This window comes from Hahella sp. HN01, assembly GCF_018986435.1.
Lineage (GTDB): Bacteria > Pseudomonadota > Gammaproteobacteria > Pseudomonadales > Oleiphilaceae > Hahella.
In genome coordinates this window covers 1-57671 of sequence record NZ_JAHMIN010000025.1, presented here as the reverse complement: position 1 = coordinate 57671, position 57671 = coordinate 1, and the positions used below count along the sequence as shown (strand labels likewise).

The window sequence follows — 57671 nt, the reverse complement described above, 5'->3', positions numbered from 1 at the left end:
TTCAGCTCCGGCCGGTTCAAATACCCTCGGCTGACCCCTGCGCCAGCCAGAACAATTTCGCCGGGAACCCCCGCCGGGACCGGCGCGCCATGGCGATCCAGCACCCAGGTGCGGGTATTGCGCAGGGGCTGGCCGATGGGAACATAAGGTGAATGCGGCAGGCGCTTGCTGTCGATGACGTAGGCGGTGGCGTCCACGCAGCATTCGGTCGGCCCATAAACGTTGATCAGGCGTACGGCGGGCAGGGCCTCGCCAACGGCCTGCGCCAACGCGCTGGGCAGGGCCTCGCCGCCCACCAGCAGAGTGTCCAGCGCCAGTTCGTCGCTGCGCCGCGCCAGCTCCGGCAGCCACAGCGCCAGTAAGGTGGGCGTGCAGTCGCTGAGCGTGATGCGCTGCTGGATGAACAGGTCGGTGAGACGGGCGGCGTCCTGCCGCGTGTCCTGATCCACCACCAGCAGTCTGTGTCCGTGCAGCAGGGCGGGAAACAGCTGTTGCACGCTGGCGTCGAACACGGCGTTGGCCAGCAGCGCCACGTTGACGGGGCGGCTGTAACGGCGGTAGGCGATATCCCAGAGCGCGTCGTTGAGGTTGACCACGTTGCGATGTTCGACGGCGACGCCTTTGGGGACGCCGGTGGAGCCAGACGTGTAAATCACATAGGCGAGCTGGTCGGGACGCAGGGTCCGTTGCAGCTCCAATTCCGGCGCGGCTTCCAGATGCTGGTCCGCATCCGGCAGCGCAAGGATCTGCACGGGGGCGCCGGCGTCAATGTCCCGTAGCGCCGCCAGGGTGGCGTTATCCGCCACGATGACGCGCAAGCCGCTGTCGACGATTTGCTGGCGCAGACGCGCTTCCGGCTGCGCGATATCCAGAGGCAGATAAGCCCCGCCGGCGCTCAGTATTCCCAGAGCCCCCACCGCCAGATTAACGGAGCGGCTGGTGCACAGGCCGACGGGCTCGTCGTCGGCGACGTTCTGTTCCGCCAGGCGGCGCGCGAGTCGGTTGGCGGCTTCGCGCAGGGCTTCATAACTCAGTTGCGCGTCGCTGTCGCTGTCGCTGACCGCAATGCGCTGAGGCGAGGCCTGGGCCTGACGCAGGAAACGGTCAATCAGGGTGTCGCTGTCCGGCCGCCAGGACAGCCCCTCGCAAACGTCCCGCAGCAGCTCCAGACTGGCTTCGGAAAGCAGGGGGATGGCGGCGATCTTAACCTCGATATTACTGCAGAAAGATTCGATAATAGTCTGAAATATAAGTGGAATAGACTCCACGTAAGCGGGTTCGTAGCGACTGCGGTTGTAGATCAGTTTGCCTTGCAGGCGCTCCCCGGGCATGAATTGCAGGTCGAAGTCGTAATGGGTTTTTTCGAAGCTGAACACGTCCTCCACGGTGAAACCCAGGTCGGACTGATCGGCGGCCCGTTTCACCAGGGCATCCACCGGATAGTTCTCCACCGCCATCACCAGATTGAACAGGCCCTGATCCTGACCGGCGAAACCGGCGGCGGCCTGAATTTTAGCCAGGGGATAGTAGTGATGGGGGGCGGACGCCAGATGACGCTGCTGCAGCGTCTGCGCCAGTTGCAGCAGGCTGTAATCGGGAGCGACACGAATCCGGCAGGGGACGGTGTTGATAAAAGGCCCCACCATGTTTTCCACGCCCGCCAGATCCGCCGGCCGGCCGGACACCACGGTTCCGAAGGCCACGTCTTCCTGATCGCAGCAACGCGCCAGCAGGGTCGCCACGGTCGCCTGCAACAGGGCGTTGAGGGTAATCCCATGTTGCGCGCACAGGCTTTGCAGGCGCTCGGTCTGGCCCCGGCTCAACTGGAAGCTCAGTTCGGCGCTTTCCGGCTGGGCGTCCGCGTGGTATTTGCGAAACGGCGGCTCCGTTGGCTCTGTGAAGCCTTCCATGTAGGTCCGCCAGTATTGCGCCGAGGCGTCCTGATCCTGGGCCGCCAGCCAGCGCGCATATCGGCTGAACGGGGGCGTCGGCGTGAGGTTGAGCTGCGCCTCAGCGTCCTCGTCCTTACACAGGCTGCGATAGGTCGCAAGCAGTTCGCTCAGCAGTAATCCATAGGACCATCCGTCCAGCAGGATGTGATGATGGCTCCACACCACTTCCCATAGATTATCTTCCAGGCGCAGCAGGCTGATGCGCCACAACGGCCCCTGGGTCAGGTCGAAACCCTGACGGCGTTCGTTGTCGCGAAAATGGCGGCAATAGGCGTCAGCGCGCAGGGAGTCGATATGGCGCAGGTCCTGGCGCTCGATGTGCGGAGGCAGCTGATGCAGCACGATTTGCAGGGGCTGGTCGCTCTGCTGATGGGAAAACAGGGTGCGCAGCAGATCGTGGCGCTGCGCCAGCAGACGCCAGGCCTGTTCAAAGGCGTCTGCGTCCAGTTCGCCCCGCAGCCGCCAGGCGGTCTGCTGGAAATAGGCGCTGGATTCGGGCTCCAGCAGCGCATGAAACAGCATGCCTTCCTGCACCGGCGTCAGGGGGTAGATGTTCTTGATGTCCTTCTTGGTAACTGTCATGGTCCTTGTCCGATTCTTGTTGTTCAGGGACTTCTGGATCTGACGCCTTCAGCGGCGCGGACTTTGCGACCGCTGAAGGCGTTTTCCCGCACGTCTTCCCATACGAGCGGAACGGGTTAACTCAACCGGTCTATGAACTCATCCAGTTCCTCCAGGTTGAAGCCGTCATAATCAATGTCCGCCGGGGTCAGCTCCGCTTCGGTTTTGCCGGCGGCGTGGCGGATGATGCGGCGCAGATCGTCCATCAGCGCTTCCGCGAACTTCACCAGATCGCCGGCGCTGAAACAGCCGGCGCAGCCGGTCAGACGCAACTGCAGGCAACCGTCCAGCACCAGCGCCACCACTTCCAGCGCCTGCAGGTTCAGCGCCTGCGGGTCCCGTGTTGGTCCGGCGTTTTCTTCCGCCAGCTGGAACAGGTCGCCGGTGAAAGTGCGGTCGAACTGGCCGAGATAGTTGAACGCCACCGCAGGCAAGGGCGCAAAGGCGATGGCGTCGTCGCTGTCGATATTCTTCTGGTCGCGCATGTAGCGGAGGATGCCGTAGCCCGCCCCCTGTTGCGGCGCGCTGCGCAAGGTCTCTTTCACCACCTTGATCTGGCGGTCGATCTCGTCTTCAGCGTTAATCGCGAAGGCGAGGGGGTACAGACTGGTGAACCAGCCCAGGGTGCGCGAGATATCGAGACCGGTGCCCAGGTCTTCGCGGCCATGTCCTTCCAGCAACAGGCTGGGCGCCGCCAGCTCTTGTCGCATCAGCGCCCGCAGGAGAGCGGTGATGAGCAGTTCGTCTCCCCGGGTGCGGTAGCCTTGATTGGCGTCGCGCAGCCATTGTTCGGTGGCGCCGCCGTCAAGATGGCTTTCCACGTAGTGGTAGGCCGCGTCACGGCGTTGCAGGCGCGCAGGCGTTGGCTGACTGGCGCGCAGGCTCTCCTGACGCCGCCAGTAATCCAGCTCTTTCTGGGAAAATACCGGCGCGCCGCTGTTGACGGCCTGCGCCCATTGCGCGAAATCCGTCACTGGCGTCAGGGTAATCTCCGATCCGTCGACGGCCTGTTCGTAGGCCTGGGTCAGGTCTTCCAGCAGCACGCGCCAGGACACCGCGTCCATGATCAGGTGATGGGCGGTCATAAACAGACGTTGCTCGCCGTCGCCCAGGCGATACAGCGCTGCTTTGAAGAGGCCGCCTTTGCGCAGGTTGAAGCGGGTCTGCAGGTCCGCCATATGGGCTTCCATTTGCGCCGTGAGGTCCGCGTTCGGGTCTGCTGTGGTATCTGTGGGGTCAGGCAAGGGATGCAGATCAACGACACTCAGTATGCTGTCAGGGTCCACTTCCACTCGCACCTGACGCAACTGGTCCGGCTCGCCCTGGAAGGCCAGTTGCAGCGCGCCGTGGCGGCGCAGCAGGGCGGCCAGACTGCGCTGCAGCGGCTCTATTTGCAGCGCCTGGGCCGGACGCAGCAATACCGCCTGATTGTAATGGTCGTGACGGCCTTCAAAGTGATTGAAGAACCAGCGCTGGATCGCCGTCAGCGGCGCTTCCGCCGGCGCGGCGTTGAGGGCGACGGTCTCTACGATGGCCTGCAGTTGCGGCGCCAGCTCGGCGATGCTGCGGTATTCGAAAATCTGTCTGACTTCCATGCGCCAGCCGATCTGGCGCAGACGCGCGGAGATCTGCAGCGCCTTGATGGAGTCGCCGCCGAGGGCGAAGTAGTCGTCCTGGGCGCTGATATCGGCGACATTCAGCACGCCGCCCCAGACCTCCGCCAACGCGGTTTCTCTGGCGCCCTCAGAGGCGCGGCGCGGGCGCTTCTCATGGTCAGGAGCGGTAGCTTCGCATTGCGGCAGGGCGCGACGGTCGATCTTGTTGCTGGCGGTGAGCGGCATCTGTTCCAGAAACGACCAGCGCGTCGGAATCATATAGTCCGGCACGCGATCCTGCAGAAAGCTGCGCAGCGCCTCCACCGCGGGCGCCTGCGCCTCTTCCCGCAGGGTGAGATAGGCCGCCAGTTCGTGGCGTCCCGGTTCGGTTTCCAGGGCGATCGCCGCGGCTTCCGCCAGCGCGGGATGCTGACGTAAGTGCGACTCAATTTCTCCCGGCTCCACCCGATGGCCGCGAATTTTGATCTGCTGATCCATGCGGCCGAGATATTGAATGGACCCGTCCGGAAGCCAGCGTCCACAGTCGCCGGTGGCGTACAGGCGGCGTTCGGAAATTTCGGGGTAATAGGAGAATTTTTCCCGGGTCAGGGCGGGTTGATTCAAATAGCCGCGGCCGACCGGGTCGCCGCCGATGAATATCTGGCCGGGGGCGCCCAGAGGAACCGGCTGACAGAACCTGTCCAGAATGAATGCCTGCGCGTTGGGCAGGGGCGTCCCGATGGGAACGATGGGAAAGTGATAGGGATTGTCCCGGGGAACCCGCAGCGCGGTCACGTCCACGGTGCACTCTGTAGGACCATAGACGTTGAACAGCGTGGCTCTGGGGTTTTGCTGATAAAACGACTGCGCCAGCTCCCGCGTCAGCGGCTCGCCGCCGGTAAGCAGGGCGTCCAGGCGCAAGCCGGGGGTCGCCGGCAATCTGTCCGCCGTCATGATCGACAGCAGGCTCGGCGTGCAGTCCGCCACCGCCACGTTGTGATCCAGAAAACACTGGGCCAGACGGGCGGGCTCCAGACGCTTCTCCGGCGACACGATCAGCAGTTTATGTCCCAGCAGCAGAGCGGCGAAGATCTGTTGCACCGAGGCGTCGAAAACGGGGTTGGCCAGCAGCGCCACGCACACCGGCTCCTGATAATTCTGATAAACCAGCTCCCGCAGCCCTTCCACCAGATTCAGCACATTGTGATGCTCCACCTGACTGCCTTTGGGGGCGCCGGTGGAGCCGGAGGTGTAGATGATGTACGCCAGTTGGCTGCGTTGTATGGCGAGTGGGCTGGTCGGCGCGGCCACGGGTTTGGTCAGGGCCTGCTCAATGCAGATCAGCTCGGCGGGATAAGGCGCCACGGTGGAGCGGGCGGGGTTCAGTGTGGCCTGGTCGACCACGATCAGGCTCAACTTGGCGTCGCGGATCTGATGGTGCAGGCGGGCGCGGGGGTGGGCGATGTCCATGGGCATATAGCCGGCGCCGCTTTTCAGGATGCCGAGGATGCCGATGATCAGATTGACGCTGGGTTGTACGCACAAACCCACCGGTTGGTCCGGCAACGCGCCCTGATGGCGCAGGCGCGCCGCCAGCGCGTCGCTGCGTTGGTCCAGCTCGGCGTAACTTAACTCGCCGTCGTCGGCGATGACGGCGGTCAACTGCGGATTGCGGACCGCCTGCTGACGAAAGCAACTGACGATGTCGTCTCCGAGAATGGGCTCCTCCACCGGGCGCGCCGCGGCGGGCGGCGAGCGCCAGTGTTCGTTGAAGGCGCGGAGCTGGCGCAGGTCTTCGGCGTCGATCATGGTCAGCTGATCCAGCTCGGCTTGCGGCGCCATGATCACGCTGTCCACCAGGGTGGCGAAGTACCGGGCCATGCGCTCGATGGTCCCTGACTCAAACAGGTCGAGGCTGTATTCAAACTCGCATTGCAGGGCCCCATCGGTCTCCGTGACCAGCAGCGACAGATCGAACTTGGCGCTGCCCCGGTTGATCGGCAGGGATTCAATCGTAAGGCGCGGCAGTCGCAGGCTCTCCATGGGCGCGCTTTGCAACAGGAACATGACCTGGGCGATGGGCTCGTAGCCGGGGCGGCGCTCCGGTTGCAATGCTTCCACCAGTTTATCGAAGGGCATTTCCTGATGTGCGAACGCGCCCAGGGTGGTTTCCCGCAACTGTTGCAGCAATTCGATGTAATTGGCGACCCGGCTGAGGTCGACCCGTAGCGCCAGGGTATTGACGAAGAAGCCCACCACGTTTTCCAGCTCGGGACGCTCCCGGTTGGCCACCTGGGTGCCCACCACCAGATCGCTGGCGCCGCTGTAGCGTTGCAGTAGTATGTTGAAAATCGCCAGCAGGGCCATGAACAGGCTGCACCCCTGTCGCTTGGCCAGGGCCTGCAGGGCGTCGCCCCGGTCCGCGGACAGGGTGATGAAATGGCTGGCGCCGCGATAGCTGCGTTGCCGGGGGCGCGGGTGATCATAGGGCAGATCAGGGGGCGGCGGCAGGTTCTGCAGGCGCGGCAGCCAGTATTCCCGCAGACGGGGCAGCTCTGCTGGCAAGAAGCTTTGCTGTTGCCAGCAGGCGTAATCCGGGTATTGGGTGGACAATGGCGGCAATTCGCCGGAACCGGCGTAAAGCGTCATCAGCTCACGAGTGAGAATGCCCTTGGACCAGCCGTCGGCGATGATGTGATGCAGGGTAAACAGCAGCACGTGGCGCTGCGGTCCCAGTTTCAACAGACGCGCCCGGGCCAGGGGCGCGCGTCCCAGATCGAAAGGGGCCAGGGCCTCCGTATCCGCGAGTCTGGCGGCGGCGCGCTCCGCCGCGCCGGGCTCCAGACTGCTCAGGTCCTCCTGGGTCATCGACAGGGTCGCCTGTTCGGCGATGTGCTGACGGGGCCCGTCCGGCCCTTCAATAAAGCTGACCCGCAGGGCTTCGTGGCGGTCCGCAATACGTTGCAGACAGCGACGCATCAGACTGACGTCGATGACGCCGTCCAGGCGCAACGCTTCGGGAATATTGTAGGCGGCGTCGCCAGGTATATCGTAGGCGGCATCGCCTACTGGGCCGGTCTGCGGCTCCGCCATGGCCATCACGAACCAGAGTCCCATCTGATTCAGAGTCAATGGCGCATTGTTGGCGTAAGCCGGGGCGCGCGGCGGAATGCCCCGGCGCGGAGCCACCGCCTGCAATCGCGGCGGCGCAGGCTGCCTGGGCAGCAGGGGCAGAATGGTCTCCTTCATGGTCTTGAGACGGGCGACCAGCTCCGGCGTCATGGCGTTTTTCGGAGCCCGGTAGCGCAGTTGCCCGTTATCATTCCAAAGCTGCACGCCGCTTTGTTCGACTTCCCGCAGAAAGGCGTACACTTCCATCACAGCACCCCTTCATCCATTTCTTCCGACAGGTCCGTGTCCACGGCTTCCGGACAGGCGCGCTGCAGCCATTCAGCGAAGGCGGCCACGCTGGGGTAGTCGAACAGGGCCTGCATGCTGATATCGGGCGAGAACCGGCTTTTCAGCCGCGACGCCATCTTGATGGCGATGAGGCTGTCGCCGCCCAGATCATGGAAATTGTCGTGTCGTCCCACCAGATTGACTCCCAGCACCTCGCGCCAGATGGCGGCGATGTCCCGTTCCAGCTCGGTGGCGGGCGCATCGGCGCCGGCTTGCTCGTCCTGAGCCGCGTTGCTGAGTCGGCTCTGCTCGACGATGCGCTGCAGGTTGACGTTGCGGGAGTCCTGCAACAGAACGTCGATATGGCGGCGGGACATCAGCACCTGACTGAGGCCGCGTTGGGACAGCATGCGCAGGAAGGCGTCGGCGCCGGTGGCGGGGTCCATGCCGCCCTCCGGGTCCTGGCCGGTTTTCTGGCGATACAGCGCTTCATAGGCGCAGGCCATGCCCACATGCCGCCAGCGTTCCCAGTTGATGGACAAGGCCGCTACGCCCTGGCTGCGGAGTTGATGGGCGAAGGCGTCCACGCAGGAGTTGGAGGCGCAGTATTCGGCGTCGCCGACCCCGGGAGCCACGGCGCTGGTGGAGGAGGACAGCGCTACAAAATCCAGCTCTTTGACCGCCAAGGTCGCCAGCAGATTGCGCACGCCGTGAGCCTTGGCGGCGAACTCGCCCGCGCCGGGATCAGGTTGTTTGAGCTGAATGGGGCCGCGGTTTTCGGAGGCCGCGCAATGAATCAGACCGTTGATGGGGCCGAAGCGTTGTTGCGCCTGCGCCAGTTGTTCCTGTAGCGCCGCCAGGTCGGCAATGTCCGTCTGCAAGGTCATCACCTGGGCGCCGAGGCTGCGCAGTCGGCGCAGTTTTGCGCTGCGGTCGCGGGCGCTCCGTTCCGCGTCGGGGCTGACCAGGGCGAACGGCTCCGCCACGTCGGCGTCGCCAGCGGCGGCCAGTATCAGGCCGCAGTCGACTTCTTCCGGCCGCATATCTGCGCCGGGGAAAGCGCGCACGTTCTGATAGCCCAGCTCTTCCAGCAACGCACGCCACTGCGGCAGGGACAGGAGCGGACAGTTCTCCCGCAGGCCGTCGGCGAAATACCACCATCCCGCCGCCAGCCCATAGGCCATGTTGGTCCAGCGCTCAGTGTGGGTGGACTCCAGCAGGCACAGCAGGCCTCCGGGGGCCAGCAGACGTTGGGTCTGGCGCATGGTGGCGGGCAGGTCCGCCGTGGCGTGCACCGCGTCCAGTTCTATCACCAGATCGAAACTGTGCGGGTCCAGCCCCTGTTTCTCCGGCGGCAGCGAGGCGTCGAATTTGGCGAAACGCATTTTGCCCGCCAGATCGGGATCTTGCTGAAAGCGTTCTTCCGCCGCCATCACGAAGCTGCGGCCGATATCGGTGAACCAGTACTCCACGTTCGCTTCACGCAGCGCGGGGGCGATCCAGTCGGTAAGGATGCCGGCCCCGGCGCCGATCTCCAGAATTCGCAAGGGTTTGGCGTCAGGCTGCGACGCTCGGGCCTGATGCAGTTCCCGCAGCAGGCGTTGCAGTAACAGGCCGTACAGACGGTGATGCGTATGCTCCACGGTTTCCGCCGCCGCTTTCTGCAGCTTGTCCCCCTGACCGGAGGGATACAGCACGCTGATGGCGTCGATTTCGCCGGTGAGCGCGGGGCGATAGTGGCTGATGCAGTGATCCAGAAACGCCAGCATGGGTGCGAAGCCCGGATGTCGCTGACTGACTTCCTCGCGCAGGGCGGCGGTGTCAGGCAGTTGCTGCAGCGCGGGCAGGCGGCGCAATTGCTCGCTGTCCAGTTGCAGCAACCCGTCTTCAGCCAGAATGGCGAACATCCAGCGGAAGAACTTGTCGAAGCGGGCGTCCAGACCGCAGACCTGGATGAATTCGTCCACGCTGACGACGTCTGTCTCGCCCAGATGGTCCCGCCACAGGGCGGCGATAAACTGGCCCAGATAGGCGGAGCACAGGCCGTGCAGATCGCTGCGCAGGCCCGGATGGGCGTCGACAGTCTGAATCCCCAGTTCGTCCTTCAGCTCGCTTTCCATGGCGGCGATGCGCTTGGGCTCAGGCAACTGCTTGATGAGGCCGCCCTGGTTGGCGTCGGCGTCTTCGCTCCAGGCGGGAGCGGGCTGACGACCGGCCAGAATCAGCTTGGCGCGGCATTGTTGCGCAACGCATTCCGCCAGTTGCAGGCCGATGCCGCCCAATCCGCCGGTGATCAGGTACACGCCGTCATCACGCAAGGGTAATTGCTGTGGGTCGCTGACCGCCGCGGTGGGCGTGGGCGTGAATTCGCAGACCCAGCGGTGATGGCGGGGCGGTTGCGTCAGATCCAGGCCGCGCAACGCCAGCAAGGGTTCATCGCTGGGGCGCTGGGCGAGATCGATCAGGTCGCGACAGAGCGCGTCCTGCTGGGTTTGTGATTGCGGCGGGATAACGTCAATGCACAGGCTGCGCAGGTCGGTGTATTCCAAGGGCGCGACCTTGATCGGCCCCATGACCGCCGCCAGCTCCGGCGTAATGGTTTCATCTCCGAGCACCGTTTGCGCCGTGGCGGTGACGGCGCACAGCATGGGCATAGGCGCAGTCAGGTTATCGAACTGCTGGATCAGCCGGATCAGACTGCTGTACCCCAGATTCAGCAGTTTCTCGCTGCGTTGCTGTTCGTTGGTGGCGTTTGTGGTGTTTGTGGTGTTTGTGGCGTCGATGTGGGGCGCGTAGGCCCAGGCGTGCAACACGACATCCGGGATCTGGTTGTCCGCCTGCAATTGCGCGAACAGAACCTGGAAATCTTCTTCCTTAGCGGGATCTATATGGAGTGCGTTCGCCGGGTGTGAATCTTGAGGCGCATAGGTTGAGCGCACCTGAGTCATACTGTCGCCGCGACGCTCAATTTCCGCCCGCAAGCCTTGGGCGAGCGAGGCGTCGTCCACCAACACCAGCCAGTGACGGGGCTTGGCGTCTGTATCTGACTTGTCTGTATCTGGCATAGCAGGAGACGGCTGACCTGAGAGGTCGGCGGTCATGGGCAGACGCCGCCATGACGGCGCATAGAACCAGTCCTGTAACGGCGGCTCCGCCTGATGGATACGGGCGCTCGGCGCGGCCGTCTGACCGCTGGGAGGATCTATCCAATGGCGCTGCCGGGCGAAGGAGTAGCCCGGCAAGTGCAGACGCTGGTAGCGACGGCGGGTCTCCGGCGCGGCGGCATTGATGACGTCGGCGTAATAGGCGCGCCAATCCAGGTCGCAGCCGCGACGCCAGAGTTCCCCCAGCGTTTCCAGCAGCAGTCGCTCTGGATGCTCGCGACGGGACGCCGCCGGAATCAACGATAAAGCGTCGTGACGCCAGCCCTGTTGATGAGCCAGGGCGGTGAGCGCGCGTCCCGCGCCCACTTCCACGCACACATCCACGCCTTCCCGCCGCAATGTCTGCAGGCCGGCGGAGAAGCGCACCGGCTCCAGCATATGGCGCACCCAGTAGTCCGGGTCCGTCGCCTGTTCCGGGCGCAGCAGGTCGCCGGTCAGGTTGCTGACAATGGGAATCTGCGGCGCCTGCAGGCGCATACCGCGCAAGAGCTCGCGCAAGGGGGCCGCCACCGGCTCCATGGCCGGAGAGTGGAAGGCGCCGCTGGTGTTGAGACGCTGGCAGGTGACGCCCTCGGCGATCAGGCGCGCCTGTAGCTGTTCGATCGCCGCCGGCGGGCCGGACAGGGTGCAGCATTCCGGGCTGTTGACCGCCGCCAGAGACAGACGCTCGCCCTGGCCTTTGTCGCCGGCGTGGGCGCGCAGATAGGGAATGACGCCCTCTTCGCCAAGGGAGACCACCAGCATGGCGCCGGCGGCGGTGTCCTGCATCAAACGACCGCGTTCGCTGAGCAGGCGCAGGGCGTCAGGCAGAGTAAACACCCCGGCGAGACAGGCGGCGACATATTCGCCCAGACTGTGACCCAGTAACGCATTGGGTTGCAGGCCCCAGCTTTGCAGCAGACGCGCCAGGGAATACTCCAGCGCGAAGTTCAGCGGTTGCGCCAGAGCGGTAGGCGTCAGGGCGCGGTCTTTTTCCTTGTCGTCGCAAAGCAGCGAGCGGATATCCCGGTTCAGCAACGGCCGCAGCAGGTCCGCGCATTGATCCAGATCCCGGCGAAAAGACGCGTAGCGACGATACAGGGAGCCGGCCATCCCCGCATATTGAGAACCCTGGCCGGTGAGCAGAAACGCCAGTTGGTGGATAGGGCGCTCTTCCTGATTTCCACCTTCGTGCTCTTTTTGACCTCCGCTTGCGCGGAATAGCGTCGCCTCCCCGTCGCTGACTGCATAGGCGCGTCGTTCCAGGCGTCGACGGCCGCAGGCCAGCGTGAAAGCGACGTCTGGCAGCGCCTGCGGCGGCAGGTTTCGCAGATGGCCGCTCAATTGTTCCTGTGCGCTTTTCAGCGCGGTTTCCGTGCGGGCCGAGAGCAGCAGCAGTTGCGGCAGGGCCGCCTCCGAATCCTGAAGGGCATTGGCGTCCGGGGCCTGCTCCAGCACCACATGGGAGTTGGTGCCGCCGACGCCGAATGAGCTGACGCCGGCGCGCCGGGGTAAATCGGCGGGCCAGTCGATGGCGTCGGCGTTGACGAAAAACGGGCTGTTCTCCAGATCCAGCTTTGGATTGGGGCGCTGGAAATGGCGGGTGGAGGGAATCTTGCCGTGCTTGATCGCCAGGGCGGCCTTGATCAAACCGGCCATGCCGGCGGCGGTGTCCAGATGGCCGAAATTGGTTTTCACCGATCCCAGGGCGCAGAAGCCTTTGCGCGCGGTGGTCAGCCGGAAGGCTTTGGTCAGCGCCGCCACTTCGATGGGGTCGCCCAGAGGCGTCCCGGTGCCGTGGGCCTCCACGTAGCTGATGGTGTCCGCAGAGATGTCCGCCAGGGCCTGCGCCTCCGCGATCACCGCCGCTTCGCCGTCCACGCTGGGCGCGGTGTAACCGATTTTATCGGCGCCGTCATTGTTAATGGCGCTGCCGCGAATCACCGCATAGATATCATCGCCGTCTTCCAGGGCGTCCTCCAGTCGGCGCAACAACACCACGCCCACGCCGCTGCCGCCCACCACGCCCTGGGCGTCGGCGTCAAAGGCGCGGCATTGGCCGTCGGGGGAGGGAATGCCGCCTTCCTGATACAGATAGCCTTCTTCCTGAGGCACGCGCAGGGTGGAGGCGCCGGCCAGGGCCATATCGCACTGGCAGGACAGCAGACTCTGGCAGGCAAGATGCACCGCCACCAGGGAGGTGGAGCAGGCGGTGTTGACGTTGAAGCTGGGGCCTTTCAGGTCCATTTTGTAGCTGACCCGGGTGGCGGCGAAGTCCTTGTCGTTGCCGATCAGCAGTTGATAATCCATGTCCGGCCCGGTGTATTGCGGGTGCGGAATGATATTGCGCAGGATATAGGTGGGCATGCCCACGCCGGCGAAGACGCCGATGCGGTTTTCCTCGCCCTGACCGGTGTGGCCGGCGTCTTCCAGCGCGCGCCAGCAACTTTCCAGAAACAGCCGATGCTGCGGGTCCATCATTTCCGCTTCCCGGGGCGTATAACCGAAGAAAGCGGCGTCGAACTTGTCGTAATCGTTGACCACGCCTTTGATGGGAACGTAGTCCGGGTGGTCGATCAACGCGGCGGGAATTCCCGCCTGCAGCAGTTGTTCACGGGTGAAGCGGGTGGTGGAGATCACGCCGTCGAGCAGGTTGCGCCAGAACCCCTCGATGTCGTCCGCGCCGGGAAAGCGGCACGCCATGCCGACAATGGCGATAGCGTCCGCTGGGATGTCTTGGGATAGGGTGTCCTTCATGGTTGTATTCTTTTTCTTCCGTTTATTGTTCTTGCATTTACTTGATTGGCAGCGATTGACTCACAGCGCGGGCGTCGGCCTGTCGGCGGCGCGCCTGTCGTTGCCGGTCCACGCGCTGGGCGACGCTGTCCCGCAATGCGGCGCGTTCGTTCTCCTCACCGCCGCCTTCTTGGTCCGCCAGATGGGCGGCGAGCTGGGCGATGGTGGGATAATTGAACAAGGCGGTCAGCGGCGTCCGGAACTCCAGGCGCAGCAGGCGTTCATAAACTCGCGTCAGCAGCAGGGAATAGCCGCCGATATCGAAAAAGTTGTCGTAGATACTGATGCGTTCCTGCCCAAGAACTTCGCGCCAGATCGCGGCGATTTCCTGTTCAAGACGATTGCGGGGCGCCTGGAACACGGCGGAGGAAACCCGGCTGGGCGTGGCCTGGGGCAGACGTTTGCGGTCGATCTTGCCGTTGCTGTTGAGGGGCAGCTCCGACAGGATCATATAGCTGGTGGGCGCCATGTACTCCGGCAGCTTGCTGCGGGCCAGCATGCGCAGTTCCTCGAACAGGCTGGCTGGATCGTCCGGCGCGCGGCGCGGCACCAGGAACGCGGCCAGATATTCGCCGCCGTCCTCCGCGTACTGCTTGCACACCACCGCCTGACTCACCAGCGCATGCTCGGTGAGCAGCGATTCGATTTCTCCCGGCTCGATGCGGAACCCGCGCAGTTTGATCTGGAAGTCGCTGCGTCCCAGATAATCGATAGCGCCGTCTGCGCGGCGTCTCACCAGATCGCCGGTTTTGTAGACGCGACCGCGGCACAGCGGATGCGTCATATTGACGAAGCGCTCCGCATTAAGCTCCGGCCGACCCAGATAACCCCGGGTAACGCCGGCGCCGCCGATGCACAGCTCACCGGCGACTCCCGCCGGCGCTGGCTCGCCAAAGGAGTCGATGACGTACAGTTGATAGTTGGCCAGGGGCGCGCCGATAGGCAGCGTCGCCAGCTCTGCGTCCGCGCCGGTGACCCGATGAATGGAGGACCACACGGTGGCTTCCGTCGGGCCGTAAAAATTCCATACCGGCAGGCCGAATTTTAATATCGGCGAAACCAAGCGGCCGGGAAACGCTTCGCCGCCGCAGCAGAAAGCGCGTAATTGATAGGGAAATGCGTCGTCCTCCCGGGTCGCCGCCAGCAGTTTCTCCATATTGCTCGGAGTCAGGTTCAGCACAGTGGCGTTCTCCCTGCGCAGCAGCCGGGCCAGAGCGTGGGGGTTATGACGCTCTTCCTCAGTGGTCACCAGCAGGGTGCCGCCATATAAAAGACAGCCCCAGATCTCCCACACGGAAAAGTCGAAAGCGTAGGAATGGAATAGCGTCCATACGTCGTCCGCTGAAAATTCCACGATGGGTTGCAGCGCCGCCAGCATGTTGAGCACGTTACGGTGCTCGATAGGCGTGGCTTTGGGTGCGCCAGTGGAGCCGGAGGTGAAAATGGCGTAGGCGAGATGATCCGGCCGCGCCGGGTTGCTCGGCGTTGGTATGCCGCAACGGCAGGGCTGGCGGCTCAACGCGTCGTCTGTATGCAGGTGGCGCAGGGGATCGCTGCACTCGGGATCATTGCGCAACAGGCGGTCCAGGCGCACCAGGGTGCAGCCCTCAGGCAGATCCAGCGCCAGATCCGAGTGGGTGACCACCAGCGCCGCGCCAGCGCTGGCGAGCATATGGGCGATGCGGTCGCGGGGGTTGGCCGGATCAATAGGCAGATAGGCGGCGCCGGATTTCAGCACGCCCGCCAGCGCCGCGATCATGTCGACGCTGCGTCCCAGGTAGACCGCCACCAGCGTGTCCGGGGCGACGCCAAGATGTTGCAACTGCAACGCCAGCAGGGTGGCGCGCCGGTCCAGCTCCAGATAGCTGATGCGCTGGTCGCCGCAGACCACGGCGGTTTTATGAGGATGAGCCAGCGTCGCTTCCCGCAACAGGTCGGTCATGCGGCGGTCGCTGGGCAGCGCTTTTGCCGTCGCGGCGGCGTCGTTCCATTGCTGGGTTTCCGCCGCGCTTAACATGGGCAGACGCAGCGGCGGCGTATTCAGGCCTCTCGGCAGCTCCGCCAGCAGTTTGCGATAGTGTCCGATCATGCGGCGGATCGTGGCGGTCTCGAACAGGCTGCTGTTGTAGACGAACTGACCTTGCAGCTCGCCATCCACCTCCCACAGATGCACTTCCAGGTCCACGCTGACGTTGCGGCGTTTCAGCGCCAGGGGCTCGATCAGCAGGCCGCGCAGGCTCAGCTCCGGGTGCGGCGTATGCCGTGGCGAGTTCTGCAGGGCGAAGATCACCTGCACCAGCGGATTATGGGAGAGATCCCGCTCCGGCCGCAGCGCTTCCACCAGTTTTTCAAAGGGAAGCTCCTGACGCTCCATGGCGCCCGCGCAGAAATCCCGCACCTGATCCAGGTATTCAGAAGTGGTGGCGCAAGCGCCGGGACGCAGCCGCAGGGGCAGGGTGTTGGCGAAATAGCCGAGCAGTCCTTCTACTTCGCGGCGATTGCGATTGGCCACCGGGGAGCCGATCAGCAGATCGTCCTGACCGCTGTGACGGGCCGTCAGCACGCCAAAGGCCGCCAGCGTGGCCATGTACAGCGTCAGGTTGTGACGGCGGCACAGGTCTTTAAGCGGTTGCAGCAAGGTGGCGGGAATCGTGAAATGCTCCACGTCGCCATGAAAGTTCTGCACCGGCGGGCGCGGATAATCCAGAGGCAGCTCCAGACGCAACGGCGCGCCCAGCAGCCGCGGCAGCCACCAGTCCAGTTCCGGCGGGCTGGCGTCGCGGGCGTAGCGTCGTTGTTGCCACGCCGCGTAATCGCCGTATTGAATGGGAAGCGCCGGCAACGCGGGCGGCCGGTTCTGGGATATGGCGTTATACAGGGCGGAGATTTCCTCCACCATGACGCCGATGGACCAGCCGTCGGTGACGATATGATGCAGGGTGATGAGCAGCACATGGTCCTGCGCGCTTTTACGCAGCAGCTGCATGCGCAGTATCGGCCCCAGCTTCAGATTAAAGGGTTCGAACGCCGCTGACGCCGCCAGCTCCTGGATGCGTCGATCCTGTTCCGCCGCGGGCAGGGCGGACAGATCCAGCTCCGCCAGCTCCACGCAGGGCAGCGGCTCCACAAACACCGCTTCGCTGTCCGGGTAGCGCGTGCGCAGCACTTCGTGGCGCACCATGAGGGCGCGCAGACTCTTGCGCAGCGCATCCACATCCAGCGGACCCTGCAAGCGCATGGCGGTGGGCATGTTATAGCCGTGACCGCCGCCCTCAAGCTGGTCGAGGAACCACAGGCGCTGTTGTCCGAATGACAGAGGCGGCGGTTGCTCGCGCCCGGCGGGCGCTACTGTGTCGCCTTCGGCGCGGCTCTGTCGTTGCAAAAAGCGGATCACTTCGTCCTTGCGGGACTTCAGTTCGTCAATCAGTCCGGCGACGACTGGATCTTGCAGCAGTTCGGCGGGCGCGTTCAGTTTCAACGCGCCCTGATCCAGTCGCAAGCGCACATCGCTTGCCGCCAGTTGGGCGAGAAAATTATGAATGCCTGACTCCATAGTCACCCAACACTCCCTTTGTCTGTCGTTGTCTTTATAGTTCTATTTCAACCCTCGTCGGCGCGTCCGCAGATGGCGCCTGACCGCTTTCGGCGCTGTTCCCGTCCGTTTTGTCACGGGTCAGCGCGGCCAGCTCCCGCACCGACGGACATTTGAAAAAATCCGCCAGGGACAGGTCCGCGCCGCAACGTTCGCGAATACGGGAAATCGCTTGCGTTGCGATCAGGGAATCGCCGCCGAGGTCAAAAAAATTGTCCTTTACGTTAAGGATCGGTACAGCCAGAAGTTCGCCCAGAATGTCGCACAGCATAAGCTCCGCGTGATCGCCGGGCGCAAGGTCACCGCTACTGCCGGGAGGTACTGAATGTGGCCGAGAACATGCTCCGGCGTCATGGCCGGGAGCTTTTCTCCGGGGATGGTAAAGTCGGTAGAACCGAGACTTCAGCGATAGTGTGGATATCGCAACCTGGTGCTCTTCTTCCATCTGCAGCACAGCGTCGGATAGCCGCAATGCATGCTCAAGCGCCAAAAACCCTTCCTTTGAATCTATAGCATTGGCGGCCAATGCGGATTTGTCAAAAAATTCCTGCGCAATTTTTGCGTTCGCGCCCATGCCCAGGCCGCTGGCGCTATGTGGACGCCAAGCATCCCAGTTAAGCGACAGCCATTTGGCGCTCTGATTTGCGTCACTGAGAGCGGCGCACTGTGCGACCTCCAGATCCATGACCAGATTGGCGGCGGCGTACGCCCCCATTTGATAGCCTCCCAACAGCGCCGCCAGGGAAGACATGCAAACCACGCGGCGCACCGGACGTTGCGCGACCAGTCCGGCCAGGGCGCGCACGCCCTCGACTTTGGCCTGGATCATGGTTTCCCAGGTTTGCGCCAGATCGGCGTTGATGGGCTGCTCCTGGGCCTGGGACATGTCGGCGGCGGCGTGAATAAGCGCGTCGATGGCGCCGTAGCGGTCGCACAATTCATCCAGCAACGCGCCCATAGCGTTGACGTCGGTGACGTCCGCCGCCGTGACGCTCACCGAAGCGCCCGCTTCGCGCAGGGCCAGCAGGGTGGCGATGGCGTGGCGTTGCCGGTCAGGCATTGATGGATCATCCAAATATTGCGGCCACTGCTTCGGTGACGGCAGAGGCGTGCGCGACACTAATCTGATATGACGCGCGCCGCGCTGCGCCAGACCTGTGGCGAGGGCGAACCCGATTTTGCCAAGGCCGCCAGTGATCAGATAAACGCCGCTGGCGGCGGGTTCCTCGGCGGTGGAGCCAGCCACGTTTGATTCGCCGTCTACCCGACAGGGTCGCCATTCGCAACGCCACGCATGACGTCCGCGCAGGGCGACGATGGGCGGTCCGGCGTTAAAGTCCGCCTCTTGGTCAGGATCGGCCAAAGTCAGTAACGCCGGGGCCTGTCGCGCCAGGGTGGCGACGGCGGAAGCGTCTTCCATATCAAGCAATAGCGTGCGCAACGCGGGAAACTCCTGCCTTGCGCTCAACAGCGGCCCCAGCAGCGCGCCCCGTGCGGGACGCAAGGATTCCGAACCCAGCACCGACTGGGTTCCGGTGGTCGCCACGGCGACGAGCACGTCGGCTCGTAATGCGCCCAATTGCTGTAATAAGGCGCTCAGCAGAGACAGGTCTTGAGACGCGGACTCATACTCTTCGCTGATTGAAGTCTGTGGACTCAGGTTGCGGGCGAACAGCACATGGTCCGGCAACAGGTCATTCTCCGCCAGCAAGGCGAACAGCGCGGCGGGATCTTTGGCGGCGTCAGCGGGCAGGGCGATGGTTTGGCGCTGGCCGGGATGCTCGGCGTGGGGCGCCAGTGCGGTGACGGCGGTGACGGCGGTGACGGCGGTGTCCGTGACGGTGACCAGCGTGTGCGGTTGATGATCTGACAGCCCCTGAATTAATGCGCCAGTAGTGGCGTCAGCGTCGCTCAGCAGCAGCCATTTGCCGCCGCTGGCGTTGACATTCGCCGTCCCGCTCAAACGGCTCCAGGAACGGGTGTAGAACCAGTCCTCCAGAGCCTGGCGTTCCTCGGAGAAGGCGTCGCCGGTGAGCTTGGGCGGATCAATCCAGTAGCGACGGCGATCAAAAGGATAAGTAGGCGTGGGGATGAATTGCCCGTCCAGGTTTGCAAACAGGGCTGGGCGGTTGATGGCGAATCCTTTGCTCCACAGACGGCCGACGCATTCAAGGGCGCTTTTGCGCGAGTCCTGGCCGGGACCGGCGGCGAAAGTGGCGATGGCTTCCCGACACATCTCCCCGGTTTGCGGCAGGGCACCGGCGAATGCGGTCAAGGCGCGTCCCGGACCCACTTCCAGCAAGGTATCCACATGGGTGTCCGCGCACAGGGTCTGCAATCCCTGATAGAACTGCACCGGGTGGCGCAGATGCTGACGCCAGTAGTCTGCGCTGACAGCCTGCTCGGCGCTGAGACGCGCGCCGCTCAGGTTGGAGTAAACCGGCAGCCGCGGCGCCTGCAGCGTCATGGCGTCGAGCTGCTCGGCGAAGGCGTCCAGCACGGGCTCCATCATGGGCGTGTGAAACGCATGAGAGGCCTGCAAACGGCGATAGCCGATCTGCGCTTCCTCCAGCGCGGCGGCGAAATCCTCCATGGGGCCGGGCGGACCGGCGAATACATTGGCTTGCGGGCCGTTGGCCACCGCCAGGGATACTCCCGCGCCGGCGTAGGCTTCCGCCTGCTGGCGGGGAATGCGCACGGCGATCATGGTTCCGGCGGGCATGCTCTGCATCAGGCGGCCTCTTTCCGCCACCAGACGCACGCCGTCTTCCGGGCTGAATACGCCCGCCACGCAGGCGGCCACGTATTCTCCCAGGCTGTGTCCGATCACCGCCTGCGGGGTCAGGCCCCAGCTTTGCAACAGCATGGCCATGGCGTAATCGACGATAAACAGCGCCGGCTGCGCCAGCGCGGTTTGTTTCAGGTCCTTGTCTCCCTGTTCCGCGTCCGCGTTGCGGGGGCGGGTCAGCAACGGCCGCAGCTTTTGCGCAATAAGAGGCGGCGCAGCTTGCAGGCACTGGTCCACAGTCTGGCGATAAACCGGTTCGGTCAGGTACAACTCCGCGCCCATGCCCGTATACTGCGCCCCTTGCCCGGGAAACATGAAGGCCGCCGTCGGCGCACTGTCCTGCACCCGTCGCCAGCTCAGGTCGTTGGGAAAACGCAGCTGCGCGATGGCTTCCGTGGGCGTCGCTGCCGCCAGGGTCGCGCGATAGGGCAAGGCTTTCTTGCTCAGCGCCAGGGTGTAGGCGAGGTCGCCGAGCGAAGTCTGGGGTCGCTCGTCCAGATGTTGCGCCAGACGCTCCGCCACCTGATCCGCCGATTGTTCGCCGGCGGCGGACAGCAACAGTAACTGACTGGGCGCCGATTCGTCTTGCTGACGTGACGCGCTGCGAGGGGCGCGGGTTGCGAGAGGGGCTTCCTCCAGAATGGCGTGCACGTTCGAGCCCCCCATGCCGAAGGCGCTGACCGCCGCCAGTCGCGGCACGTCTCCTCGGGGCCAGGATTCAGTTTCGCTGCAGACCCGGAAGGGCGTGCGCAGCCAGTCGATCTGGGGATTGGGTTGCTGGCAATGCAGGCTGGGAGGCAAGGTCTCGTAATGCAGGCACAGCACGGTCTTGATCAGACCAGCGACGCCGGCGGCGGCGTCCAGATGCCCGATATTGGTTTTCACCGAACCGATGGCGCAACGGCGACCGCTCCCCGGCGCGATGTCGAAAGCCCGCGCCAGCGCTTCGATCTCAATGGGGTCGCCCAGATGGGTGCCGGTGCCGTGGGCCTCCACATACTGGATCGAACGAGGATCGATATTGGCGGTGAGCTGCGCCTCCCGGATGACTTCCGCCTGTCCCTGCACACTGGGAGCGGTGAAGCCCACTTTCCGACGGCCGTCGTTATTGGCGGCGGTGGCGCGAATCACCGCCAACACGCGGTCACCGTTTTCCAGGGCGTCGTCAAGGCGTTTCAGCGCCACCAGTCCCGCGCCGCTGCCGACGGCGGTTCCGTCCGCTTCAGCGTCGAACGCCCGGCATTGGCCCCGCGGCGACAGAATCATGCCGCTCTGGCTGCGAAAACCGCCGTGTTGCGGCAGTTGCACTGACGCGCCGCCAGCCAGGGCCAGGTCGCAGTCCCCCGCCAGCAGACTCTGGCAGGCCAGATGCACCGCCATCAGGGAGGTGGAGCAGGCGGTCTGCACTCCCACGGCGGGACCGGTGAGGCCCAATTTATAGGCGATGCGGGTGCTGAGGAAATCCTTGTCGTTGAGCAGCATGGCCTGATACAGATCCGACACTCGGCGGGCGTCCGTATTCGGCAGCACATGGCGATAGAAATAGTTGGGCATGCCGCAACCGGCGAATACCCCGATGGGACCGGCGAACTCATCCGGATTGCAGCAGGCGCGCTCCAGGGCTTCCCAGGCGCATTCCAGCAGTAACCGGTGCTGCGGATCGAGCAATTGCGACTCTCTGGGGTTCATGTCGAACAGGGCGGCGTCGAATCCGCTCACGTCTCCCAGCGCCGCCACCCGGCGCACGTAGTCCGGGCGCTGGTATTCGCTTTTCGGCACGCCGGCGGCGTCCAGTTCCGCATCGGCCAGTTCGGCGACGTTCTCCACGCCGGCGACCAGATTGCGCCAGAACGCCTCCGGCGTGTCCGCGCCGGGAAAGCGGCAGGCCATGCCGACGATGGCGATAGCGCCGTCGGCGCCGGCTTCGGGATTGTCTTCAAAGCTGTTCATTGGAACGCAGACTCCTTTGCGCTTCTTTGGCGTTGCGACGGCCCGCCAGTCGGTTGTTTTTGCGACGAGGCGCCTGGGACAGAGCGTCTTCTTCCGGCTCGGCGCTGAGCAGACGCGCAGTCGCCGCCACGGTGGGATTGGCGAACAGGTCCACCATCGCCACCGGACGTCCGAAGGCGTCGCTCAATTGACGCTGGACCTGGGCCAGCAACAAGGAGTGGCCGCCAAGGTCGAAGAAATTGTCGTCACGGCCCACGCGGGACAGATTGAGGCAGTGTCGCCAGATATCCGCCACCCGTCGCTCCACTTCCGACACTGGCGCGCCTCCGTCCATGGCGGCGACGCCTTCCGGTTCCGGCAGGGCGCGGCGATCCAGTTTGCCGCTGGCGTTCATGGGCAGACGCGGCAACGTCAGGATATAGGCGGGGATCATGTATTCAGGAAGCCGATCCCGTAAATGGGTCTGCAGATCCTGAGCGCTGGGCGGCGGGGTCGCATCCTGGCGATACACCACATAGGCCGCTAGTTGCTGGCGTTGCGGGAACAGGGCGACGGCGCATTCGGCGATGGCGTCATGGGCGGCCAGCTGACTTTCGATATCGCCCAGCTCCACCCGGTGACCGCGGATTTTCACCTGCGCGTCCCGCCGTCCCAGATAGTGTAACTGGCCGTCGTCGAGCCAGCGGCCCAGGTCGCCGGTGCGATAGGCGCGGGAGGCGTTTAGCTCGGGCAGGGCGACGAATTTTTCCGTCTGCAATTCCGGGCGCTTGAGATAGCCGCGGCTGACGCCGGCGCCAGAGATCACGATTTCTCCTACGGCCCCTGTCGGCAAAGGCTGCCCCCAGGGATCAAGCACAAACAGACTGGCGCCGCGCAAAGGACGACCCAGCGGCGCGATAGCGGCTTCCGGCAGGGTGTTGCGTTGCAGGGCGCAGGCGCTGACGTCGACGCAGCATTCCGTCGGTCCGTACACATTGATCAGTGTGCTGTGGTGGTTGGCTTCATAAAAGGCGCGCACCAGCTCCATCGACAGGGCTTCGCCGCCCACCAGCAGGCTGTCCAGCGTCAGACGACTGGCCTGATCCGCGCCGGTGAGCATGCCTAGCAGGCTGGGGGTGCAGTCCGCGCAGCGCACCTGTTCGGCGTTCAGTAAATCGGCGAGGCGGGCGGGATCGCGACGGCTGTCGGCGTCCACGATCAGCAATCGATGACCCAGCAGCAGGGCGGCGAAAATCTGCTGCACTGAAGCGTCAAACACGGTATTGGCGCACAGGGCGACGGCGATGGGCTGGTCGTAACGATGATAGACCTGATCCCACAGGGCGTTGACCAGATTGATGACGCTATGGTGCTCCACCAGCGTTCCTTTTGGCGCGCCGGTGGAGCCGGAGGTGTAAATCAGGTACGCGAGGCTGTCCGGCCCAAGAGCGACCTGGGGTTCTTCGCTCGTGGCGGTGACGTCCTCCACACACAGCCATTGCGCGGCGCCGAGGCCTTCCAGCGCGGCCAAAGTCGGCATGATGGCGCGGTCGGTGACCAGGGCGGCGACGCCAGCGTCGGCCAGTTGCGCGCTCAAACGGGCGGGCGGGTGCGCCGGGTCCAGGGGCAGGTAACCGCAGCCGCTTTTCAGAATCCCCAGCAGACCGACTATGAGATCCACGCTGCGGGACACGCAAAGTCCCACGGCGGCGCCGGCGGGCGTCCCCTGTTCACGCAGGCAGGCGGCGACGCCATTGGCGCGCTGATTGAGTTCGGCGTAGCTGAGCTGGCGGGTCCCGTCGGATACGGCGATTCGTTCGGGATACGCCTGCGCCATGTCGAGAAATCCGCTGACCAGATCCGGCGCCGTGAGTCTGGCTTCCGTGGGCGCAGCCTCGCAGGCGTTTTGCTCCAGCTGACGGCGCTCATCCTGATCGTACCAGGGCAGGTCGGCCAACGGCTGAGCAAGCTGGCCGGCGGCGCTGAGCGAGGACAGAATATGGCGATAGCGTCGGAGCAAGCGCGCCACGCCGGTGCGGCTCCAGCGATTGGCGTCGTATTTCAGGAAACCCTGCAGACCATTGGCGCTATCGGCGATTTCCAGGGACAGCTCAAACTGGCCTTCCTGCTGCGGCATGGGATAGGGCGACAGTTGCAGATCGCCCCAGTTCACCCGCAGGTTGTCGTCGGTGGCCAGGAACAGGTCTAGGGTGGCGTTGTCGGTTTGCGGCTTCTGCATGATGAAAGTGGTTTTCACCAGAGACTGCCCCATGCCATTACGCTGCAAGCCCAGCCGTTCCACCAGCAGCGGCAGGGGATAGTCGCCGTGGGCGAGCGCGTCGAGCAAGGTGTTCTGCTGGTTGCGCAGGTAGTCGTCCAGGGACAGCTTGGGGTCGAAGCGGCTGCTTACCGGCGCGAGATTCACAAAGTCTCCCACCAGCGGCTGAAATTCAGGACGGCTGCGTCCGTGCACCGGCGTGGCCACGATAACGCGTTGCTGTCCGCACAGGCGGTGCAGCAGCAACTGGTACGCCGCCAGCATCAGGCTGAACAGCGTGGCTCCCCGTTGTTTCGCCAGGGTGCGCAGCGCTGTGTCCAGTTGCGGGGCGAGCTGAAAGTGGATGGATTCGCCCACCGCTTTTTGCGCCGCTCCCTGGCGGGGAAGGTCAGCCGGCAGATTCAGTTCGAAGTCGGCGTCCGCCAGAGCGTCGCGCCAGTAATGCCAGAGCTGCTCGCCGCGTTCCGTGTCCAGCATGGCGTTTTGCCAGCGCACGAAATCCACCTGGGAGTGCGTCAACGTCGGCAACGCGGCCTGTTCCGGAGCGACGCCAGCGCGGCGCGCCTCGTACAGCGCTTTGAGCTCATCCAGAATCACCCACAGCGACCAGCCGTCGCAGACCGCGTGATGGGCGGTCAGCAGCAGCACGCTGTCCTGAGCGGTGACGAACGCCCAGGCGCGCAGTAGGGGGGCGCGGGACAATTCGAACGGCGTTTGATAAGCGCGCCGCACTTCCTGATACAACGTGGAAGCGTCAAGGTCATGGGCGTTCACCACCTGTAAGGGGATCGCGATATCGTCCCGAGCCTGCTGGCGCGGTTTGCTGTCCACCTGAATCGCCGTGCGCAGCGCCGGATGGCGGCGGGCGATCTGATTCAGCGCGGCCTGCAGGAAGGCGTGATCCTGCTCTCCCGCAAAACCGGCGCGCAGGCGGGCGGCGAAGGAGACATGATAGGCCGGGCTGGTCGGGTCCAGTTGATGCAGGAACCATTGCGCCTGCTGGTTGTAGGACAGCTCCCAGGGCGCGCCGCAATCCAGGGGCGCGGGCAGGGTTTCCGGGGCAGTGGCGGCGCCTTTGTCCGCGTCACGCTCAGTAAGCCTGTCAGCGACGCTCTGCGTGAGTTCGGTCAAGCCATTACTTTTCAGGATGTCGACGATGCTGACGTTGGCGCTCAGATTTTTCTCGATGCGATTGCGCAACTCCACCGCCATCAGCGAATCCAGCCCGTATTGCGTTAAAGGCGCGGCAGGGTCGAGGTTGTCCGGGTTTAGTCGCAACACGGCGGCAGCCTGCTCGGTCAACCAGCGCAGCAGCGCCGTCTGGCGCTGTTCCTGGGGCTGGTCGAGCCAGTCCAGGGACGCTGGGTTTTCCTCTGCTGTGTTACTGGCGGGCGCGTCAACCTTTACGGGCTTGAGCCCTTGTAAGTACAGGCTGGCGTCGGCGTAAGCCGCTAAATTGGAATCTTCTGGCGTGACGCCGATGACGGCCTGGTTCGCCGCCAGCAGCGCAGGCGTCAGCGCCACGCAGACGTCTGGCGTCAGACCCACACTAGCGGTGTTGTTGTCTCTTTGCGCTCGCGCCATCAAGCCGATTTCACGGAATGCGCCCCATTGCACGGACAGCGCCAGCTCTCCCTGCGCGCGCCGTTGCGCGGCGAGTCCATCCAGCCAGGCGTTGGCGGCGGCGTAGGCCGCCAGACGGGGAGAGGGCAACGCAGCGGAGGTGGAGGAGAACAGCAGCAGAAAATCCAGAGAGCCGACTGGGAAGCAGCGGCGTAGCGTTTCGCCGCCGCAGATCTTGGCGGCGATTTCCCCGCGCAGCGCCTCCCGATCCAGCGTCTCGACAGCCATGGCGTGGGCGACGCCGGCGGCGTGTAACACGCCGCGAATGGCGGGTTGCTGTTGCTGATATTGATGCAGCCAGGAGGAGCAGGTTGCGCTGTCGCTGATATCTATGGCGGCGATGCTGACTTGCGCCCCCAGAGTTTCGATCTCCCGAAGCTCGGCGACGCGTCGTCCGTCGCGAGAGTCCGGCGACAATTGCGTCCAGTCGCAGCGTGGCGGCAGACCGTTACGTCCCATCAGCACCAGCCGTCGCGCCCCGTGCTCAGCCAGCCAGCGCGCCCAGCACAGACCCAAGTCTCCCAGGCCGCCGGTGATGAGATAACTGGCGTCGGCGCGCAGAGAAAAAGTCCGACTTTGGCCGGCGGTGAGATCGGTGCGACCCAATGTTGCGCGATAGATGGCGCGGTGGCGAATCGCGAACTGAGCGTCTGCGCCGCTGTCCTGATCCAGTATGGTCTCCAGCAACAGGCGCTGGTCTTTAGCGGACGTTTCTGTATCCAGGTCCACCATGCCGCCCCAATGATTGGCCTTCTCCACCGCCAGTGCGCGCCCAAAGCCCCACAGCGCCGCGGCGTAGGGACAGACCGCGGCGTCCGTCTCCGTCACCGCGTAGGCGCGACGGGTCAGCAGCCAAAGCCGGGGCGCGTCCTCGTCGTCTTCCTCTGCGGCGGCCAGGGCTTCAAGAATGGCCTCAAGCTGTTCCACCAGGTTGTCCAGCAATTCGTCTGGTTCGGCGGCGTCTTCAGGAATCTCCGGCGCGATGCAGAGCAGGACGGAGCCGTAGCGACGCAGCGCCAAGTGAGATGACTTGTTGGCGAAAACCGCGTCGGCGTCAAAATCTGTTTGGCGATCCTCCGTGAGAACTTTCTCCGGCGTCGCGGCGATCTCTGTCCGTTCCCAGGTCAGCTTGAAGGAGAACCCTTGGTCGGCCTCGGGGCTGTGTCTTGTGGCGGCGTCGAGGAAGCTGAAGCGTAAGCCTTCCACTTCCGCCAGCAGGTCGCCGTGATTGTCGAAAATGGCCAACGACCCGCTCAGCAGATGCTCGGACGACGTATTTTGCGGCGTCAGGCGGGCGCGCACCCAATAGCTATATTTGCTGAAATTGCGTAAAAATCGCAGATTTTGTACGGAATGTCCGACAAATGCGCCTTGCTCGTCGCCTCCCAGCGCCGCCAGGGTTTGTGCGCAGGCGTCCAGTACGGCGGGATGCGTGCGGTAGGCGTCGAGCTGTGCGGCGGTCTCTTCAGGCGCCTGAATCAGCGCCCAGGCTTCCTGTTGCGATGCCCAGATGCGTTGAATGCCCTGAAACTGGCCGGACCAGTCATTGCCCCGTTGGCGCCATTGCGCGTAGAACTGCTCCCCGGACAGGCTGCTTTCATATTGGGCAAGCGCGGCTTCAGTAGGGAGCTGGCGCAGTGGTTCCTGATGCTTGGCAATGTCCTGACGACTGACTTCGCAACTGGCGTGGAGTCGCCAGGGCGCTTCGTTCTGTTCACGCCCATCGCGACGAGCGAATATTCTGATCTGCGCGGCGTCCGCGCCTGTTTGAATAAACTGAGTCTGCAGCCGCCAGTGGTCCAGATCGTCGACGACCAGCGGCGCGTGGAATTGCATGTTGCGGCAGAGTGCGCCGGCCTCCGGCCAGTGTCGTCCTGCGGCGGACAGGGCCATGTCGATGTAAGCCGCGCCGGGGAATACGACGGCGCCGCTGACTTTGTGTCCCGCCAGAAAAGCATGCGCGCTGGCGTCGAGATGCTGGTCGTACAGGTCGCCCGTTGGCTCCGCCAGCGAGGTGGCGCGACCTAATAGCGGATGGCCATCGGCGACCCGGTCAGAGCTGGCGTGAGATTCCTGATAGTTCTGCGGCCAGTAACGATGGCGCTGGAAGGGATAGCTGGGCAGCGCGGCGTCCCGCAGACGGCGGCGTCCCGGCAGCGTGCGCCAGTCCGGCGCGCCGCCATGGCAATACACGCGGCCCAGTGCATTGAGCACCGACGCCTGCTCGTCTTCGCCATAGCGAATGCTGTGCACCCAGGCGGCTTTGCTGTCCGGCAGGCAGCGTTTGCCCATGCCGCACAGACTGGCGCCGGGGCCGATTTCCAGAAACAGATCCACATGGCGATCCGCAGCGGTGAGCATACTCTTGCGGAACTCCACCGGATTCATGGTGTGCCGCAACCAGTAATCGTGTTCGAAATCTTCCGCTTCGATGAAGTCGCCAGTGACGTTGGACAGCAGGGGAAATTGCAGATGTCCCAGCGGCGTCGATTCTGTCACCTTGCGCAGATCCGGCAGAATGGGAGCCATCATCGGCGAATGAAAGGCGTGGGAAACCTGCACGGACTGGAAGCGAATGTCCTGTTGGGACAACAGAGGGCGTATCTGCGCCATGGCTTCGCCGCGACCGCTGATCACGGTCAGGTCGGGTCCATTGTCCGCCGCTATGGCCAGGGCGACGCCGGAATCCTGCAGCAGCGCTTCGACTTTGTCCCGAGGCGCGAACACCGCCAGCATTTCTCCGGCGGGGAGGGACTGCATCAGCTCGCCGCGCCGCAACACCAGCTTCATACCCTGTTCCAGGCCGAACAGACCGGCGGCGTGGGCGGCGGCGTATTCGCCTACGCTGTGCCCCAACGCCAATTGCGGCTGCACGCCCCAGGACATCCATAGCCGCGCCAGCGCCGCTTCGCAGGCGAATAACGCGGGCTGGGTGAAACGGGTCTGGTGGATGCCGGAGTCCGGGTCGGCATTGAACATCAGCGTCAACAGCGATTGCCCCAGCAACGGCGCGGCCACCGCTTCGCAACGGTCCAGGGTTTCCCGCACCACCGGCTCGGTCTCATACAGACGCCGCATCATGCCGGGATACTGGGCGCCCTGACCGGAGAACAGGAACACAATCACCGGAGCGTGTCGGGCCACGCCGAGACTCAGATTCGGCGCTTCCTGTCCTTGAAACGTCTTGAGCGTCCCGGCGGCGTCCTGCGCGCTCTGTGCGCTGAGAGCCAGACGATAAGGCAAGGCCTCCCGGGCGTTGTTCAGCGTATGGCAATAGTCCGCCCAGCCTGCTCCGTTAGCCAGTTGGGCGTTGTCGTGCAAGGTCGTCAGATGTTCGCCGTGACGGCGCGCCAGCGCCTGTAGCGCCTGGGCGTCGGCGGCGGATAGCGTCAACAGGCGATAAGGCGCGTCATCCCCTTGCGGCACGGTGGCTGCAGCCACGGCGTCGGAAGCGGATTCGGCTGGCGCTTCCACGATGCCTTGCAGCACGACGTGGGCGTTGGAGCCGCTGAAACCGAAAGAGCTGACCCCCGCCAGCAATTCTCCGTCCCAGGGCTCGCTGCGCTGGGGTAAGCGAAACAGGCGCTCGTCGATATCAATCAGAGGATTGCGTTGACGCAGATGCAGGCTGCCGGGAATCACCCGGTGTTTGAGGGCGAGAGCGGTTTTGATCAGCCCGGCCACCCCCGCCGCCGCCTCCAGATGGCCAATATTGGTTTTGATGGAGCCGATGCTGCATGGGTGGTTCCCGTCGCGATTCTCTTCCAGCACGTCCCGCAGACTGTTCACCTCGATGGGGTCGCCCAACGCCGTGCCGGTGCCGTGGGCTTCCACATAGCGGATGCGACAGGGCTGCACTTCCGCCTTGAACAGCGCGGAACGGATCACGTCCTGCTGCGCCTGTCCATTGGGCGCGGTGAGGCCGTTGCTATGGCCGTCCTGATTCACGCTGGAGCCGCGGATCAACGCGTAGATTTCATCGCCGTCCCGGCGCGCGTCCGCCAGACGCTTCAGAATCACAACTCCGCAGCCTTCGCCGCGCACGTAACCGTCCGCCTCGGCGTCGAAAGTCTTGCAACGGCCGGTCGGCGACATCATGCGTCCCTGGGACAGGGAAATAGTGCCTCCGGGCAGCAGGATCAGGTTGACGCCCCCCGCCAGCGCCAGGCTGGATTCGTTGCGGCGCAGGGATTCACAGGCCTGATGAACCGCCACCAGGGAGGAGGAGCAGGCGGTGTCGATGGTCATGGCGGGACCGCGTAAGTCCCACAAATAAGATATGCGCCCAGACGCCACGCTGGCGGCGGCGCCGGTGCCGGTGTGCATGCGAATGGCGTTGCGGTCTGCGTAGCTGATGCGTTGAAACTCGGTATTGCAGACGCCCATAAATACACTGGCGTCGCTCCCGGCCAAAGCGCTGACCGCAATGCCTGCGTCTTCCAGCGCCTCCCAACAGACTTCCAGCAGCAGGCGTTGCTGAGGGTCCATGGTTTCCGCTTCCCGGGGCGCGATGCCGAAGAATTGCGGGTCGAACTGGTCAATGTCATCCAGAAAACCGCCCCAGCGGGTGTTCATGCGCCCGTCGACGCCGGCTTCCTGATGATAATAGGCGTCGCTGCTCCAGCGCTCCGGCGGCGTCTCGCGAATCGCGTCCACGCCCTCGTTCAACAAGCGCCACAACGCCTGCGGACTGTCCGCGCCGGGGAAACGGCAACCCATGCCGACAATGGCGATGGGGTCGTTGCTTTCAAATGGCGTGGCTTCCACATCCACCAGGCGCGCATTTTTGCGCTTCACTCTGGTCGCGCCGCCGTTGTCTTTGACGCCTGAAGCCCCGCTGGCCAACGCGGCGATAAATGCCGCCAGTCGCGCGATATTGGGATGCTGATAAAACAGGGTGGGCGGCGTGGCGACGCCTGCATAGCGCTCCAGCTCGCCGCTCAGTGCGACCACGTGGCGGGAAGCGAGTCCGAAGCTGGCGAAATCCGCGTTAGGGTCGATGTCGGCGGCGGGCAGGGCGGTGATCGCCGCCAATCGTTGGGTTAACCAGTCGGCAATGTCTTTGGCGTTAGGGCTTTCCGTCGCGATGACGGGCGTTGCGGCTTCAGTGGCGGCCTGTGTTTGAGCCAGTGTCGCAGCCTGCGTCGCTGTATCATTCTGGGCGCCGGCGCGCCATTGATAGATCGGCTGTAGCGAACCGTCCAGCCAGGCTTTGCGATTGGCCTGTCGCTGGATTTTACCGCTGGTGGTTTTGTAAGCCTGCAACGGCTTCAGCAGGGCGATGGCGTGCACCGGCAGCTCGTGCTCTTGAAACACCGCCTGACGAATGGCGCGCGCCACGGCGTCGCCGTCCAGCTGACGTACGGCGGTGCGTTTCACTTCCTGCACGATCACCAGACGCTCCTCGCCGTCGATATCCACGGAGAAGGCGGCGCCATTGTCGGCGGTCAGGTCAGGATGACTGGCGAAAACGGTCTTTTCGATGTCCTGCGGATAGTAGTTGACGCCGTCGATGATCAGCAGATCCTTACGGCGGCCGGTGATGAATAACTGCGCGCCATGAATGAATCCCAGGTCGCCTGTGCGCATGTAGGGGCCGGCATATCTGCCCTGCGGGTCGGCGAGATGCGCGTCGAAGATGTCTGAGGTGGCTTCCGGCCGCGCCCAGTAACCGCTGGCGATGGAAGGGCCGCGCACCCAGATTTCGCCGATTCTGTCCGGCAGACAGGGCGTCCGTGTCGCCGCATCCACAATCAGGCTCTTGGTGTCCATGTCCACCCGCCCGGACCCGACCAGGGGCGTGGAGCCCGGCGCGCCGGCGGCGACGATTTTCACTTCGCCCTGGGACAGCGCCTCCCGCTCCACATGCAGCACTGTGGGCGGCTCGGATATGGGAGTGATGGAAACTTTGACGGTGGCTTCCGCCAGACCGTAGCTGGGTGAGAGGGCCTGATAGTCGAAGCCGCAATCGCTGAAGGCGGCGGCGAAATCCCGCAGGGTTTCATAGCGCACCGGTTCCGCCGCGTTGCAGGCGGCTTGCCAGCAGGATAAGTCCAGATCCTGTTTTTGCTCGGCGCTGATTTTATCGATACAGAGCTGGTACGCAAAATTGGGCGCGGCGCTGTGTGTGGCGCGGAAGTCGGAGATCGCCTGCAGCCAGCGCACCGGGTTGCGGATGAAGGTCGCCGGCGCCATCAGGTAGCAGATCGAGCCTGCGTACAAGGGCGTCAGAATGGCGTAGATCAGCCCCAGATCATGGAAGTGCGGCAGCCAGCTCACCACAATGGAGTCGGCGCCATGGTCGTAGCAGCGATGCAGTTCGTCGAGATTCAGAATCAGGTTGCGATGGCTCACCATGACGCCTTTGGGGGCGGAGGTGGAGCCGGAGGTGTATTGCAGAAAAGCGAGATCGTCCGCGTGCAGCGATGCGGGTTCGCTATTCTCACTATTGTTTTCTCTGTTGCTCTTTTTGTTGTGTTCGCTGTTACTCTCTCTATCGTCGGCGCCGTTGTCTGTCGAGGCATCCGTCGGGTTTAACAGACTTGCGTCCACTGTGAGCCAGACCGCTTCCCGTAAACGTTTGTCGCCGGCGTCCGCATCCGCGATGGCGGCTGCGACGGAGTCATTGGCGAGGATGACGCGGGCGTCGGCGTCGTCGAGAATGCTGTCGAGACGCTCTGCGCTGCGGTTCTTTTTCGGCGGATGCATGGGGATTGCGGTGACGCCTGCGTACAGGCAGCCGAAGAAGGCGGCCAGAAATTCCAGTCCGGGATGAAACAGCAGCAGGGCCCGCTCTCCGGGCTGGGCGTGACGTCGCAACAAGGCGGCCACGCGTCGGGCCTGCCGGTCCAGTTCGGCATAGGTGAGCGGGAAACGGGCGTCGCGATCTTCGGTCAGGAAGACGAAAGCGTCGGCGTCTCCCTGAGTGATCGCATGAGACTGCAACGCGCGACTGATGTCGGCGTAAAACGGACGGCGAGCGGCGTCTGTAACGCGGCGAGTAGTATCTGTAACCATGATTCGATGTCGTAATTTATTATTTTTAACCGACGCATGGCGCACGCCTCCCTACCGCATAGAGGCCCACGGCCAAAACGCCACGGGACGACTTCAGGCTACTTCCGGTAAAGCCTTCTAATATTTCTTCATAACGACGGCGTGATTGCCTGGCGCGTTAACGCCACCGGGGTGAAAAAATATTGGAAAACACGACCATGAAGCCCATTGAGGGAATCACGGCGAGGTCTTGACGAGGTGCTTGTCCGCCTGGGCGAAGACGACGATCAGGCCGACGATGGGGGAGAATATAAAGGAAATAAAAAAGTTTAAGGTAAAGCCGAACTTCTTATTTTTGCCAAGGAACGCCACAAATAAGCATACAAGCAGATATAACAGGACGTGAAGCATAATTATTCTGATCCTTTTCCATGCCTTTCTCTCTCCCCGGCGGAGAGACGATTCAATCCTAAGTAACGGCTATAGCATGTAGGGCTAACTCCAGCTGCAGTCAAATGGTAGACCCAAATTATGACGATATCAATTAAGCAATTAAAAATAATGCCGCAGGCTTGGCGAAGGGCCTGGCGACCCATTTGCGCGACGGTTTGGCGGGCGTTATTCGAAAAATCGGGAGGCCGGCGTGAAAGCCTTATATGACAGGGGATTTGCAGAATTGAAATATAGCGACGGCGGCGCTGAAACAGGGCGCGAATGCACAAAAAAAGTACTTGCGGGCCTATAGGTATTGAACTAGTCTCAGTACGGACACTTCGGAGGTCCAGGACTTCTTTTTGTATATGTTGTTTGTTTTATTACTATCGCTATCAGCGGCGGAAAATAAAATAGTAACGATATATATAACCGCCCGTGAATTTGTATTTGATGTTTTACGGACGTATATACCCTGCGTAAGTCTAATAATCATCAATATGGGAACATCAGTATGGCTGCAACAGCAACTAAAGAAGACACAACAGAAACGGAAGTGAATGTAGAAGAGCGTTTGGCGGGCGTGCGCGCAATGACCAGAAAGTACGTGCTGGGGTCAATGGGCATAGGGCTGGTGCCGATTCCTGTAGTTGATTTCGCCGGTTTGACGGCGCTGCAGTTGAAAATGCTGCACAGCATGTCAAAGACTTATGAGATCAAATTCTCCCAGGACATCGGTAAGTCATTGATTGCTTCTCTGGTCGGCTCTGCGGCTCCCGTTCCTATTGGTATGAGCCTGGCCAGCCTGACCAAGGTGATTCCGGTTATCGGCACCGTGTTGGGCTCCACCAGCGTGGCGATTATGGCGGGCGCCTCCACTTATGCGCTGGCGCGGGTGTTCATCCAGCACTTTGAGTCAGGCGGCAACTTCCTGAACTTCGACCCTGAAGCGGTGCGCGCGTTCTACGCGGAAGAACTGGAGAAGGGCAAAGCCTACGCGGAAAATCTCGGCAAAGACGACAAGACCGCTAAAACGGCCACCGCCAAGGCGTAAGCCGGACGCTGATCGTTTTATCGAACTGACGCGTTCACTCTGACCGCATATTATCCCGGCGTGCATTCGCGCGCCGCGGACATGCCTGCGCGCGCCCGGCGCGCAGGTCTCCCTGGTATTCTCTGGAGCAAAGAAAAACAATGGAAAGTTCCTCCGGCGTCGCCTCTCTGTCTGTCTTTTTCCCAGTCTTCGCCCTGATGTTTTCGTCTTTTGTCGTCGCTGACGAGTCCGCCTCAACATCCACGACGACTGCAACAGCCCAGTCCGCTCAGGATAAAACCCAATCTGGCCAGGATAAAACCCAGTCCGTCCAGGACAAAACAAAGTCGCCCTTGAGGAAGATGCTGAATATGCCGGACGCCCTGACCATCGGCGCTTCCGCCAGCATTACGTCCAGTAAAGGGCAGACGGATTACGACAGCCGCACCTATGTGCTGGAAGCCAGTTGGACCACAACCAAGAACATCATCTCGACCTATAACCAGATCCAACGCAGCGAGACCGGTCCCCAGGTGTTATCGGACAAGAAAAGCAGCGACAACTTCTGGCAGTACAATTTCTCCGAGCGCTATTACCTGCTGGCGGGCTATCGTTATTCCACTGATGAAATACAACTGGTGGACAGAGAGCATGAGGTGTTTCTGGCGCCGGGATTTTATCCCTATCGCTCCAAGACCTGTCGGCTGAGCACGGCGGCGGGCGCGGTGTACCTGTCCCAGGACTACTCGCAAACCGCCATCCTGGCGGGTGAAGATGCGCACGAAGAAAGCTGGCGCTACGGCGCCTACGAAGCCTTTGACTGCGCGTTGATGGGTGGAGCGCTGAGTCTGTCCCAGAGCGTGATTTACTCGCAGAATAAAGAAGACAGCGACGACTATCGCTACCGCTCCATGATCGGCGCCGCCGTTCCCATGGCGTATGGACTCTCCGTCAGCATCAGCTACAACGTGAGTTACGACAACCAGCCCAAGTTTGGCGTGGATAAGAAACAGGCGGACCTCACCTCGGCGTTGTCTTATAAGTTTTGATGGCGGCGGCGCATTGAAACGGAGATGACGGACAGGACCTGATCTGCAATGACTTGCGCAGGTCCTGTTGCGCCAGGCAAGTAATCTGATGCGTCAGGTAGGTAGCTTGGTGCGCCAAGTAGGTAGCCTGATGCGTCAGGCAAGTAGCCTGTCGTGTCGTACAAATAGAACGTGATCAGCCGTCAGTGGAGCGCGTCAGCGATTCCCAGGCGTCGATGTCTCGCTGCAGCGCCTGCAGTTGCTCTCTCACCAGTTCCAGCGCATCGCTGCCTAACAGCAAATGCGCCGGCGGCTGCTCCGCGTCTATCACACGCAGTATCGCCGCCGCTGCTTTTATTGGATCTCCCAACTGCTTACCGCTTTTCTCCAGGCGCGCTTTTCTAATCGGATCAAAGGATGCGTCGTAATCCGCAATCGAGCGCGGAGTGCGCACCATTGAGCGACCGGCCCAGTCAGTCCGAAACGATCCCGGCGCCACGGACGTGACGAAGATATTGAATGGCCGCAGTTCTTTACCCAACGCTTCGGAGACGCCAACCATGGCAAACTTGCTGCCGCAGTAGTCGGTGATGCCAGGCATCGTAATATAACCGCCCATGGACGTGATATTCAGGATGCGCCCTTGACGACGTTGGCGCATAGCGGGCAGCACCGCCTTAATCATGGCGACGCCGCCAAATACGTTTACGTCGAACTGGCGACGGATGTCCGCCATGGAGGACTCCTCCAGCAACCCCTCATGGCCATAGCCGGCGTTATTAACCAGGACATCGATAGGGCCGACTGTCGATTCAATTTCCGCCACCACCGCGTCAATGGATGCCCACTCCGTCACGTCAAGCCTGCGGCCAAATGCGCGGCTTGCGTGCAGCGCTTCAAACGCCATCAGGTCGTCTGGCTGGCGTACCGTTCCCACCACTTTATGGCCCGCTTCCAGCGCCTGTTGCGCCAGGGCTCGCCCAAAGCCGCTGCTGACGCCGGTAATCAATAGGGTTTTTGAGGATGACATGGTTAAGCTCCTTAGATCTTTTGTTAGCGTGGATTGCCATATTAATGAGCCATCCAGATAGAAATTAGGCCTTATACTATGAAATCATTGCCTATTCTTATGAGTGGTGAGTAAATCATGGTGGAGTGGCAAAGCGATAAATGAATCAGGACGATGTCTACGAGCCCCCTCAAACTTTGCAACAACAGATAGTCGAGCGTCTTCAGACCTTGGCGCCTGATGAGGGCTATAATCTGACGCCGCTGCCCGATGTGCGTTTGCTGCGCTCCAATCGACCTTTGTCCCGCACGCCGGTGCTTTATGACCCGGGCGTCGTGGTGGTCTGTCAGGGATGCAAGCGGGGCTACTTCGGCGATCAATGCTATATCTACGACGCGCAACACTATCTCGCGGTGTCAGTGCCGGTGCCGTTCACCATGGAAACGGACGCTTCTCCGGAACATCCACTCCTGGCTATCTATATCCATCTTGATTTCAAAGTCGCCGCGGAACTCATGCTGCAAATCGAGCATCATGGAGCGGGGGAGAGTCGCGTCAGCGCCCCGGAAAGTATGATCTCCAGCCCCATGAACCATGCGTTGAAAGCGTCAGTATTACGATTCCTGCAGGCGCTTAGTCGCCCCCTCGACGCAGCGGTTCTGGGGCCGTCGCTACTCCGTGAACTTTACTTTCACTTCCTGACGGGAGAGCAGGGCGGAGTGATTCGCTCAGCCCTGGCCATGCAGGGACAATTTGGCAAGATCAGCCGGGTGCTAAAAAGCATTCATGGTAATTATGCGCAGTCGCTCAATCTGACGCAGCTTGCCGCTGAAGCAGGTATGAGCGCGCCCACCTTTCACAGCCACTTCAAAAACATGACGCGGCAATCCCCTATGCAGTACGTTAAATCCGTACGCCTGCACCAAGCCAGAATGCTGATGGTGCGCCAGGCGATGACCGCGTCAGCGGCGAGTTACGCGGTGGGCTACGAAAGCCCCTCGCAATTTAATCGCGAGTTCAAGCGACTGTTCGGCCTGCCGCCTGCAGAAGAAATAAAACGCATGAAAGCCCACTTCGCCATTCCACCCGCTCATCAGTCAGCGGATTACGTGTCGTCTCATTGATTCGCGCAGGCTGTTTATGGTGTCGCTGAGGCCAGCCTACTCAACAATACAAGACTCAAGGTTTTCCGGCGTGCAGTAGTGGTAGTCGAGATGATAAAACTCTTTTTCGGGCGCCTCTCCATGTTTGATATAGCGGTACAGAAGCTCTGCGCCCAGCCTGCCCATTTCAAACGGTCTTTGCCCGATATTCGCTGTAGACAGCCCTTCTGATAGGGCTTTGAGTTGTAACGGCTCGGTATCGGCGGAAATGATGACAACTTCATGGCTGGCTATTCTGGGCGCGTATTTTTTGATGCGGGGAATGTAGTCCTGGGAGAACTGTGCAAAGCCCGCGACGGCGATAATGACGGGGGGAGGTTTGTACGCCGTTATCATTTGCTCCAGTTGGAAGATGGCGGTATCTCTCTTGCCCTCCGAATAGAGAGGGCAGCGGCTGTTTTCCCTCCATCCCACAGTTTTGCTAGAGAAGTTTGCAGAGGTTGTTTCACTCAACGCCAGACGGACGCCCTCGATACGCTCATTCAGATTCGGCGTGGTCGGATGACCGCTTTGGATACAGAATTCCGTGATGCCTGTCGGACGTTTATATTTCTTGGCGTAGTCGCCCAGCGCTTTGCCAAAATTTACGTTGTCCGTGCCGACGTAAGCCATCCTGTAACTGCGGTGCTCCGGCAGCAAATCCGAATCAAACATAATCGTTGGGATGGATTTTGATTTGGCGATGGTCAGGGCTCTTTCTACCAGATGCTCTGAATCCGTGGTTGAGATCAGCAGCCCATCGACCCCCTGGCTGATAATTTTTTGCACCACCATGGCTTGCGACCTGGGGTCCTGGAAGTCGGCGGGGCCATCATAAATGCAGGTTACATCAGGATAGGCCGCCGCAAAGCGCTGGCATCCGTTAAAGGACGCGACATAAAAACTGTCGTTCTTGGTTTTCCCGATGACTGCGATCACCATAGCCTGCGCCGAACTGTCGGCGATAAACAGGAAGAAGGCCAGGGTGAGCGCAAGCTGTCTCGTCATAATGCTCCGCCCGAAAATTCAATGTTTGCGGTGAGGCTTGTTCTCACTCACTTTAACTCATTATAGAAGGCGTTAGCGAAACCGACGGGTGCAAGCTCAGATCGTCCCCGTTTTGAATAGCCGTTGAAATGCCGCTCTGATCGTGAAAGACTTGCCGGGAGTCATCGTTATCCGGATTTGGAGAAGGCTATGAAGTCGGAACAATCCTCAATTATTGACGATATTTACCGCTTGACCCTTGCCCTGGATGCGCAGCCGCCCGCTAATTACAAGGATAAGAAATTACGCGAGGAGCAATTACAATTGCTTCAGGAGCTGTGGCGCGAGCTTGACATGGTTATCAAGCATGAATGGCCGGATGGTAAGGCGTGATAGTTGAACCGCTTCACTTTGATAGCCATAAATTGTAGAAGCCCAGCGCCTGCCAACGAACACTCTCCCGCCTTCCTCATTAACGGGGCGGTCAAGCATTAGTGTTGAGGTTTTTCCGCCGCCTGACCGGTTTCTTCATATACCCTGTAGGTATTCCTCCCTGCTTCCTTCGCCGAGTACAACGCTTTATCCGCCATCCTGACCAGATCGTCCGCTGACACGTCGTGAGCGGGTAGTAGAGCGACGCCATTACTGGTTCCCACTTGGATGCTCAATTCATTGAGTTGAAACGCCTGCTTCATCGCCCAAAGTATTTTCTGCGCGATGTGTTCTGCGTCGCCCTGGTCGCCAATGTTCTCCACAATGATGACAAATTCATCTCCTCCCAGTCGGGCCAGCGTGTCGGATTCTCTGATAATTAGCTGGATGCGGCTGCTGAACGCGGTCAGCAGTTCGTCGCCGACGCCATGGCCGTGAGTGTCGTTGATCGACTTGAAGCGGTCGATATCCAGATACATGAGGGCGAACAGCGCTTCGTTGCGATGGGAGCGCGCGAGAGCCTGATTGAGGCGGTCATAGAATAAGGCGCGGTTAGGCAGGCTGGTGAGGCTGTCGTATTGAGCTAAATGACGTAGCTTTTGCTCTGTCTGTTTCCTTTCCGAGATATCATGCAGAAAGGCGTAAAACTGCCATTTTTCTCGTACCGAAATGGCGGAAATGGTGATTTCTACCGGTAACTTCTCGCCTTTTTTATTGAGAGCGAGCAGTTCAAGGCGCTTTCCTAAAACGATCCCCTGGCCGGTTTCAATGAATTTGCGCATGCCAAGCTCATGTCTTTCACGGAGCCCGGTCGGAATGATTAAGTCTGATAATTTACGCCCGATCGCCTCGGTCGCAGTCCAGACAAAGGTTTCCTCGGCTTTAAGATTCCAGTCTGTGATAAAGCCGCCTGCGTCCATTGCGACGAAGGCTTCATGAGAACTTTCTATGATGCGCCGGGTGCGCATTTCGTTGGCTTTGAGTCGCTCTTCAATCCGCTTCCGCTGCTCTACTTCTTGCTCCAACTGCATAAGCGTCAGAGACTTCGCCTGTAATAAATCCTCCTTTTCCTGCAGCCTGATTTTGCGGCCAATGGCTGAGCCGATGAGGCCCGCCATCATTTCCAACGTTTTCAAATCTTCATCGTCAAAGGCATAGGGCGTGTCGGAAATAATTTTTAGTACGCCCACCACGTTACCCTCTTCATAGAGGGGAGTGACCACCATTGAGGCCGCTCCGATTTTTTTGCACGCTTCATGGTTCACCCTGGGATCAGTGGCGGTGTCTTCGGCGATAAGGGCTTTGCGGTCAGTGATGCAGAGGCCGGACAGGCTATTGAGTAAATTCAGCCTCATGCCTTCGAATTGATGGGCCGCGCCGCTTGCGGCTTGATACACCATTTCATCGCCTTCCATTAACTCGATAATGGCCCCTGTCGCCGGAGTGACAGTCAGCATTTTGTCGGTCACAAGCTGGGTAAAGGCGGCCATGTCTATTTCTGCTTGAGACAGATGGGACTGGGTTTCAACGATTTGGTTTAGCTTTTCGGTTGCTTTTTCCAGCCTGATTTCTGTTTCGCGATATTCACGCAATACTTCGAGCAGATAGTCATTGGAGGTCGCCAGCACTTCTCTTTCACTTTGTAGCTTGGCGACGGAGGAGTGATCACCTTCTTGTTGCGATTTGCCGCCATGAATATCTGTGAAAGAGACGAGCCAGCCAGGAATTTCGCCTAGCTCATCGTCGAGAGGAACGATATGACAAACATGCCATCGATATGACGAGTCTGACGAACGTTGCAGGCGCATCGTCAGCTCGAAAGGGCTTTTTGCTTCGATACCGATTCGCCATCCTCTTTGAACCGCTGAGATATCGTCCTGGTGGATGACTTCGATCCATCTCATACCGGTAGAGCTGGCCGCAGAGAGTCCAGAGTACTGGCGCCATAATGTATTGCACTTGATCCAATCGCCGCTCTGATCCGCCTCGGCGAGAAGATGGGGAAGCGGCAGCTTCCATAAGTTGGCTAGTCGCATAGAAATACTGACTTTGGCGCATGAAGAGGATTCCACCATCAAGCCCCAAATTTTTGTAAGTCCGTGTAGGTAAAAGTATAGATGATATGAGCTATATGTCTGCTTTCATTTGAGGAAGTGCGAGGCGTATTGAACCTGACGGGATCACGTATTTGATGAGCTGGAGAGGCGTCCCTACCTCCCGCTGTCTGAGCAGATCTCAAAAGTTTTTTCACCGACTAAGCTAACCTTTGCTTGCGTCAACGTTGATGGTCAAAGAAAGGGGCCGCACTGCGCAGCCCCAAGGTATGCCATTTCGTTAACACGTACTTATCAGTACATATGAAAGCATAGAACAGTTCTGAAAAGTTGCTGAGCGCAGTGATGGAAAATTTGCGATGAGGCGTCCTTGCCTCCCCTTAGTTGGTGTAGTCGCACCCCAAGGGTCATATCTCGTAATACGTTGCGCTTGACGCTAGGCCGGGGTGTTTTTCAATACGAAAGAGGAGGCGTCCGGGCCTCCTAATGCTCAAGTAAAATGGCTTTCGAAACAGGGGGGGGACGTAAGCCCTACTTTAAGTATAGTCCAGGATCTCAAAACGTCACATTCAAGGCGATAAAGTAAAAAAGGAGGCTGAGAAAGCCTCCTATGCGGGCTACATGAGGTTATGTTGTCGTTATTACGGCTCTTTGCCGAGCGCGGGGGCGCAAACGAGGAGGTTAACAATGCGCTCGCGAGACCGCTTCACTTCACATACAGCTATAAGTATAGCGGAATAATCAGGTAGTAAATTTTTGAATGGTTATATTTTGTGCAGCTTCCTGATTGAGCCTATTATTCACTGTAAGTGGTGGTTGTAAGCGGTGCCTATGACCTGCTTTGTTACTCGAAGAAAAGGAGTCTTCTCTATGTATGACGCATTGGTCACAACCGTCGATGATTGGCTGGCTTTGCCGGAACTTGCAATACCAAGAGCTGACTACAGCCGGGGGATCAGTGGCGTTGTTCTCGATGTCGAGGAGGTATCGTTTTGTGCGGTCTCGAAATATGAGTGTGAGCAGGCAGGATTAAATGCTGAGTCCACTCCGGGAGGAAGGCGAGTGCTTCCTGTCATCACTGTCAGAGAGGCGGGGGACTACGAGGTGTATAGACTTCCATTGAGCCTTACTTCATGGGCGATAATGGTGGTTTCTCTGATAAAAATGGGAAGGAAAGTTCTTCCTTCAAAAGTTGAGTTCGGAGAAGTGCAGGAACAACTGATCGCTAAAGTTGAAAGCCTCACCAATCGGGATGCCGCCAAGAGAAGCGTACGAAAAAGCGCTTAATACGTCATTTGCAAATAGGGCTGAATAATTCTGAGGTCGACGTTTTTCAGAGGCTCCTTAGGAATAGCCGCACTGATAAACCTATATCCGAAGTTTAAAAAGCCTATATTTTTGTTTTCCCTAAAGTCCGTAAGGCTGGGGCTGAATAAGCAAAAGGCGCGCCCTTAACCCAATCGCAGGCTTTGTTATGCCATATCAATATAAACCCGGGCTCGCTGCCCCTTTAATATCAGCTAAATTTATAATTGTTGGCTAAATTCCGCTTGAAGAATATCGATAATGACTAAGCCTTATGTCGACTTTAATTGGGCCATAGCAGGAAGCGCCGACACTCCCCAGGAGCAAGTGGTCAACACGATTGTCAGCAAGTTGATCCAGTTATGTGAGCTCTCCGTTGCGGCGGAAGAGATGCCCGACATTATGTGTCAGATCCTGACATGTCAGAGCTGCCTGCATAATCTTAAGGGCCATATTGGAGAAGCTGACTTTACCCACTATTTCTCTCTGGCGGACGTTGAACTGGAAAAGCTGGATGGATTGCTTGAAACCGGGGAATCAGAACCAGGAAATGAGTCGGACGGCTTTTGCTTTGAATGACTTTCATTGGGTAATAACCAGACGTACAGACGCGCCTGCACGGCGACATTATGCCGGATTTTAAGATAAGAACTTCCGGCGAAGTCCTACTTGTCATTAGGGCTTAAGAAGTGCGGGGAAATGGGTATGGCCGAGATATTGGTTGACGCTGATTGGGGCCTGAGTCTAGGAGATGAAGCGACTCCCTCCGCAACAAAAGTCGGTCTGATTGAAGCCAAGCAACAGCAGCTGGCGCGGATGAAAAAGAAGTTAAAGCTGTCCAACAAACAAATATATTTGATAGACATAACGATTAACGAGCTGACTAATTTAAAAATACATCTCGAAGCCAGAGAGAGTAACTTGCTTTATGGGCGTGTGACCTATCTTTTGCAACAGATAGAAACTGAGTTGCAAGAAGGTCATGGTGAAGCAGGTTAGGCGTTGCTAAACAGGGGTGTATAAAAATAGACGGTGTGGATACGGAATGGTCTAAGGGAGAGGGATGAACTCATAAGGTGAACACATGCCGCAACGCTTTGTTGATGAAGAATGGAATCGAATCGGAAACAGAGAGGCGCCGTATAACGCGATCCTGGATTGTGTCGCCAATAAGCTTCTAAGTCTGAAAATGCTGCAGGAAGTAGCTTGCCATCAGGAAAACTTAACCTTTCAAGCAAAAAAGTGTGAATGGGCTATCCGTTTACTGCCTTCTTTGATTGGACGTGACGACTACCTGAACTTCCATCGCTATGTCGAGATTGAGCTGGAGAGGCTGGATGAATTGCTTGCTGATTATGGAGCGAAAACCGGGTAAGCCTTGCACGGCGACAACACCCATAAGGATATGAGCATATGCCGACAATCGATAGAAACCATAACGCCGACAGGTATGGTAAACCAGAAGAATACAGCACTCTGGCGCACTGAGATGGATAACCCTGTTCATCGGTCTCCCTATTCCCACCTGTATGGCTGGATACGCTTTCTGCAAGGGGAAGGCAATAGCCAGCAGGAAATCCTCAAGGCCTTTGAGATGTGCAGCTCTGTGCGTCTGGAGCCCTTTGATAAAGGGCAAATGGTGCTGGCGAAGACCATTATTCGACATGCTTTAGGGGAGTCGCCGATACTGGAGCTTGAGCGCTACTGTCCGCCCACGTGCGTGCTTGGTTTTGTAGCGGTGGTTAATTGCACCGAAGGATATATTTTCAAGGCCATGACCCCGGCGGAGGAAGAAGATTTTCTGTTTTGGGTGGGCCGCTCCGAAGTCAGCGGGAATCCTGGACTACGTGAATTACAAAACAGGTTGCTGGAACTCAATAAAGACATCCGCGAACTCCTGCTGTTCAAGGTCCATGCAGGAAAACGATACCGCATGGAGCGGCTGCCATACCGCCCCCTGGTGACGATATTAACAGCGAGGGACTTCGGCCTGCCCAAACCCTTTTCGTATAGCCCTGACTGTTATAGAGCACAGTGGGGCAGGGGTGGGTTGAGTCTGTGAAATAGATTAAGTTATTGCCTGCTCCTGCTCCCACTTTTCCTTTTTGCGATAGATCGTGGAGGCGCTGACGTCCAGCATTGCTGCGGCTTTGGGGATGTTGCCGCCGCAGTGTTCGATGGCTTGTTCGATGGCTTCTTTTTCGATGAGCCATAGTGGTTTGATGGGGGTGTCTTCCTGTCCTGGTTCGGCGGATAAGGGCTGTTCGAATTGTGGCGCGGAGGGGCGCTGCGGTGATGACGACGCCCTTGAGGCGGCGTGAAAGGGGATCATGTCCGGGGTGACGGCTTCATCGTTGTTGAGCACGACAATGTTGCGGATAACGTTCTGCAGCTCTCGGACATTGCCCGGCCAGTTGTGGGCCATCATGATATTGACTGCTTCTGGCGAGAAGCGGGTGAAGCGTTTGTTTTCCTGTTTGGCGTATTCCCGCAGAAAGCTTTCCATCAACAGTTTGATGTCGGTTTCCCGTTCTCTGAGCGGCGGCAGATAGATAGGGATGACGTGGAGCCGGTAGTACAGGTCCTCCCGGAAACGTCCCGCCTGCACCTCCTGTAAGGGGTCGCGGTTGGTGGCGCATACAAATCTGACGTCTACGGTTTCCTGTTGTGAGCCGCCAACCCGCTGAAACGTGCCGGTTTGAATAAAGCGCAGCAGTTTGGTCTGCAGTTCCAGATCCATCTCGCAGATTTCGTCCAGAAACAGGGTGCCGCGGTGGGCCTGAGTGGCGGCGCCGTCACGGTTGTTCAGAGCGCCGGTGTAGGCGCCTTTGACGTGGCCGAATATCTCGCTTTCCATCAGGTCTTTGGGAATGGCTCCGCAGTTCAAGGGGACGAACGGACCGGGTTTGCGCGGACTGCGATTATGGATCGCTTCGGCGCACACTTCTTTACCGACGCCGCTTTCGCCGGTGATAAACACCGTTGCGTTGCTGGGAGCGGCGCAGTCGATGATGCGATACACCCCTTGCATGGGCAATGATTCGCCGATGAAGCCTTCATAGTGACGGCGCGCGAACTGCTCCCGATAGCCTTGCACCTCCTTCACCAGATTATTGTTGGCCAGCGCGTTCTTCACGGTGACCTGCAGGCGGCGGGCGTCGAAAGGCTTCACCAGAAAATCGAAGGCCCCGTATTGCATGGCGTTGACGGCGATGTCGATGGAGCCGTGGGCGGTCATGACGATCACCGTACAGGGCAGGTCATCCTGCTGGATGCGCTTGAGGATATCCATGCCGTCCATGTCCGGCAGCTTGAGGTCCAGCAGCACCACGTCCGGCGGCTCTCGCAAAATTTGTACGATGGCGTCGCGACCGGTTTCCACCGTGACGATCATGTAGCCGCCCGCTTCCAGGTAGCTTTGATACAGGGACGCCAGGGACTGGCTGTCTTCGATCAACAATATCCGTTTCTTCACATCAGCTTCCATTGGGTCATGGGTGAATCCATCTCATCGCCACGAGTGAGCGTTCAAGGGCTGGCTCTGAGCAGCAACAGGGTCGCATCGTCCTCAAGCGTGGAGCCGGCGGCGCGTAAGGCTTCGTCCAACTGGGTCTGCGCCGGGGCCTGGGGAAATTGCTTCAGGTTGGCGGCGAGCAGCGTGCGGACGGCGTTCTCCCGGTCCTCCACTGCGCCTTCTCCATGCTCTGTTAATCCATCAGTGTAGCCAATGAATATGGAATCTTCCGGTAGTTCCAGCTCACATTCTTCATAAGAGTAATTATGCGCCAGGCCCAGCATCATGCCGCCACAGGCGATAGAGCGCAGTTCTCCATCCGCCAGCAACCAGGGCTCTGGATGGCCTGCGGAGGCGAAGGTGAGACGGTTGCTCCCCGGTCGCAACTGAATGACCAGGCAGGTAAGTCCGGTGCGGGCGAGCAGCGGCGAAGAGGCGACGAAGTGGGACAGCTGATTCAGCAGCTTTCCCGGTGAGGCGGACTGAGGCGCGGCGTGGCAGAGCCCATGCAGATAACCCGCCGCGGCGTGAGCGAAGAACTTGGCCTGCTCACCATGCCCCATGATATCCCCGAGAATCAGGGTGAAGGCGTCGCCGCTGTCGCGATGGAAGATGAAATCGCCCCCGCCTCTGGCGGCGATGCGGTAACCGGAAGAAATCCGCATTCGACTGAAGCGCTCGGGAATAGGCGACCACAGCAGGGAAGACACGCGGTTGTCCAGCTCGGCGTTGAGGGTATTTCTCACATCCTGAGAGCGTTTGATGACTTGGGCGACGGTTTGCTGCAGCCGCTGCTTGGTCATGGGCTTTTCGATAAAGCCGTCAATGGATAGATGCGCGGCGCTGCTTTGCACTTGTTGGGGCGCGCATCCGCTCATGAAAATAAACGGAATCATGCGAGTGGCCGCGCGTTCCGCCAGCCGTTTACGCAAATCCAGACCGTTGAGATGGGGCATGTTGATGTCGCAGAGAATCAGCTGTGGCGGTTGCTCGATGATCGCCTTTTCGGCTTCGCGGGGATCTTCCAGAGTCGTCACCTCGTATTCATCCGCCAGATAAGCCTGCAGCAGGTGAAGCTGAGTCAGATCGTCGTCGATCACGGCGATGCGAGGTTTTGCGCCAGTCAGTTTTACGCGCACGCAATAGCTGTTGAAGTCTCCGTCTTTGCCGAGGATGCGCTGGTAGCGCGCGTGGGGCGCAAGACTGCGAATCAGCGTCAGTCCCATGCCGTTCTCATGCAAAGGACTCTCCGATAACAAATCCTCGATATTGCGATCGGCGTCGAACAGGGAGGATTGATCCGCGCCATTATCCAGTAGCAGCAGATCGACAAACCCATCTCCGCTGCGTTTATCCAGCGCAATAAAATCCGCCTGGGCGTCATGTTTCACCACATTGGTGAAATACTCCGCGACCAGCAATTGCATGTCCTCGCAGGTCTGGTTGGCGACGCCTTTGCCCAGCAGAAAACGGGCCGCGCATTCCCGCGCCGCGCCCACGGCGGCGAGGTCCGGGCGGGATTGGTAGAACAGTCGGTCGTAGCCGGGATGGCTAGTTAAAAGGGTGGAGTTCATTCAACGCCTCTAAGGTCGAGTCGGTCAGTTGGCGCATGGAAAGGTATTCGTTCTCCGCCTCCGTGTAGTTATGCGCTTTGCAGGCTTCTTCAATGGCTTTGGCGTGCAGATGAATGCGCTGTGCGCCGAAAGTCTGCGAGCTGCTTTTCAGCGCATGGGCGCAGATTTCAAACTGCTCGTAATCCTGGTCGCCAAGGTGTTCCTGCATGGCGTCCACCCGCTTGGTCAGCTCAGTGGAGAAAATCCCCAGCATGCGTTTCAGGGTGTCCGCCGAGGTGTCGTTGAGCAGTTGCTCCAGGGCTTTGGGATTGACCAGCGCATTGTTGACGCCAGACTCGGCGGCTGGCGGCGTGCTTGTGGACGCTGGACCGGAAAGCGGCGTTGGATTGAAAAGTGACGCCGGACTGGAAAGCGGCGCTGGCGGAGACGCCTTTTTGCCGCTTTTCCTGATCCAGTGACTGGCCATTTCAATCAGGCGCGCGCGGTCCACTGGCTTGGTGAGGAAGTCCTGCATGCCGCCGGCCAGGCAGCTTTCCCGCTCAGAGGTCATGGCGTGGGCGGTGAGCGCCACGATGGGCGTGGTGAGTCCGCGTCGGCGCATGACTTCGACGGTTTCGTGACCGCTCAGGCCGGGCATACGCATGTCCATGAAGATCAGGTCATAAGCGCTGCTTTCGGTTTTCTCGATGGCCTCCTCGCCGCTGAGAGCAGTGTCGACATGGAAGCCGGCGTATTCCAGAAACGAACGGGCGATAAGCAAATTGGCGTCGCTATCGTCCACCACCAGAATCTCTCCCAGATTCGTCTCTGTGGACTGGGAAGACGAGGGCGCATAGAGATTATCGCGACGCGACTCAACCGCCTCGGCGCTTTCCGGCGCCTCAATGGGCCGTCCCAGGGCGCAGGCGAGCAGAGCCTGCAACGTTTGTTTGCGGGTCGCGGGCGTATGCAGGACGCCGTAGCAGCCTTCCACTTCCGTTCTGGGTTGGTTGGCGTGGCGATAGACGGCGATACGGGTCAGAGCCGGCGCCTGAAACGCAGCGTCGATCCAGGTCGGCGGGTTCTCCATGTCCAGCAATACGATAAGCTTGAGACCGCTGTCGAGATGCTTGGGCAGGTCTTCCTCATGCAGGCAGCAGACGCTGTCCAGGGTCCATAGATGCAATTGCCATTGGAAGGCCCGCCGCCACTCCCTGCTGTCGCTGGCGATGATAATGCGATGCCCGTGCAGCGGCGCGACCAGGGTGTCCAGATTGGCGTGATTGACGGTGGCCGGCGCGGCGTTAGTGAGTGGAAGCTGCAGGCTGAATGTGGAGCCGGAGCCGACTTTGCTGGCCAGGGTGATGTCGCCGTGAATGATGTTCGCCATATGGCGTGAAATCATTAGCCCCAATCCCGTACCGTCTCTGTGACTATGCTCTTGGAAAAACTCGGAAAAAATCTTCTTTTTAGCTTCCGCACTGATCCCCGGACCCGTGTCGCTGACATCAATGCAAATATGTTGGACTCCGTGCAGATGGGCGACGTATACCATGATATTGACGCCGCCGCGCTGAGTGAATTTGATGGCGTTGCCGATCAGGTTGACCAGAACCTGACGCACGAAACTGCTGTCGGTGACAATGCTGGCGGGTGTATTAGCGTCGATCACACTTTGAATGAACAGTCCTTTCTGGTGGGCTCTTTGCGACAGCAAGCGAGTAACATACTCGACCTTCGCGGCCAGGTTGCAGGGCTCCAGATGAGGCTCCAGTTTGCCTGCTTCAATTTTGGCCAGATCGAGCACGTCGTTGATGATTTCCAGCAGATTCTTTCCTGCGCTTTCCGCGGATTGCAGATAGTGGCGCTGATGCCGGGTGAGGGGCGTGTCTTTTAACAGCTCGACGGTGCCCAGCACTACGTTGAGAGGCGTGCGGATTTCGTGGCTCATGGAGGCGAGGAAATCCGACTTGGCGTGATTGGCGCGGTCCGCTTCCTCAATAGCGTTACGCAGGGACTCCTGTTCCTGACGGCGTTCGGAGATATCCTCCAGCATGGCGGTRAAAATGTAGCAACCCGCCAGTCTGGACACGGTGACGGATATCTCTATGGGGAAATTAACCCCGTCCCGGCGCTCGGCTTGCCCTTGCAGACGTTTATTCAAAAAGGGTGAGCGCCCCGTCGCCTTGAACTGATCCAACTGTTCCTGAAAGGAGCCTCGCAGGGCGGTCGGCACCAGATAATTGGCGACGGGCTGAAACATGACGTCGTCTCTGGAGTAGCCGAACATGTCTTCCGCAGCAGGGTTGAACTCAACGATTTTGCCGCCGTCGTTGACGGAAACAATGGCGTTGAGGGAGCACTCCAGCATAGCTTCTTTCACCGCCAGGTTGATGTCCGCCATTTCCTTCAGTTCTTTGATTTTGGATAAATCCCGGAAGGTCAGGATGGCGACCTGATCTCCGTCTATTTCGGCGGCGTTGATGATCAGGTCGATGGGGAAGCGGCCGCCGTCGCGGCGATAACCCCACTCGTCGGTCTGCCGCGTGACATGGGCCGGCGCGCGGTGATGGGACAGTTTGAGGAGGAAGCCCTCGATGCGATCCCGCTGCAATTGGTCGACGATAATAAGGTCGTACCGATGTCCCTCAAGCTCTTTCATCGCGTAGCCGAACATCGTTTCCGAGGCGTGGTTCATGTAGCGAATTTTGCCTTCGGCGTCCAAGGTGATCAGGCCATCCAGCATGTTGTCAGTAATGGCGCGCAATTGCGCCTCGCTGAAATGCAGCTTATGCGCCAGCGCCCGGGCTTGATCCAGGCTTTCACGCATGTCCTGATGCACGCTTTCCAGCTCCCGGCTCATCAAGTTAAAAGCGCTGATGGTTTCGCCGAGTTCATCCTGTCCGGGATTGGCCTCAATCAGACTGAAATCGCCTTCCTGCAGGCGACGCAGGGCGCTGCGCATCAATTGCAGCTGTCGGGTCAGGTAGGAGCCGAACATCATGGACACCAGCGCCACCAGCACTACGCCGATAATCGCAATGCGGATGCTCTGATCGCGTGCCTGCCGCCAGGCTTCATCCAGGGCGCTGGCGTCCAGTCCCAGCTCTACATTGCCGAACACCGCGTCGCCCACCTTGATGGGAATCTGTTGCAACGTGCCGCTGAGTTCGTCGTCGGGGGAAGGGCGCACGCCGCCGCTGCTGAGGACGCCGCTGTTGTCATGGATGGACACATAGGTGACATGGGGGCTGGTCAGAAGCTCGGCCACCATGCTGTTCAACGTGGCGATATCCGAAGACAACAGCGCATCGGTGGCGGCGGCGCTGAACAGCACGCCAAAACGGGCGGCTTCCTCTTGCGCCTGCTTCAGGTGGGACTGGTTCATGATCTGCAGAAAATTGAAGATCAGCACCGACATGAAGACCGCTTCGATCAGCGCGACGCCCAGTATGGTTTTCAATCGAAAGGACATAGTCTCAGCACTCTTTTTTACATCTGTCGCCGCTATAGCAAATCAATCTGTAAGGCGCGAATGTCATCCCAGTCGGCATTGGCGGCGGGAATGAAACCGCGCATATTCAAAGGCTCCAACAGTGCGCGCCCCTGGTCGCTGTCGCCCATACTGATCAGCGTTTCCGTCACCGCCTTAACCACCTGTGGCGGCACGCCGGGAGCGCTGGCGATGGCGTGAGGCGTGTACGCTGGCGTGGTCCAAAGAATGCGCAGGTTGCGGGTGACGTCATCCGGCATGGCGTTAAAGGTGCGCATCACGCCGCCGCCGGCGACAAAGCGCTTCTGCATTACGTTGAGATACACGGAATCGTGGGTCAGCACGTATTGCGGGTGAATACGGATACCCTGACGCGTCAGGATCGCCTGGGGCAGAACGCTGGCGGCGAACGCCGCCGGAGCGGGAAAAGCGAGCGTGGCGCCCTGCAGGCTCTGGAGATCCTGGACGGGACTGTCCGCAGCGACCACGATAATGCCTTTGATCATTTTGTCTTTCTCCCGGACCACCGCCTGGTAACCGGGATATTTGTTGTAGACGACAAAGTGGTAGGGATTCATGTAGGCGAAATGATATTGGCCGCGACCCAGGCGCGATTCGAATTCGGGAATATTGGGCGCGGTCTTGAACAGCAGGCGCACACCGCTGCTTTTTTCGATGTATTTGAGTACCGGTCCCCAGGCCCGCGCCAGTTTGTCGGCGCTTTGTTGCGGCACGATACCGAACTCGTATCCCTGTGTTTCGGCGGCGCTCAGGCTGACGCTGACGAGTGCGACGTAGATCAGGCAGAGGAAGGTGACGAGTGTCCGCATGCAAGTCTCCCTATAACGGCAGGTTCAAAAAACGGCTGGACTGAACCCAGCGGCGCAGTCTGGCGGCGAAGTTGGGAAAGCGGCGCGCCAATCGGCTGATTTCCCGTTTCAGTTCCGCAGCGAGACCGGGGTTTTCGATGTCGTTCATCACCGCGCCGAGAATGCGCGCATCATGGGATTTTAGTTTATGGCAGGCGTGTTCCAGATCCGCTTCTGTCGTAGCGCCGGATTTCACAATCAGAATGCACGCCTGACTGGCGGCGCAAATCAGCTCTGCTGGAATGTTTTGATGGTTCACCGCCTTTAACGGCGAGGTGTCGAAGACAATGGCGTCCACTTGGCTTTCCCAATCCTGAATGACTTTCCTGATGAGTCCTGTATCCCTGAAGCCGATCGATGAATTCAGTGTAGCAGTTAAAACCTGCATGTTTTGCCCGGCCTCAGCGATGGCGCTGTGGCTGGAGCCGTTGTCCAGCGACCAGGCGGCGCGCGGCAGTTGAAAGTGGATATCGGCTGAGGGGCGGAACAGGTTCATGTCCACCAGCAGGGTTTGCCGGCCTGAGGCGCTGTGGCGTCGGGCCAGGGCGTAGGCGAGGGTGGAGCAGCCGTCCCCGGAGTTGACGGCGGCGACCGCCAGAGTGCGCAATCCCTTGCCCAGGGTCTGCGCGTAAACATGTTCGATCTCGACAAAGTTTTCGATAGCGGGCATCACAGCGCTCCTATGATTCCAACCACGGAAATGATCTTGAACACGCCTTCCAGACTGCTGCTGAGCGTGGCCCAGTGGCTGTCGGACTTATCTGGAATATACAACGTGTCGCCAGGGCGCAGCACCGGCAGCTTGCTCATGTCCGGCTCCTTCACAAAGCTTTCCAGATCGAAGCTGCTGGCGCTGTCGGCGCAGCAGGAGGTATTCACCACCACAATGCGCTCGATATAGGCGCTGGCGGTGGCGCCGCCCGCCTGGGCCAGCAGGTCCAGCACGGTCATGTCGTCGCTGAAGCGGTAGCGTCCGGGTTTGTTGACGGAGCCCAGCACTCTCACGGTGTTCTCTTTGCTTTCCTCCAGCCAGTTACGGTCTTTTTCCGGCACGAAGATGGAGTCGCCAGGCTTAACCACGGGCAACAGGGTCTGATCGCCGGTTTCAAAGTAAAGCGCCAGGTTGAGCTTGGAAATGCGCGCCTGCGCGCCGTCCCGATGCACCACGCGAATGTTGTGGATGTCCGCGGAGCCATTGGGACCGTCCGCCGCGGAAAGAATGTCGAGAAAGGTCATCTCTTCATTGAACATGTAGCGGCCGGGAGCGCCCACCTGACCCATGATGTAGATGGAATTCTCTTTCGCCTGACGTACCCATTGCGCCTTGTTATCCGAAGGATCTTGCGGCAGTTCCGGAATGATCACGGAGGTTCCCGCGTCGAGTTGCGGAATCTCGCTCAGGTCGCCGCCGTATTTGATGAAGCGGTCCAGGTTGAAGGTGCTGGACAGGACTTTATCACCGCTGCGACGCATGATTTTGATGTTGGCGATATCGGCGCGGGCGGTAGGGCCCTGGGCGTGTCCCAACAGGTCCATCAGGGTCATTTCATCGGACCATTCAAAGCGGCCGGGATTGTAGACCTGTCCGATGATTTCCACGGCGCGATCTGGTGGCGTTTTCAACCAGGAGGCTTCGTTGACGTCGGTTTTTTCCGGCACGAAAACCGCGTCTCCCGGCGCCACTTCCGGCAGGGCGACGCGACTGACGCCTTCCGTATAGGCTTGCAGGTCGAAGGGAATCACCGCGCCGTCGGCCTTGAGGATGCGGATCTGCCGCGATTCGGCGAAACGAGTGGGACCGCCGGCGTTGGCCATGATGTCCAACAGCGTGGCGCCGGGCTTGCCTTCAAAGGCGCCGGGTTTGAACACCTCGCCCATCACGTAGACCACATTAGCGCCGGCTTTGATTTCGTCCTGCTGGATGGGCACGAAAATGGTGGAGTTGGGCTTCAGTTGCGGCAGCAGCGACGCGTCGCCGCTTTCCAGATAACGCTTGAGATTGAAGTTGTATGGAGCGCTGTCCGAGATGATTTTGATCTGTTCGACCGCGGCGTAGCGGGTCACGCCACCTGCGCGCATGATGGCGTCGATGACGCTGTAGTCCGGCTCGTAATTGAAGCGTCCCGGACTTTTCACTTCGCCGAAGATGCGCACCGCCTGACGGTCGTCGCTGGCGTCGCCGCTGGCCGCCAGGGTTTGCGCGTCAAAGTCGATCTGCACATTGCCAATCAGCGGCGAAGCGGGAATAAACAGGCGATCCAGAGAGCGCAGTGGCGGCAGGCTGGAGCGGTCGCCGGAGTCCAGGTACGCCTTGTAGCTGAAGTAGATGATGTCGTCGCCCCGTTGAATCTGCATGCGGTCCAGTTGCGCGCCGGGCAGCAGTCCGCCCGCCAGGGTAATGGCGGTTTGCACGTCGCCGGCGATGGGCGTCAGCACGCTGCCGGGGTTCTCCACATAGCCGGAAACGTCAATGATGAGATTGCGTTCCGCCAGAGTCACCTGCAGGCGCTCTACATCCCGATAAACCTGTCCCAGCGCCAGCTGGATCATCTGCGTCGCGGCGCTCAGCGATTGTCCGGCGATTTTCACCGGGCCGGCTTCCGGCAGCAGAATGCGTCCCTCGCGATCCACAGGGAAGTTACGATTGAACGCCTGCTCTCCCGTCAGTCCCAGATAGAGTTGATCGCCCGGTTGTAATGGAGCAGTCGTCTCTTCAGCGCTTACATGGCGGCAAGTCAGCAGTATTCCGATCAGCGCCGTCAGCCAAATAGTCAACCGCGTCAGGCGAGCGCCTTGCTCAGACGTTCTGATCGAATGAGGGATGATAGGGTGCGTTTGACTTGCCATAGTGATCCTAGTCCTGTTTTAGAGGTAGCGTCCCTGTAAATGGGACTCCCAATCGCGCTGGGGAATGGGCGTTGATACTGCGCCGCGTTGTTGCTGGCGATTGAGGTAGATTTCCACCCGACGATTGAAGCCATGGGAGTGGCTGTCCGCGTCCTGCAACAACGTCTGTTCTTCGCCCTCGGCACGGATCTGGATACGCGTCTGCGCCACCCCTTGTTGCGCCAGAAACGCCGCAACCGCCTTGGCGCGGGCCTGGGCCAGACGCTGGTTGGCGTCGTTTTCGCCACGCTGGTCCGTGTGTCCAATCAGTTCGATAGAGACAGAGTCGTCTCCCAGCAGGTAAGCGGATAAACGGGTGAGATAGCCCTGATATCCCTCTGACAATTCCGACTGGTTTACATCAAAATGCACCAGCATGGGAAAGCCGTTCAAGGTTGAGTCAGAGCCATCATGGTCGCCGGCGATCGCGCAGGTGGTGTGTTCGTTGAGGTAAGCCAGCTGGGCGTTGGCGCTTTTCGTCTCTTTGTGCAGAATCGCCAGACTGTTGTAAGCGTCCGGCAACAGCCCCGCATCCAGCTCTCTGAATGCGCGATTTAGGCGTTGTCTAAGCGTTTTAAGCTGGGCGGGAATGCAATAGTCTCCCCCCAGCAAAGTCAGCGCATCCAGCTCCAGCTTTTCCAACTGGGCCTGTTTGGCGAGACTGTCCTGATCCGGCTTGAAACTGATCTGATGATAACGCTGCACCTCGCCGCTGCGGATTTCCGCCGCGCCGCCTTTGCCTTCCTCCGGCCAGCTCTGACAGCCGGCGAGGGCGCACAGACCCGCTCCCAGGATCAGCAGACGGGCGCGTCTCATGCCCGCTGCTCCTGCGCAGGTTGCTGCAAGGCGATAAAGCTTTTCATGGTGTCAAAAGACAGAATGGTGCGGTCGATCCGCAACAACGTCGCCAACCGCTGCGGCTGCCCCTGCAACCCCACCAGCGCCATCTGCCGACGGTTGGCGTGCAGCTGCTTATAGATAAAAACCAACGCGCCGATGCCGGAAGAATCCATGAAAGACACATCGCTCAAATCAAAAGCGACTCCGCCAACATGATTCAAAGCCGACTCCTCCAACTGCTCGCGGCAATGCTGCACCGCATTAGCGTCAAAAGTCCCATCCAGCGCGATGACGAGATAATCGTTGCAAGAATATTCAGTGATGTTCATAACGTCCCCAGGTCGTAGTGATAAAACTCACAAGACTAGGAGCAACCCCTGTGCCAGATTATTTTTGCAATAAAAACAATTGGTTAATGGGTGGCATCAGAAGTGGGAACGAGCTAATTCGCTTTTTGCAGTTGCGGATTGCGAAGATTTTGGGGGCCTTGATACGGCGTTCGTTGTGACTTGAAACCAGAAAAAAGTACGCCTGAGTGGCTATGGTGCGCGGAACTTCGTTTCATGAGAAGTAGCTCGAAACTCACCCTGCGATTAAGATGAAACGTCCGAATGTGCTGAAAAAAGGCGGAACAAATGACCGACGAACTGGAGAAAAAGATACGCAGACTTTCTCCTCCTAAGCAGAAGGAGTTTATAGAACTCAGCCAGTTTCTAGACTATTTCAGCACGGTCTATGAAGATATTCCCCCCGAAGACCCCGTTCACCCGTCCCACGCGCTGGACAGCACCCTGGACGAGTTTGGCGCAGCTGCCGCACTAACGGGATTACGGGAAGCGATCAAGGACATCATAGAGGACACTTTGGACGTAGACGCAGAAACCTTGCAGCAGGTCGACGCCGACTTGAGTGCGAATGGCCTGATCACACTCTCTGCATTGCGTTACAGATACTGGACGAAAATAGCAGGCATACGTAAACGAGGCCGTATCCGCAACGAATTGGAATACCACATGATCTCTGGATTGCTTGCAGATACCGAAAACGAACTCAGTGAAGAAGATACAGAACTGTTTAATCAAATGCTGATGCATTACGAAAGCCGGTAGTTTTTGCTGCGGGCGAGGCGGTTTAACTGGTCACAAAATCATAGTGTGAAGCTGATGAATAATGCGCGGCTTAAAAGTAGGGTTGATGCCGTAAATAACGCCACGGCTAATTCCGTCTGGTTCGACTTCGAAGTTTTCAGCTTTAATGCTAACGAGTTGATAATTCTGGGTAGCAAGGACTTCTCTTATTATCATCAACTCGAGATTAAATTTTTAGATGTCGCATACTTTTCCGGGACGCCTTCCTGGGGCAGCGATCCTCACATTACCGCTGCTTTCTCCTTGGTCGAAGAAAGTAAGGCGCTGAGAGTACTGCAGGAAAAAAAGGTAAATGGATATTTTGAGGTATTTGAGTTTTCAACGGATGATGGTGCCTCCATCATCATCGCAGCGCTGGATATCGTGGTAAACATGGATACGGTTTACTATTACTTGAGAGAGAACCTGAAGGAAAATGAGCGCATTGCGGACTGGGTCGAAAGTGATGGTTAATGAATAGGCGGATAAATAAAAGTAGGCTCAGGGATCGTTGTAAGGTGGCTGAGTAGATGCAGTGGCCATGTAGGTATTTGAGATTTTAATGGAAGTGGTTTGTGCGTAAAAAGCTTGAAGATAATCCTGCTGTTGAAGCTGCAATAGAAAAATTCATTGGTGAATTCCTCCAGAAGCATCCCAAGAGCGATATTCCAGCCTGGTTTTTTGAAAAAACATACCCTGAAACTATAGATGACGGTGATTACTGGCGGATTGCGATAGTTGCTAAAAAAAATCCCAGAAGGCCCTTAGAGTCAAATGTCTTCATTGATGAGGAAAGCGGAGAAAAGAGGTACGTGATAGCAGACTCGTATGAAGAGGTAATCTTGTTTGAAATGAGTTTTAAAAAATCCGACTTATCTGGGACTATTTTAACTGACGTTGATCTACATGATATTAATGATGGTGAATTGGCTGTGGTGAGCTAAGGAAAAGTATTCCTGCCGTACTGCCTGCACAAGTCGGCAATGCTTTGTACATGTGAAATTTATGGGAACGTATACCCTGCCTTATATTAATCATTCAGCTCGTTCGCCAACAGAAGTTATGTCTGGGCCTGTTACAACTAGTGTGGCCATTCAGCTCTGCATGTCGGAAGGCGCTTCGCTTTTCCGTATATGGTCTCCTCCTGTTTTGCAAGGGCTTCAGACTTTGATAACAAGGTAGGTTGCTGCCGTATATCCGGCCTGTTTGCGAGTTGTAATACTCTGGCCTTGATGAGCTGTCCGCGCGTATCGTC

30 protein-coding genes (1 of these 30 running past the window's edge) are annotated in these 57671 nt (G+C 59.8%); 12 read left to right on the top strand and 18 right to left on the bottom strand.

Going from position 1 to position 57671, the window contains the following annotated elements; genetic code table 11:
- The 7 genes from KP814_RS21660 to KP814_RS21630 all read right to left on the bottom strand — a co-directional run.
- On the bottom strand, positions 1–2534 hold the 5' portion of the coding sequence (locus KP814_RS21660) for a non-ribosomal peptide synthetase (RefSeq protein ID WP_216738728.1). 2098 nt of this gene lie to the left of the window's left edge; only the first 2534 of its 4632 coding nucleotides appear in the window; it begins with the start codon at positions 2532–2534; its stop codon lies off the left edge, out of view.
- 116 nt (positions 2535–2650) lie between these two features.
- Positions 2651–7546: a non-ribosomal peptide synthetase gene (locus KP814_RS21655; protein WP_216738727.1), complete on the bottom strand. Its 4896-nt coding sequence runs from the start codon at positions 7544–7546 to the stop codon at positions 2651–2653.
- Entirely contained in the window at positions 7546–13467 is a 5922-nt protein-coding gene (locus KP814_RS21650) for a type I polyketide synthase (RefSeq protein ID WP_216738726.1), read from the bottom strand. Before KP814_RS21650 ends, KP814_RS21655 begins: the two co-directional genes overlap by 1 nt.
- Before the next feature lie 37 nt (positions 13468–13504).
- On the bottom strand, positions 13505–17059 hold the full coding sequence (locus tag KP814_RS21645; protein ID WP_253938549.1) for an amino acid adenylation domain-containing protein: 3555 nt from the start codon (positions 17057–17059) through the stop codon (positions 13505–13507).
- A 34-nt stretch (positions 17060–17093) separates the two neighbouring features.
- Positions 17094–21836, bottom strand: a complete 4743-nt coding sequence (locus tag KP814_RS21640) for a type I polyketide synthase (RefSeq protein WP_216738724.1) — start codon at positions 21834–21836, stop codon at positions 17094–17096.
- On the bottom strand, positions 21823–32733 hold the full coding sequence (locus tag KP814_RS21635) for a non-ribosomal peptide synthetase/type I polyketide synthase (protein WP_216738723.1): 10911 nt from the start codon (positions 32731–32733) through the stop codon (positions 21823–21825). Before KP814_RS21635 ends, KP814_RS21640 begins: the two co-directional genes overlap by 14 nt.
- Before the next feature lie 216 nt (positions 32734–32949).
- Positions 32950–33123, bottom strand: coding sequence for a hypothetical protein (locus KP814_RS21630; protein WP_011396807.1), 174 nt, complete (start codon positions 33121–33123; stop codon positions 32950–32952).
- A 535-nt stretch (positions 33124–33658) separates the two neighbouring features.
- Between KP814_RS21630 and KP814_RS21625 the strand changes: the two genes are divergently transcribed.
- Both KP814_RS21625 and KP814_RS21620 read left to right on the top strand, forming a co-directional pair.
- The gene (locus tag KP814_RS21625; RefSeq protein ID WP_127971198.1) at positions 33659–34198 is read left to right on the top strand and encodes a YcjF family protein; all 540 of its coding nucleotides are present in this window, start codon (positions 33659–33661) and stop codon (positions 34196–34198) included.
- Positions 34199–34338: 140 nt separating this feature from the next.
- A complete protein-coding gene (locus tag KP814_RS21620) occupies positions 34339–35226 on the top strand; it encodes a DUF481 domain-containing protein (protein WP_216738722.1) in 888 nt (295 codons plus the stop codon).
- A 175-nt stretch (positions 35227–35401) separates the two neighbouring features.
- Here KP814_RS21620 and KP814_RS21615 read toward each other — a convergent pair whose 3' ends face one another.
- A complete protein-coding gene (locus KP814_RS21615) occupies positions 35402–36235 on the bottom strand; it encodes an oxidoreductase (protein WP_216738721.1) in 834 nt (277 codons plus the stop codon).
- A gap of 140 nt (positions 36236–36375) precedes the next feature.
- Between KP814_RS21615 and KP814_RS21610 the strand changes: the two genes are divergently transcribed.
- On the top strand, positions 36376–37338 hold the full coding sequence (locus KP814_RS21610) for an AraC family transcriptional regulator (RefSeq protein WP_216738720.1): 963 nt from the start codon (positions 36376–36378) through the stop codon (positions 37336–37338).
- Between the two features lie 36 nt (positions 37339–37374).
- On the opposite strand, the gene KP814_RS21605 is transcribed toward KP814_RS21610, so the two are convergent.
- Complete coding sequence (locus KP814_RS21605) at positions 37375–38364, bottom strand: substrate-binding domain-containing protein (protein WP_216738719.1); 990 nt, start codon at positions 38362–38364, stop codon at positions 37375–37377.
- Positions 38365–38553: 189 nt separating this feature from the next.
- Between KP814_RS21605 and KP814_RS21600 the strand changes: the two genes are divergently transcribed.
- Positions 38554–38736 carry a hypothetical protein gene (locus KP814_RS21600; RefSeq protein ID WP_216738718.1) on the top strand — a complete coding sequence of 61 codons (183 nt, stop codon included), beginning with the start codon at positions 38554–38556 and terminating at the stop codon, positions 38734–38736.
- 98 nt (positions 38737–38834) lie between these two features.
- On the opposite strand, the gene KP814_RS21595 is transcribed toward KP814_RS21600, so the two are convergent.
- Positions 38835–40811: a diguanylate cyclase domain-containing protein gene (locus tag KP814_RS21595; RefSeq protein ID WP_216738717.1), complete on the bottom strand. Its 1977-nt coding sequence runs from the start codon at positions 40809–40811 to the stop codon at positions 38835–38837.
- A gap of 888 nt (positions 40812–41699) precedes the next feature.
- On the opposite strand from KP814_RS21595, the gene KP814_RS21590 reads away from it, so the two are divergent.
- From KP814_RS21590 to KP814_RS21570, 5 genes are all read left to right on the top strand, one after another.
- Positions 41700–42116, top strand: coding sequence for a hypothetical protein (locus KP814_RS21590; RefSeq protein ID WP_216738716.1), 417 nt, complete (start codon positions 41700–41702; stop codon positions 42114–42116).
- A gap of 279 nt (positions 42117–42395) precedes the next feature.
- Entirely contained in the window at positions 42396–42713 is a 318-nt protein-coding gene (locus tag KP814_RS21585; RefSeq protein WP_216738715.1) for a hypothetical protein, read from the top strand.
- A gap of 126 nt (positions 42714–42839) precedes the next feature.
- Positions 42840–43133 carry a hypothetical protein gene (locus KP814_RS21580; protein ID WP_216738714.1) on the top strand — a complete coding sequence of 98 codons (294 nt, stop codon included), beginning with the start codon at positions 42840–42842 and terminating at the stop codon, positions 43131–43133.
- 85 nt (positions 43134–43218) lie between these two features.
- Positions 43219–43509 carry a hypothetical protein gene (locus KP814_RS21575; protein ID WP_216738713.1) on the top strand — a complete coding sequence of 97 codons (291 nt, stop codon included), beginning with the start codon at positions 43219–43221 and terminating at the stop codon, positions 43507–43509.
- A gap of 114 nt (positions 43510–43623) precedes the next feature.
- Positions 43624–44196 carry a hypothetical protein gene (locus tag KP814_RS21570; protein WP_216738712.1) on the top strand — a complete coding sequence of 191 codons (573 nt, stop codon included), beginning with the start codon at positions 43624–43626 and terminating at the stop codon, positions 44194–44196.
- 6 nt (positions 44197–44202) lie between these two features.
- Here the strand turns inward: KP814_RS21570 and KP814_RS21565 are convergent, their stop codons facing one another.
- The 8 genes from KP814_RS21565 to KP814_RS21530 are packed head-to-tail and all read right to left on the bottom strand — an operon-like array spanning position 44203 to position 55618.
- On the bottom strand, positions 44203–45609 hold the full coding sequence (locus KP814_RS21565) for a sigma-54-dependent transcriptional regulator (protein WP_371824075.1): 1407 nt from the start codon (positions 45607–45609) through the stop codon (positions 44203–44205).
- Between the two features lie 53 nt (positions 45610–45662).
- Entirely contained in the window at positions 45663–47222 is a 1560-nt protein-coding gene (locus KP814_RS21560; RefSeq protein WP_216738710.1) for a SpoIIE family protein phosphatase, read from the bottom strand.
- Entirely contained in the window at positions 47200–50676 is a 3477-nt protein-coding gene (locus tag KP814_RS21555; RefSeq protein ID WP_216738709.1) for a PAS domain S-box protein, read from the bottom strand. The genes KP814_RS21560 and KP814_RS21555 overlap by 23 nt, the downstream gene beginning before the upstream one ends.
- A 32-nt stretch (positions 50677–50708) precedes the next feature.
- Positions 50709–51524 carry a phosphate/phosphite/phosphonate ABC transporter substrate-binding protein gene (locus tag KP814_RS21550; protein WP_216738708.1) on the bottom strand — a complete coding sequence of 272 codons (816 nt, stop codon included), beginning with the start codon at positions 51522–51524 and terminating at the stop codon, positions 50709–50711.
- Positions 51525–51534: 10 nt separating this feature from the next.
- Positions 51535–52233 (bottom strand): hypothetical protein, encoded by a 699-nt coding sequence (locus tag KP814_RS21545; RefSeq protein WP_216738707.1) that lies wholly within the window; start codon positions 52231–52233, stop codon positions 51535–51537.
- The gene (locus tag KP814_RS21540; protein ID WP_216738706.1) at positions 52233–54410 is read right to left on the bottom strand and encodes an SLBB domain-containing protein; all 2178 of its coding nucleotides are present in this window, start codon (positions 54408–54410) and stop codon (positions 52233–52235) included. Before KP814_RS21540 ends, KP814_RS21545 begins: the two co-directional genes overlap by 1 nt.
- An 18-nt stretch (positions 54411–54428) precedes the next feature.
- The gene (locus KP814_RS21535) at positions 54429–55265 is read right to left on the bottom strand and encodes an OmpA family protein (RefSeq protein ID WP_216738705.1); all 837 of its coding nucleotides are present in this window, start codon (positions 55263–55265) and stop codon (positions 54429–54431) included.
- On the bottom strand, positions 55262–55618 hold the full coding sequence (locus KP814_RS21530; RefSeq protein WP_216738704.1) for an STAS domain-containing protein: 357 nt from the start codon (positions 55616–55618) through the stop codon (positions 55262–55264). The genes KP814_RS21535 and KP814_RS21530 overlap by 4 nt, the downstream gene beginning before the upstream one ends.
- A 306-nt stretch (positions 55619–55924) precedes the next feature.
- Here KP814_RS21530 and KP814_RS21525 point away from each other — a divergent pair, with 306 nt between their 5' ends.
- The 3 genes from KP814_RS21525 to KP814_RS21515 all read left to right on the top strand — a co-directional run bounded on the left by KP814_RS21525 (position 55925) and on the right by KP814_RS21515 (position 57360).
- Positions 55925–56398: a hypothetical protein gene (locus KP814_RS21525; RefSeq protein ID WP_216738703.1), complete on the top strand. Its 474-nt coding sequence runs from the start codon at positions 55925–55927 to the stop codon at positions 56396–56398.
- A gap of 45 nt (positions 56399–56443) precedes the next feature.
- Positions 56444–56890: a hypothetical protein gene (locus KP814_RS21520; RefSeq protein ID WP_216738702.1), complete on the top strand. Its 447-nt coding sequence runs from the start codon at positions 56444–56446 to the stop codon at positions 56888–56890.
- A gap of 101 nt (positions 56891–56991) precedes the next feature.
- Positions 56992–57360: a hypothetical protein gene (locus KP814_RS21515; protein WP_216738701.1), complete on the top strand. Its 369-nt coding sequence runs from the start codon at positions 56992–56994 to the stop codon at positions 57358–57360.
- The last annotated feature ends 311 nt before the right edge of the window (positions 57361–57671 follow it).

Bases quoted from the DNA above. Each gene is read 5' to 3' on its own strand.
- KP814_RS21525 (WP_216738703.1), top strand. From the start codon at position 55,925: ATGACCGACGAACTGGAGAAAAAGATACGCAGACTTTCTCCTCCTAAG.
- KP814_RS21645 (WP_253938549.1), bottom strand. From the start codon at position 17,059: ATGGAGTCAGGCATTCATAATTTTCTCGCCCAACTGGCGGCAAGCGAT.
- KP814_RS21630 (WP_011396807.1), bottom strand. From the start codon at position 33,123: ATGCTTCACGTCCTGTTATATCTGCTTGTATGCTTATTTGTGGCGTTC.
- KP814_RS21650 (WP_216738726.1), bottom strand. From the start codon at position 13,467: ATGAAGGACACCCTATCCCAAGACATCCCAGCGGACGCTATCGCCATT.
- KP814_RS21635 (WP_216738723.1), bottom strand. From the start codon at position 32,733: ATGGTTACAGATACTACTCGCCGCGTTACAGACGCCGCTCGCCGTCCG.
- KP814_RS21550 (WP_216738708.1), bottom strand. From the start codon at position 51,524: ATGCGGACACTCGTCACCTTCCTCTGCCTGATCTACGTCGCACTCGTC.
- KP814_RS21595 (WP_216738717.1), bottom strand. From the start codon at position 40,811: ATGCGACTAGCCAACTTATGGAAGCTGCCGCTTCCCCATCTTCTCGCC.
- KP814_RS21605 (WP_216738719.1), bottom strand. From the start codon at position 38,364: ATGACGAGACAGCTTGCGCTCACCCTGGCCTTCTTCCTGTTTATCGCC.
- KP814_RS21615 (WP_216738721.1), bottom strand. From the start codon at position 36,235: ATGTCATCCTCAAAAACCCTATTGATTACCGGCGTCAGCAGCGGCTTT.
- KP814_RS21620 (WP_216738722.1), top strand. From the start codon at position 34,339: ATGGAAAGTTCCTCCGGCGTCGCCTCTCTGTCTGTCTTTTTCCCAGTC.
- KP814_RS21530 (WP_216738704.1), bottom strand. From the start codon at position 55,618: ATGAACATCACTGAATATTCTTGCAACGATTATCTCGTCATCGCGCTG.
- KP814_RS21585 (WP_216738715.1), top strand. From the start codon at position 42,396: ATGACTAAGCCTTATGTCGACTTTAATTGGGCCATAGCAGGAAGCGCC.
- KP814_RS21570 (WP_216738712.1), top strand. From the start codon at position 43,624: ATGGATAACCCTGTTCATCGGTCTCCCTATTCCCACCTGTATGGCTGG.
- KP814_RS21625 (WP_127971198.1), top strand. From the start codon at position 33,659: ATGGCTGCAACAGCAACTAAAGAAGACACAACAGAAACGGAAGTGAAT.
- KP814_RS21610 (WP_216738720.1), top strand. From the start codon at position 36,376: ATGAATCAGGACGATGTCTACGAGCCCCCTCAAACTTTGCAACAACAG.
- KP814_RS21600 (WP_216738718.1), top strand. From the start codon at position 38,554: ATGAAGTCGGAACAATCCTCAATTATTGACGATATTTACCGCTTGACC.
- KP814_RS21580 (WP_216738714.1), top strand. From the start codon at position 42,840: ATGGCCGAGATATTGGTTGACGCTGATTGGGGCCTGAGTCTAGGAGAT.
- KP814_RS21640 (WP_216738724.1), bottom strand. From the start codon at position 21,836: ATGAACAGCTTTGAAGACAATCCCGAAGCCGGCGCCGACGGCGCTATC.
- KP814_RS21655 (WP_216738727.1), bottom strand. From the start codon at position 7,546: ATGGAAGTGTACGCCTTTCTGCGGGAAGTCGAACAAAGCGGCGTGCAG.
- KP814_RS21545 (WP_216738707.1), bottom strand. From the start codon at position 52,233: ATGCCCGCTATCGAAAACTTTGTCGAGATCGAACATGTTTACGCGCAG.
- KP814_RS21540 (WP_216738706.1), bottom strand. From the start codon at position 54,410: ATGGCAAGTCAAACGCACCCTATCATCCCTCATTCGATCAGAACGTCT.
- KP814_RS21575 (WP_216738713.1), top strand. From the start codon at position 43,219: ATGCCGCAACGCTTTGTTGATGAAGAATGGAATCGAATCGGAAACAGA.
- KP814_RS21560 (WP_216738710.1), bottom strand. From the start codon at position 47,222: ATGAACTCCACCCTTTTAACTAGCCATCCCGGCTACGACCGACTGTTC.
- KP814_RS21535 (WP_216738705.1), bottom strand. From the start codon at position 55,265: ATGAGACGCGCCCGTCTGCTGATCCTGGGAGCGGGTCTGTGCGCCCTC.
- KP814_RS21590 (WP_216738716.1), top strand. From the start codon at position 41,700: ATGTATGACGCATTGGTCACAACCGTCGATGATTGGCTGGCTTTGCCG.